Raw genomic sequence first — 56,555 nt, forward strand, 5'->3', positions numbered from 1 at the left:
CACGGCGGAGATTTTTATTTCCAGCCGCCGAAACGATCTGGGCGATTTTCAGTCAAACCCGGCTGTTCCTCACATGGGAACAAGCTGGGTTTTGTCGCCTGAGTTCCACACCTCCCGTGTCTTGAAGAAAAATCCGATGGCCCCGCTGACCGGCGGACAGACCGATTACGGTCAGGCGAGTAAGGGCTTTCTGGTGAAGTTCGACAGTGGACACGTTGGCATGGTGCAGAGGATTCTCGGTCGTCCGGCGACAAACCCGAAACCGACAAGATGGAGGAACAAAAACGGCATTGTAGAAAAACTCTACACCATGTCCAGCCCGTCCGCCAGTGCTATGCACAGCACGGTATGGCGGGAAGAGGTGGAGCCGGACAGTGAGATCATCTTGCAGGAGCGGTTACAGCATGAGGTGTCCAAAATTCTGCTGCAAGCCGGGAGGAAAGCAAAGTGAGAGAAAGCAATTATACGCCGGTTGACGCTGTGAAGTGCCTGCACGAAGAGCTGGAAAAGCTCTTCGAGGGCAAAACATTCAGCGGTCAGGGCAAAGATAAGCCGCTCAACATCTTCGACTTTGAATTTCCGACCGACTTCGGCAACGACGAAGATGTGGACACAGTGGCAGCAGCCGCCCCTTTTATTCTGGTCAAGGCCGCAGGTTGGAGCATCGACAAGATGGAAGAGCCGGAACTGGTGGACATGAGCATGATTATCTGCACATACCAGACCCCCAGCCGCAATAAGGCGGAGGGAGCGCGGGACATGAAAGCCCCGGCGGTGCTGGACTTGTACAACATCATGCAAGACCTCGCCCAGCATTTCCGCGTTCACAACATCTTCGGCGACTATTTCAACGTGCTGCTCCCCATTGATTGTGCGATCCAGCAGGATAACACAAGTCCGTACTACTTCGCTACCGTGCAGATGGACGTGACCTGCCCCAGCATGAGCAGCGAGAACAACCCGGAAATTGAGGTGTTAATATGAGCGAGAGAAAGCAGACCGCCGCAGAGAATACCGCAGCGGTGGAAAAGACCGGCCCTGTTGTGTACTGTGGCCCGTCCGTAAAGAACACTGTGAAGCAGTTTACCGTGTACAGCGACGGCGACGCGCTGCCGGATGCGGTGACTGACTTCCTGAACAGAATCCCGGCGGCACGGGGCCTGATGGTTCCCATCGCCGACTTCGCAAATACTCGCGCAGCTCTGGAAAACCCCAAGAGCGGCGCGGGTATTATTTTTGCCGCAGTCAAGGCGGCACTGAACTAAAGGAGGGAGTAACGCATGGCAGTTTATAAGCATGGCGTTTACGTCACTGAGCAGCCGACCGGTGTTGTTGCACCGGTACAGTCTACCGCTGGTTTGCAGGTGGTGATCGGTACTGCGCCGATCAACCGCGCCAGCGACCCCTATCACTGTACCAATGTCCCGATTCTGGCGACCAGCCTGAAAGAAGCCACCGCCGCCCTCGGCTACGATGACGACTACGAGAAGTACACCATCTGTCAGAGTATGGGTGCTTGCTTCAAGGTTCTGGGCGTTTCCCCGGTCGTGTACATCAACGTCCTTGACCCGGCCAAGCACAAGAAAACCATGACCGAAACCACCGTGCAGGTCAACAGCGGTGTCGCCACCGTTGCCGTCAAGGACATTCTGCTGGACAAGCTGGTGGTCAAGTCCGCGTCCACGGCTCTGACCGCTGGCACGGACTACACCGCAGCTTTTGACAACGAGGGTTATGTGACCATCGCCATCATCCCCGGCGGCAAGGCCGCAAGTGCGACCAGCCTGACCGTGAGCGGTACGCAGATCGACCCCACTGCTGTTACAGCCGACGATGTTGTGGGCGGTGTGAATGCACAGGGCGTGGAAACCGGCATGGAGGTAATTCGACAGATTTACCCCGCGCTGAACATGACCCCCGGCATCCTGCTGGCTCCCGGCTGGTCGGAGAACGCCACGGTTGCCGCTGGCTTGCAGGCCAAGACCACCGGTATCAACGGTGTTTTCCGCGCCGTCTGCATCGTAGATGTGGACAGCTCCACAACCGGCGCAAAGATGTACACCGGCGTGAAGCAGCAGAAAGAGAAGCAGGCCATCACGAGCGCGAACTGCTACCCGGTCTGGCTGTACGCCAAGGTGGGCGATGTGGTCTATGCCGGTTCTGCTATGGCCGCTGCACTGACCGTGGCGACCGATGCAGCCAATGGCGACATTCCCTATGTCAGCCCGTCCAACAAGACGCTGGCAATCTCCGCCGCCTGCCTGAAAGACGGCACGGAAGTGCTGCTGGATCAGGAGCAGGCAAACGTCGTCAACTCGTTCGGCGTGGCAACGTGGCTGAACATGAACGGCTTCCGTCTGTGGGGCAACAATACGGCCTGCTACCCCGGCAACACCGACCCCAAGGATCGCTGGTTCAGCGTCCGCCGCTTTATGAGCTGGGACGATAACACGTTCATTCAGACCTACTTCCAGAAAGTCGATGATCCGCTGAACAAAAGGCTTATCGAAGCTCTGGTGGACAGCGAGAACGTGCGCGGCAACAGCTTTGTTTCCCGCGGCATTTGCGCCCGTCATGAGATTCAGTACATCGAGAGCGAGAACCCGACCACCTCGCTGCTGAATGGCTGCATCACGTTCCACAAGTACCTGTCCCCGTTCAACCCGGCGGAGGACATCGAAGAGCTGGTGGAGTTCGACCCCAACGCGATCTCTGACGCGCTGGGCGGCTAAACGAGAAAGGAGGATATGAGTTATGGCACTGGATACTAACCTGACCCCGGAAATTGTCAACAGTTTCAACGTCTACATTGACGGCGTGAAAGCCATCGGCACGGCCCCGGAGATCACCCTGCCGCAGATCACCTCGGAAACTATTGATGTTTCCGGTTCTGGCATCCTCGGCAAGATCAGCGCACCGAACATCGGCCAGTTTGAGAGCATCGAGCAGGAGGTTTCTTTCAACCTCGTGTATTCGAGCTTTGTCAACGTGCTGTCCCCGAAGCGTCAGGTCAATCTGACTTTCCGTGTGGCGCAGCAGGCGGTCGATAAGAGCCTTGGCTATGCCTACAAGGGCCTGCGAATCGTCGAGATCGGTCGTGTCAAAGAGTTCACTCCCGGTAAGATCAAGGCGGGCGAGGGCATGGAAGCAAAGGTCAAGCTCGAACTGACCTACCTGATGATCGAGAACGACGGCGAAGAGATTATCGCCATCGACAAACTGAACGGTATCTACCGTGTGCAGGGTGAAGATATGCTGGCGGATGTTGCCGCTCTGATCTGATCCCAAAGGAAACGAATGACCGCCCCGAAAGACCGGGGCGGTCAATTTTTTGTATCTGACAGAAAGGAAACTTCATCATGGAGAAGAACATTTCTACCGCCGCAGAGCAGACCAAAACCGCAGAGGTCAAGAAGAACCCGAAGATCATCGAGCTGGCCCGTCCCTATAAGTTCGACGACAAGGAGTATACCGAGATTGACCTGTCCGGTCTGGACGGCCTGACCATCAAGGACGCGGTGCTTATCATCAAGAAGCTGTACAACGAGGGTGAGCTGGCCGCGATGATTACCCCCGAAACTGCCACCGCATACACCGACGCTCTGGCCGCAGCAGCAACGAAGCTCCCCATTGAGTTCTTCCAGTTGCTTCCCATCGGCGCAAGCAAAAAGGTACGCCAGACCGTACAGGCATCCCTCCGCAGCGCGACGGCAGAGGACGGCGACGACAAGGACGATCATAGCCACGTCATGAAGTTCGGCAAGCCCTATACCTACAAGGGCGAAACCTACACTTCCGTTGATCTGTCCGGTGTCGCCAACATGACCGGCATGAATGTCCGTCAGGCGGAGAACCGCATGGAGGAAGAGGACATTCGCGCAGCAGAAAAGACCCTGAACTACTACTACTGCTGCCTGATCGCTTCTATGGCGACCGGCAAGGATGTTGCGTTCTTCCTCGGCCTGCCCCTGTCGGAAGCTGTGCAGCTCCGCGCAGGTGTCAACCACAAGGATTTTTTCGCTTAAAGGGCGGCTACAAAACAATCAGAAAGGCGGCGATAGCTCTCGCCACAGTCACGCACACAAGCGCAGATTTTTACCTGAACTTGCCTGTGCGTGAGCTGGTGGAGATTCACGGGGAGGTTGCGGAGGAATGGCAAAAAATCAAGAACTAGAGCTTTCCATCCTGATCGGCGGTCACGTTGACAATTCGCTTGCACAAGCGGTTAAGCTGGCGAACACGCAGATCGGGAGCGTTGCAAACGGAGCATCGAAGTTCGCGGCGAATATTGCCAAAGGCGCAGTAGCCGCCGCCGGTGGCGTAGCCGCGGGAGTGGTGAACACCACGAAAGAAGCGGTGGCGTTTGAAAGCGAAATGCTGGATGTGACAAAGTACGTTAGCGGCCTGACGGACGACAACGGAAAAGTCGTCAAGGAAAACTACGATGAAATGTCGAAAGGCATTCTTGATTTAAGCACCCAGATTCCGTACACCGCCGAAGAGCTGACCCGCCTTGCGGCTGCTGCTGGTCAGTCCGGCAAGAACATGGACGACTTGCTTGGCAAGGAGCAGTTCTTGAAAGACGTTGCCGAAATGGGAACGGCTATGGACATTTCCGCAGATCAGGCGGGCGACTGGGCCGCAAAGTGGGAAGTTGCGTTTGATACGGATCATGAGGGTGTCATGAAGCTGGCCGACCAGATCAACTATCTGGGTGCGCATTATGCGACGACCGCCGCAGAAATTGCACAGACGGTGAACGATACCGGCTCCCTTGGCATGATCGCCGGTATGGACACGGATCAAACGGCGGCCCTGTCCACCGCTCTGCTGGCGATGGGCGTAAACTCAAACACAGTCGCAACGTCCATTCGCCGTATGTACACCAACTTGACGATGGGTTCCAAAGCAACAAAGGCACAGCATGAAGCCTTTGAAGAGTTGGGGTTCAGCGCGACACAGTTTGCAAAAGATATGCAAAAGGTCGATGCAAACGGCAAGTCCCTTGCACCGGAAGCCTTGAAACGGCTCTTCACAGCAATAGGCCAGCAGGACGAGGATAAACAGGTTGGCTATCTGAAAACGCTGCTCGGCCAATGGGCCATTGAGAGCGGCGCAAAGCTGACCGGAAACCTCAAACTGTTCGTGGACACGCTGGACGATGTAAGCGATGCTTCTAAATACACTGGCAGTATGTACAAGGAGTTTATGCTGAAATGCGAAACCTCCGAATCCGTACTGGAAATGTTGAGCAACGCATGGCGGGCTGTCCGTATCGAGGTTGGAAACAATTTCCTGCCAATTCTGAAAGACGTTGCGGGGTTTGGGCTTGATAAGCTGAACGACTTCCGCGCAGCCCTGCCGGATATAACGGCACGGGTAAAGGAAGTAATCGAGTACCTGCTGAATAACGGCGACAAGGTAGCCGCCACAATCGGCGGCATCGGTGCGGCGTGGGCTGGTATGAGGTTCGCACCGCAGATTCTTCAAGTCGTCAGCGGGGTCACAAAGGGAGTAAGTGGAACCGCTACCGGCGGCGGGAAGATTTTCAACGGTATCCGCACCATTGCCAGCGGCATGAGCTACGGCGCACAGATGGCGGGCATCCAGCCTCCGTCCATCGGCCCGCAGCCGCAAAACTCGTTCCTGAAAAATATTGCGACTAAGGCGAACGGTGCGGGTGTTGGCCTGTGGGCTGCACTGAAAAACTTTACCGGCCTGACAAAGAACGATGGAAAAACAAAAATCGACTTTGTTCGAGACGTTATGGGCGCATCGGAACGCGGGCAGACCATCCGGCAGAGCTTCCCTTATATCAACGGCGTTATGTCTGCCGCGTCTGACTTCGGAAAGACGAAAATCGCATCCGGCATCGGTGGCGTTACCAAGCAGATTTTCACGGGAATCATCGGCCCGAACGGTATCGACGTGGCGAAACTTGCAGGAGGACTAAAAAACTTCGGTGGGGCTACGGCTGCTGTATTTGGAGCGATGCCCGGAAATGCTGCAAAAGCTGGCGTGAATTTCCTCTCAAAGATGAACTTTGCAAACGGTACTGGTTTGGGAAGAACCATCTACCGAATGGCAAACAGTACGCAGGGATTGAGCGGAAAGGCTGCTCTTGCGCAGATGGGGTACATCTTCAACCAGACGCGCCCCGGACAAGTGCTGTCTGGCTCAACCGGATTTGTTAAAAATGCAGCTCCGGCGGTGGCAGACTTCGGCGGCAAGGCGTTCGGGCTGGGCAAGGCCGTGGCATCGCCCGTCCTGAAAGGCGGTTTCAACATCTTCGCTGGCCTTATGTCCACATTCGGCCCGGTGATTGCCGGTCTGGGCGGAGTGATTGCGGTGGTCAGTCTGCTGGGAGATCACTTTGAGGATATTCGCAAGATTATCGGACAGGTGTTTGGCGAAAAGGGACTGACGCTCTTTGATGGATTCACCGGGAAAGTGCAGGGCATCGCGGGGAACATCCACGATACCTTGAGCAATGCTTTCTCACTGGAAAACCTGCAAAACATCCAGCAAGGGTTAAGCGGAAAGAGCATCCTCGGAATTGACGATCTAGGGACTACGTTCGGTGCAGTGATCCCAATCATCGAATCGGTAAAGGGCTTGATCGGTCAGATCGTAGACCTCGGTGTGAACCACATTAAGCCGCTGTTGGCAGATGTGTTGAGCTTCGCGGTAAACGATTTGTTCCCGGCGGTGTCGCCGCTGATAAGCATGATTATCAGTCTGGTCGGCACGACACTGATAAATGCGATCAAGCTGGTGGTCGATGTAATCCACGGCCTACTGCCGGTGATCGAGCCTGTGATTCAGTCTATCGTTGGGCTGATAAAGGGCATCGTATCGGTGACGATTACGGTCGTCAACGGTATCATTCGCGCCCTGAATAGTTTCTCGTTCACGGTTCCACAGTGGCTTGAAAATGTCCCGGTGGCGAAGAACTTCGCCGGTAAAACATTCGGCTTCAACCTGTCGGAAGTGGCAATGCCCGCTTTCGCAAACGGCGGCTTTACCCGCGGGGTGAGCATCGCCGGTGAAGCTGGCACAGAAGCCGTCATTTCTTTCAAGCCCAGTGTCCATGACAGCAACGTGGAAAACTGGGTGCGGGCTGGCCGTATGTTGGGCGTGTCCGGTGAGGATGCGACCCGCGCAGCCGGTGTGCAGAACGTCCAGTATTTTGCGAACGGCGGTTTCACCGACGGAAGCAAGGAAAAGCTGGACAAGTTGATCGACTTCTCCAACGCATACGGAGAATATGCACTCCGTTCCAACGGCATCAAGTCCACCGGTGATGTGGTGTCGATGATGTGGACGGTGGCAAACAACGCCATGTCCGGGGACGGCTCCTTGGAGCTGGTGGCGACCAGCATCGCCGCCGACGTTGCTCCCATCATCCTGAACAAGTATCTGGGAAGTGACAGCACGATAACAAAGGCCGTGACCGAAGTGGCCAAGACCTACAACGGCGGCACGGTGCTGTCGAGCTGGGAAAACGGTGTTCTGACCGACACCGGAACACCGCTCTATATGCTGTCGCAGCAGGATGTGGCACAGCCGCCCGCCACGGAAGCACCCGATGTTCCGGCTGAAACGTACCAGACCGCGAAAGAATCTGCGGAGAACAGCGCAAGTGCAACGGGCAACGAGAAGTTGGACAACCTGATCGACTTCTCCAAAGCCTATGCCGACTACGCTCTGCGCTCCAACGGCATCCGCACGGCGGGGGACGCAGCATCTATGCTGTGGACGGTCGCCAACAACTCGCTGGCCGGTGACGGCTCTCTGGCTCTGGCAGCTACCAGCATTGCCGCTGATGTTGCCCCGCTGGTACTGAACAAGTATTTTGGCGGAAACAGCACGATCACCTCTATGTTGACCGAAGCGGCCAAGACCTATAATGGCGGCACGGTGCTGTCGAGCTGGGAAAACGGTGTTCTGACCGACACCGGAACACCGCTCTATATGCTGCCGCAGAGGGACACCGAGAAAACCCTGCCGGATATGCCGTCCAGTGCCTACCGCGCCGCGGGCGGCGGTGACGGCGGAAGTTCCAGCAGCATCAAGGATTCCCAGTTTGTCTTTTCGCCGCACATCACTGTCGGCAGCGGGACAAACATGGAAGAGCTTGAACGTGAAATGCGGAAGCTGTTTGAAGAGTTCAAACAGGAAATGCGTGAAGAAGAGCGTGAACAGGGCCGTGTCAAATATGCTTCGTAAGGGGGTGGCCTGATGGCGTACACGACAAAGAGCGGCGACACTTGGGACGGCATTGCGAAATCCGTCTACGGTGACGAGCTGAAAGCCGATGTGCTGATGGCCGCAAACCGGGAGTACATCGAGATTTACAGATTCGATTCCGGCGTTGAGCTGGTCACGCCGGACATTGAAGAAGAGATGGCGGCAAACGATAACCTGCCGCCGTGGAAAAGGTAGGTGGTGATATATATGATTGCGATTCAGCCCAGAAAAACGATCCTGAAATTGGAGTACAACGACACCGATATTTCCGGGGACATTTCCGGGGATGTGGAAAGCTTCACCTATAACGACCGGGGAGCAGATTCGAGCGACAGCATTTCCATAAAGGTAAACGCGGTGGATGATAAGTGGATCAACTCGTGGTTGCCGGATAAGGAAGCTGTGCTACACCCGACACTCTGCACGAAAAACTGGATCGTGCAGGGTGACAGCACCCCGCTTGACTGCGGGACGCTGGTGGTGGACGATCTCAGCTATTCCGCTGGGCCGTGTGTGCTGACCATCGGCGCGGTGGCCCGTCCGAACGGAACGAGCTTTCACGAAAAAAACCAAGAGTGCGTCTGGAAAAAGACCTCCATCAAGCGCATCGCTCAGACCATTGCCGACCGGTACGGGCTGGGGTGCAGCATGGATGCCGAGGACGTGGACATTGCGTTGAAAGAGCAGGACGACACGGATAGTTCGTTCCTGCAAAAACTTTGCAGCACCTATGGCCTGATCCTCAAAACCTACCGAAGCAAAATCTGGATTTTTGATCGTGAGCAGTACAAGAAAAAGGATGCAGTAGCAACCTTTACCCCGGCGGACATTGTGCCTAACTCTTTGAGCTGGAACACAACGCTTTCCGGGACGTACACCGGCGGAGAGTTCACCTACTCGAACCAAAAAAAGAAAGTCAACATCAAGGTCACAATCGGTACTGCCGACAGGATGCTGAAACTGAACCAGTATGCGTCCAGCGAAGCGGACGCAAAAAGGCAGCTTCAAGCGGCCATCGACAACAAGAACCATTCGGCCACGACCATTTCTTTTTCGACGATGGGAAACCTGAGTCTGTGTTCGACCATGTGCATCAATATAAAGGGACTAGGGAAACTGAACGGGAAGTATTACATGGACACCGTGAGCCACACGCTGAACAAATCTTCCGGTCTGGTGACGAAAGTTTCTGCAAGCAGAGTGGGAGGGTAACAGCATGAGCAGCGTTATCCGAATTGGCTCTGTGTCCAAGGTGAACTACGAGGACGGAACCATTGAGGTTACATACGAGGATCGCGCCGATTCGGTCACGGATGAAATCTGCATGGTTTCCAATGCCATGTACCGGATGCCGGTCGTAGGCAAGCTGGTCTGCGTCCTCCACAACTCCGACAGTCAGGAAATGGGAACGTGCATCGGCACGATCTGGAATGAGGACAACAAGCCCGTCGAGGGCAAGAAAGGCCGCTACCGGCACGACTACAACGACGAGCAGGGAAAAGCATTTGAGCAGTACGACGGCGACACCGGCGACTACACGGAAACCATCGACGGCAATGTGAAAGAAACCGTTGGGAAGAACGTGGAGTACACCGTCAAGGGTGACATGACTTTCAAGGTGGGAAGTTCCACCGTAAAGGTGTGTCAGAACGGAACGGTTGAGATCAAGGGCGTTACGCTGAACTTCAACGGAACGACGGTGAACATCAAGGGATCGACCGTGAATATCTCTGGTGGCTCCGGCGATTGCAAGATCAACGGCATTTCTCTGGTAAACCACAAGCACACTCATTCTGGTGCGGCCACGGCTGGCCCGTATGTTGTTGCTGGCGAAACCGGAACTCCGACACCGTAAGGGGGTGATCCTATGGCATGGGGAAGCATTGGATGCTATGCGGGACTGATATTTACGGTATCAAGTTGGCGCGTCTTGACACCTGACAATATCACCGGGAGTACATCAAGCAACTGGGCCACGCACAGTGTAATCGGCGGCAAAGACAAGAGCGAGTACACGGGGCCGGGTTTGAAGTCGTACCAGTTTGAAATCCAGTTGGTTTCAAAGCTGGGCGTGAACCCGCGCAAAATCTTTGACGCACTCATGAAGCACTGTGAAGCTGGAACGATTGACTACTTCATCCTGAACAACAAACCTATGTCGCAGAATCCGTTCAAGTTGACAAAGGTGACGACGGGATGGGGTGCGGTGCATCGTTTCTGGGGACTGAAAGACGGTAAGGTTACTTTGACGTTGGAGGAATACGCACCGTGAGCGACGATATGGAAACTATGACGCTTGGCGGCTTCGACGTTGAGATTGAGCCGTCTGGCAAAACCGAAGAACTGGATATTTACAACTGTCTGCTGACACTCTATGGCAGCAAAGAGGGAGAACAAGCCCTTGACCGGGAGTTTGGCTTGAACATGGAATGTTTGAGTTTGCCCGCCGAAGCTGCACAGGCGATGCTTACAGCAGAGATCATTCGCAAAACAAAGAAGTACGAGCCGCGGGCAGAAGTGCTGGAAGTGCAGTATGAAACGAGCCACAGCCAGCAAGGACGCATCCGGCCAAAGGTGGTGGTGCAGATTGTCTAACATTGCTGAGTTTGCCGATATACCGGAGTACAGCGTTACCGGAAACCTTACGTTGCAGGATGTAAGCAATCTGGTGACGGAAATCTATACCCGGAACTATAAGGCCGTGAACGGTACGGCCCCGCCCCTGAACAAAGCAGACCCGATTATGCTTACCCTGAAAAGCATGACGGAGCTGTACTACATGATGATTCAGATTGCGGAGAAGCGCACCCGCTGTGCGCTGCTGAAAACAGCGACCGGCGCAGAGCTGGACAACATGGGCTTGCCGTTTGGCGTGAAGCGCACCCCGGCAACCTATGCAACGGTGACGGTTCGCTTTACGCTGTCTGCCGTTCAGAAAACCGTTGCCATGATCCCGCAAGGAACCCGCGTCAGAACTGCCGCGGGTGTTTATTTTGCCACAATGGACTATGCACAGATCGACATTGGCAAGACCTATGTGGATGTGCTGGCACAGGCCGAAGTGGTAGGCGCGGGCGGCAACGACATTCCGCCCGGTGTTGTTGATACACTGGTTGATGCCATTCCGTATGTGGCGGCGGTGGAGAACACCGACACCAGCAGCGGCGGCGCAGACGTGGAGAGCGACGACAGCCTGACCCGCAGAATTTGGCTTTCTCCTACGACCTACTCCTGCGCTGGCCCCAAGGACGCTTACGAGTTCTGGGCTATGTCGTTCCGGTCGGACGTGGAGAGCGCAATCGCTGTCAGCCCGCGGAATGTTGCTTGTACGGTCTACATCTTCTTCATGCTGACCGGCGGCAAGATGCCGAGTGAAAAGGATATGACCGAAATGCAAACGTATCTGATGAACGAAGCCCGCCGCCCCATGACAGACCTTGTAATCTGCAAGGCCCCGGAGGAAGTGGAGTATTCCATTGACTTCACCTATTACATCGGTTCTGGTAATTCCAAGGGCGCAAGCATCGTTCAGGAGAACGTCGCCAAGGCCGTGGAAGAGTTTCAGGTGTGGCAGCGTTCCATTGGGAGGGATATTAACCCGTTGGAGCTGGCTTCCCGTCTGCGGGCAGCGGGCGTAAAACGGGTGGAGTTGCGCCAGCCGGTCTACAAGGTGGTCGAGAACGGGACTGATTCAGGGGAAGCCGTTGTGCAGATTCCGAAACTGAGCGGAACGCCGACGATCATCTACGGAGGTATCGAGGATGATTAACCTGCGGGACGCAAGGATCACGGACGGCCTGCCGCGGATTGTTGCAGAACAGCCGTGGGCGCAAGTCCTGTCCGCTGTCTACGGAGAATTGCAAGACCGGATGTTTGAATATCTCGACACGGGCATGACGTTCTCCGAAGTGGACACCTGCGACGAGGGTGTGCTGGATCAGATGGCCGTTTACCTCAAAATCGAGTGGTACGACTCCACCGCCGACGTGGAAACGAAGCGGAGAATCGTCCGAACGGCGATTGAGATTCAGCGGTACGCCGGTACGGTCAAAGCCGTCCGGGAACAGGCAAGTGCCGTGTACCCTGATTCCGAGGTAGAAGAGTGGTTCGACTACGGCGGCACTCCGGGCTTCTGGCGGCTGAACGTCAACATTACGGAAGCGGCGGCGCAGTATCACACCATCCGGGAAATGGAGGATTTGCTGGGCTACACCAAACGCCTGTCTGCTCACCTTGAACAGATCAGCTACATGGTGCGGCACAGCATCGGCGTTGGCGTGATGGTGGAGTGCATGGCTTACAAAGTGCCGGAGTGCGGTATTCCGTACTGCGGAACATACTGGAAGCCTGCCCAACTGGGCTACTCGACCGGCGCAGAGCTGGACGCAGCGGCGAACACCGGAGTGTTCCTTGCGTTCCCGAAAATCACCGGCACAATCCCGGAGGTGGCGACGAAAGGTTGGAGCGCAGGACAAGAGCTGCAAACCACCCCGGCGGTGGATGGCTACTCCATCACCCCGGCGGAAACCGGTAGCGGCGTGACCGGCGACCTGCCCGTTACCAGCACAAAGGGCTACACCGCCAATATGCCGCTTTACTCTGAAACCAGAGTGGAAGCATTCACCGGAAGTCCGGGAGAAGCGGGCGATTCGACCACCGGAACAAAGCCGAGCGCGGCAACGCTGGGAACCAGCGCAGCGGCCACGGCGGGCGGTCAGGTGAAAGTCGAAGCGTTCAAGATCACGCCGCGTGTCTGCGGCAAGACCTACCTGTAACAAGCTGCAACAGCCCGCAAGGGCTTTTTCTTTTGCAGAGAAAGGAGAAAGAGGATGGCTTTTTTTACGGATAATTTTCTGAATAACCGCCGCGCTGAACTGCTGCGGGCGGTCACTCGCTTCCAGTACCAGCTCAACAAGAGCACTTGGGTTGATGGCGAGATCAACAGCAAGGAGATTGCCGGGACTGCCGTGGTGGTCTATGTCAATGCACCGAGTTCCGGTGCAAAGGACACGATCACCGGTGTGCGCGTCTACGACAACAACGGTGTGCTGGCCGGGAGCCAGAGCGTGAGCCTGTCCCGTGACAGCATCAACGCCGGTCTGTTGCGGTTTACGTTCCCGCTGATCGAGGTCGAACCCGAAGTGCTGCGGCTGGCGGAAGCAAACGCAGAACTGGAAAAGACTTTCTGAGCAAGGAGGGATAGAAGAAAATGCTGATGTTTAAGAGAACCTTTTGGCGCAACCATGTTGAGGATCAGGACGGCAAGGTTATCCAGCAGGGTACATTGCTGGAACAGGATCAGTTCAACCGTATGGAGGTTGGTATCTCTGATTCCAACATGGCGGCGAACATCATCCACATTATGTTGCTCTGGTTCGGTCGTCGTCTGGGTGTGCTGGAAACGTCCAGCAACAGCCACGACACCGACATTGCCAGCATCAAGACCCTGAACGGCCAGCAGGACACCCGGCTGGCCGCACTGGAAAAGACCACCGGCAGTCACACTACGGACATTGCCAGCATGAAGAACACCGACACGCAGCAGAACAGCCGCTTGTCTGCGCTGGAACCGGAGGTGGCGGCAGAAGTCAAAGAGGTGACGCTGAAAAACGGCAGCAAGTGGCCGTTCGGGATCAACGAGGTCAGCGTGGGACTGGCAAAGACCCGAAAGAATGCCAACTATGGCGTGGACGTGTACGTTAAGAGCTACACCGGCGGGCGGCTAGGGGACATTACCGTGTCCGGTAAGCTGACCAACGGTTTCAAGCTGAAACATGACGGCTCTGCTCAGACCGTCGTGGTCGTTGTGAGAGTAACGGGAGGTATGAACTGATGAATGTTATCGAACTGAACGAGGGCAGAAAGGTTGAGTATGAGCTGCGCGGCACGAAGCTGGACTTCGCAGACGGCACTCTGACCATGAACCTTGCCAAGTACCAGCGTGACTACCCTGTGACCAAGACCATCACCGGCGATGCCGAGGGCAATCTGCTAATCGACGGCAGCGACAGCCGCTTCTATGTCGCAGAGGTAGAAATCCCCGCAATCGAGTATGAGGACGTGGAGGTTGAGGGCGAAGCCGAAAACGCTACCATGACCGAAGCTGTGGAGGGTGAAACCGAAGCAGCAGAGGACACCACGGCGGAAGATACCGCCAACAAGACCCACATCGAGCGCAAGGCCAAGCCGCTGAACACCGACGACGTGACCCTGCGCCTGTGGTCTATCGAAGATTTTGACATTCTGTAAGGGAGGAAAAGACTATGGCAACTAACTTTGATGCTACCCGCCTTGCGGTGCAGACTGCATTCCCCACCAATGACCTGCTCTTTGACGACAAGGAAATGCCGTCCATCCATGTGTTTATCCCGAAGTTCCGCCTGTGCGATGTGCTGTCCACCCAGAGCACCGAAACTCACCCGGCGTTCATCGTGAACGGCAAGGAGATTGACGGCTTCTGGTTTGGCAAGTATCAGAGCACCTGCACCGACACTGGCCGTGCATACAGCCTGCCCGCCGAAGACCCCACCGTGTCCCATCCGCTTGACTGGTTTGTGACCCAGACCAACGCCAAGGGCGCGGGCTGGCACGAGATCAGCAATGCAGAGTGGGCGGCGGTCGCGCTGTGGTGTCACAAGCACGGCTGTGAGCCGAAAGGCAACAACAACTACGGCAAGGATAGCTCCGAAACCTACTACGAAGCAATCCCTGTCCCCGGTGTGCAGGACAACGGCAAGACCGCCCGCGTCCGTACCGGCACTGGCCCGCTGACGTGGAGCCACAACGGACGCATGGACGGTATCTGGGATATGAATGGTAATATCTGGGAGTGGTGCATCGGTCTGCGTCTGGTCAAGGGCGAGTTGCAGATCATCCCCAACAACAACGCCGCCGACAACAGCGTGAGCAACAGTGCATCCAGCAACGCATGGCGGGCAATCAAGGCCAGCGATGGCTCTCTGGTCGCTCCTGACGGCAACGGCACGACCACGGGGACCATCAAGCTGAACCGAGTGAACAATCACTGGGAGTGGGATACCACGATCAGCGATTCCAAGGACGAGAGCCGCAGTGCAGCGTTCAAGGACACCACGGCTGCGGCCAGCGTTGGCGATGCTGCAAAGCTGATCCTTATGTCCCTTGCTCTGATGCCGGACACCGCGCTGACCGGTGATGGCATTGATGTAAACTACGGCAACGATTACTTCTGGGCGAACAACGCAGCGGATGAGCGGTGTCCGATCCGCGGCGGCCGCTGGATCAGTGGCGAGGGTGCTGGCGTGTTCTACTTGGACCTCGGCAATCCGCGCTCTGCTTCGTGGACGAGCTACGGGGGCCGTTCCGCTTTTGTAAAGCTGCCAGCAGAAGCCTGATAAGCTGATGGTCTGCGCGGTAGCGCAGACCAAAGCAAAAATAGAACATAAGGCGCGGTGGGCCAGCGGCCCGCCGCGCTGATTTTTGGAGGTGTTGACTGTGCCGAACGCAGAAGCCGAAGTGCCGCCCCAGCAGGGCGACAAAAAGAAAAAGCCTGAACCGTTCCATTTGGCGGAGAAAATCGGAGAAATGGTTGACTATGGCTACCCGCTCACAATGAGCTTTCCTCGGAAAGACCGTGAGCTGGCTGATGAACTTCGCAGAAGTATGTTGGCAATTCTCCGGTACAGCGTTGAGATAGACCGGCGATATTTCAAAAAGACCACCACGCAAAATATGGACGTGGAGCTGGCCGTATTGAGAAAGTTTGTCCGGCTGGCGGCGAGTAAGGATTTACACGGGGGCAAGTACCCGCCGCCCTTGACGATGCACCAGTATGAAACGTGGGCGAAATTCAACGATGAAATAGGCAGGCTGTTGGGCGGCTACATTGCTTCGCTCTAAAGCCTGCCGTTTTCATACGGGAACGGGTTATTTACGGCGTGTCCGATCCGCGGCGGCAACTGGAACAATGGCGAGAGTGCAGGCGTGTTCAACTTGAACCTCAACAATCCGCGCTCTAATTCGTGGACGAACAACGGGGGCCGTTCCGCTTTACACCACAAGAACATTTTTGTTCGGCGGGATTCCACGCCGGATATGGGGGCTGTGATCTACGGGTCGCAGTCGGTGTGTGGGTCTAAAGGAAGCCGTTTCCGTTCCGGTCAGCACGACCGGAAAAAATATGTATTGCCGCGAAAACGGAAACGCTACGCGCGGCGCGGTGGAATTGAGGGCAGAAATGCCAAACGAAATAAACACGATTCAAAATGCGTGGAATGTGATCTGCGAGTTTGAATACCTCGTAGAAGCTGACCACTCAGCCCGCAAGGGCAAACGATACCGGGCGGAAGTGCTGGCGTTTACTGCAAATCTGGAACACAATCTGTTTCAGATTCAAGAGCAGATGATCGCCGTGGACTGTCCGCTCGGCCCATACCGGAAACTGTGGGTGTCCGTGCCGAAGAAGCGGTTAGTGATGGCCTTGCCATACCCTGACCGGATCGTGCAATGGTCACTGTACCAATACCTCAATCCGATTTACGACCGGCTATTTATTGAGGACTCCTATGCCTGTCGCAAAGGCAAGGGAAGCCACAAGGCCGCAGCACGGTTACAATACTGGATGCGGCAAGTAGACCGGAAACCGGGGCCGGGATGGTACTACCTGAAACTGGATATAAGCAAGTTCTTTTACCGTGTGAACCATGCGAAGCTACTGAAAATTTTGGCAAAGCGTATCAAAGACCCGGAGTTGATGAAGTTCCTCGGAAGCGTTGTAAACAGCAGAGCAGAGCCGTTCGGGTTGCCCCGCGGCAAAGCCCCGCAAGATACCCCGCCGGAGGAATGGTTGTACGATGTGGGGATGCCGATAGGCAATCTCACTTCTCAACTCTTCGCCAATATTTACATGAACGAACTTGACCAGTATTGCAAGCACGTTCTGAAAATCCACTACTACATCCGGTACATGGACGACATTGTAATCCTTGGGGAGAACAAGGAAACCTTGCACGAGTGGAAAGAGAAGATCGAAACATTCCTGCATGAAGAGTTGGAGCTTGACCTGAACAATAAAACCTGCATCCGACCGGTGCGGATGGGCGTGGAGTTTGTTGGTGTGCGCATTTGGCCCACCTACATGAAGCTGCGCAAAAGCACGGTTGGCCGGTTGAAACGGGAGGTCAAGAAAATATCAGAGCTTTACGCTTCCGGGCAGATGGATGAAGAAGCGTTCAAACGCCGTGTTGCCAGTATTAAGGGGCTGCTGGAACACACGGAGAGTGAGAGTCTACGGTGGCGGCTGAACCAGATTTATCTTGATACTGTACGGAAGTACGGAAAGACAGACCCAGAGGAAACGCTCTGGAAAGGAAAGAACGATGGAAAGAAAGTGGCCTGATCTGTGCGAAACGCTGCTCGGTAAGCTGGAAGCGGCGGGAGTAGACACGACCGCAGAACGCGGAGAGTTTGCCGTGCTGTACGCTGAGTGCTGCGCGGGCGGCTGTGGTAAGGCATTGAGCCGGAAAGGGAAAAAAGAAAATGGCAATTAACGCATATTCGCTGGCAAAGGATGGGGGCAAGAAACTGTCTGCAAACTTTACCGTGAAAGAGTTTCGTTGTAAGGATGGGACTGATCCCATCTTTATTGATAACGCTCTTGTGAAGCTGTTGCAGAATATCCGGGATCACTTCGGAAAGGCCGTGACGATCACAAGCGCATATCGCACTGCCGCCCACAACAAGGCGGTCAAGGGCGCAACGTATAGCCAGCATTGCTACGGCATGGCGGCAGATATTCGGGTGCAGGGCGTGGCCGTAGAAACGGTTGCGGCCTACGCCGAAACTCTGCTGAAAGATACCGGCGGCATTGGACGTTATCCCGTGAAGAACGGTCGCCCTGCTGGTTGGGTACATATCGACACCCGTGCGGTAAAGAGCCGTTGGGTTGGTTAAGAGTAGGAGGAAAACAGTATGGAGAACATTCTGAAAGTTTTTCTGATGGCATTCCCTGAATGGCTGGCTGTCATCTTTATGGTGGTTGGCCTTGTGGTCACGGCACTGGCGGCGGTACGTCTGGGCTATGGCCTTGTTGTCGCAAAGACCGTGTACAAGTGGATCGTCAACGCAGAAGAAAAGTTCGGTAGCGGCGCGGGCGCAGAAAAGAAAGCTCACGTCATTGCCGTACTGCGTGGGTATACCCCCGACTGGCTGGACTGGGCGATCAATGAGCGGACGCTGGACTGGATCGTGCAGATCGTGTTCAACTTCACCAAGAAGAAGCTCGAAGATTACATGGAAAAGAAATCCGCAGAAACCACTACTGTGGCCCACTTCGGTAACGTGGGGGAGGACAACAAGAATCGCAAGGAGTAAACGATGCTGGAATTTATCGTCAAATACTGGGCGCAATGGCTTTTCGGCATCGTGGCGGCAGGTCTGACCGCTGCATACCGTAATCTCTCCAAGAAGATCAAGGCACAGAAAGAGGAAAACAAGGCAATCAAAAACGGTCTGCTGGCAATTCTCCACGACCGGCTGTATCAGGCGTGTACCCATTACATCGAGAAAGGGTACATCGACCTGCCCGGTTTGAAGAACATTGAATACCTCTATAAGAGTTATCACGCTCTGGGAGGTAACGGAACCGGAACTGAATTGTATACGAGAGCAAAGGCACTCCCCATCCGGGACGACTGAGCTAAACTACATCCCCGCTGGTGATCCTACCCGGATCGCTGGCGGGGATTTTTTTGTTGCCCTGCGGTGGCACCGTTGACAAAACGCCAAAAGTCGGTTACATTTGAAATACGAAACAAAGCGACAAAGAAAGGAGGAAAAATAACGTGCGAAGATTCAAACATCTAACATGGACAGACCGGCTTCGGATCGAGAAGTGGCTGAACGAGGGCATGAAACCAAAGGACATTGCCAGCAAATTGCGGGTGCATATCTCCACGGTGTACAATGAGCTACACCGCGGGGAGTATCAGCGGCTGGTGGGCGATACATGGGAGTTTGTGAGCGCGTACAGCCCGGACATTGCGGAGCAGAAATACCAAGCGCACCTGCGGGACAAAGGCCCAGCCCTGAAAATCGGCAAGGATCACGAGCTTGCAAACTACATCGAAACCACAATCCTGAATAAAGAGTGCAGCCCGGCGGCGGTGTTCGGATATGCGCAGCAGGAGGGCAAGCAGTTCAAGACGAGCGTTTCTGTGCAGACGGTATACCACTATATAAAGAAAGGCTTGTTCCTGAATCTCACTCAAGAAGAACTGCCACGGCACGGGAAACACAAGCAGGCATATAAGAAAGTCTGCAAGAAAGAAGCTGCTCGCGCCCCGGCGGGGGAGAGCATCGAACAGCGGCCCCCGGAAGTGAAAGAACGGCAGGAGTTCGGACACTGGGAGGGCGACACGGTGTATAGCGGCAAGGGAAAAGTAAAGACGACCTGTGCGCTGTTCACCATGACGGAGCGTAAGACGCGCAACGAGATTATAATAGGAGTTCCGAACCGCAAGGCAGAAACCATTGTGAAAGCGGTTGACGCGCTGGAAAGGAAGCTGGGCGCAAGGAAGTTCCGGCTGATCTTCAAGAGCATCACGTTTGACAATGGCACAGAATTTGCGGCGGCGGATATGCTGGAACGGTCGTGCATCAACAAGACGATCCCGCGGACAAAGGTTTACTTCTGCCATCCCTATTCTTCATGGGAGCGCGGCAGCAATGAACACGTCAACGGCATGATTCGCAGGAAGCACCCGAAAGGTACGGACTTTTCAAAGGTTTCCAAAGAGCAGTTGGCGGAGACAGAGAAGTGGATCAATGAGTACCCGCGAAAAATCTTCGGGTACAAGAGCAGCGCGATCATGTTCCAACAGTGTTTGAATGAACTTGGCATAGCCATGTAAGAAAAGTGCAACACCACACCCCAAAAGAAAGCGTGGTAATAAAGAAAATACGGCGAACAGAATAGATCAAAGGTTGGCTGCAAGAAAAGTGAAACCTTGACGGCCTATTTGTATTGTTTCAAAATGAACAGAAATCTTTCTGAATTTTTGTAGAATTTAATGGTTGACTTCCGAGGCGGCGGCATGCGAAAGGTTTTCTGTTGCTCACACTGTTTTGTTGTGATATAATAATAAAGTTATAATAGGAATAGTATCGGAAGGTATTTGCAGCATGAGAGTTTTGGGCATCGACCCCGGCTACGCCATCGTGGGCTGGGGCGTGGTGGATTACGCAGGCAACCGGTTTGCGCCGGTGGATTTCGGTGCGGTGTGCACCGACGCGGGCGTGCCGTTCGAGCGCCGTCTGGACGAGGTGTATGCAGGCATCAAAGAGGTGATCGAGCGCACCCGGCCCGAGGTGCTTGCCATCGAAAAGCTGTTCTACCAGCACAATCAGACCACGGTCATCGGCGTGGCAGAAGCCCGCGGCGTGATCCTGCTGGCGGCAGCGCAGGCAGGCCTGCCCATCTACGAGTACACCCCCATGCAGGTAAAGCAGGCTGTTACCGGTTACGGCAAGGCCGTGAAAAAGCAGGTGCAGGAGATGACCCGCGTGCTGCTGCATCTGCCCGCCGTGCCAAAGCCGGACGATACCGCCGATGCGCTGGCAATGGCCATCACCTTCTGCCACACCAACGGCAACCAGCTCAACCGCTTTGTCCGCCGTGTGGCCGGGCCGATCTGACCCTCTCACCGGTTCCGTCCGCCTGCAGCGGCGCGGCACCGGAGTTCTCCCGAAGGGCGAGCTGAACAGAGGAAAATTTGCCGACACAGAAACGGAGAGGGTTTTAAATGATCTACTGTCTGACAGGAAAAATCGTCAAAAAAAACATGAACGCAGTGGTGCTCAGCTGCGGCGGTGTAGGCTACTATGCCCAGTGCCCGGCCAGCGTGGCCGGGGCCTTACCCGGCGTGGGCAAGGAAGCCACCATTTATACCGTGATGAGCGTCACCGAGAACGATGTGAGCCTCTACGGCTTTGCCACTGAGGAGCAGCAGGCCTGCTTTGAGATGCTGACCGCCGTGTCCGGCGTGGGGCCTAAGGTGGGCCTTGCCATCCTGAGCGTGATGGAGCCGGACCGCGTGGCACTGGCGATCTCGGCGGGGGACCACAAGGCGTTCAAGGCGGCTTCCGGCGTGGGGCCGAAGCTTGCACAGCGCATCGTGCTGGAGCTGAAGGATAAGGTCGCCAAGGGCTTTGTGGACGGCATCTCGCTGGAGGATGTGGCAGGTGCTTTTGCCGACACACAGGCTTCTCAGGGCAGCAGTCAGGCCATTGCGGCGCTGGTGTCGCTGGGGTACAGCCAGAGCGAAGCAGCGCTTGCCGTTTCCAAGATCGACGCGGCATTGCCCGTGGAAGAGATCATCAAACTGGCCTTGCGCAGCATGGCAGGCAGGAGGTAAAGAATGCAGGACGAAACTGCGCTGTACGGCGCAAAAATGATGCAGCCCGGCATGACGGCGGCGGACAGCGAGGAAAACAACCTCCGCCCGCAGCATCTGGAAGACTATATCGGGCAGGAAAAGGTCAAGCAGAACCTGAAAATTTACTTGGAAGCTGCCAAGCGGCGCGGGGAGCCCATGGATCACATCCTGCTCTACGGCCCGCCGGGTCTGGGCAAGACCACGCTGGCAGGCATCATCGCCAACGAGATGGGGGTGCAGATCCGCATCACCAGCGGCCCGGCCATTGAAAAGCCCGGCGACCTTGCCGCCCTGCTGACCAACCTGCAGGAGGGCGATGTACTGTTCATCGACGAGATCCACCGCCTGTCCCGTCAGGTGGAAGAGGTGCTGTATCCGGCGCTGGAAGACTATGCGCTGGATATCATGATCGGCAAAGGCCCCAGCGCCCAGAGCATCCGCATCAACCTGCCGCGGTTCACGCTGGTGGGTGCCACCACCCGTGCAGGCCAGATCACCGGCCCCCTGCGCGACCGCTTTGGCGTGCTGCTCAAGCTGGAGCTGTACAGCCCGGATGAACTGAGCAAGATCATCCAGCGCTCGGCAGGCATCCTCGACCAGCCCATCACGCCGGAAGGCGCTTACGAGCTGGCCAAGCGCAGCCGCGGCACGCCCCGCGTGGCAAACCGCTTTTTGAAGCGCATCCGCGACTTTGCCACCGTGCTGGGCGACGGCATCATCGACCGGGATGTGGCCCTGATGGGCCTCAAGCGGATGGACGTGGACGCACTGGGTCTGGACGAACTGGACCGCAGTATGCTGCGTGCGATCATTGAAATGTACAACGGCGGCCCGGTGGGTCTGGAAACGCTGGCGGCGGCCCTCGGCGAGGAATCCGTCACGCTGGAAGACCTGTGTGAGCCGTATCTGATGCAGATGGGCTTTCTGACCCGGACGCCCCGGGGCCGCTGCGCAACGCGGCTGGCCTATGAACATCTGGGCCTGAAAGCGCCGGAGGCCGCTGCGCCCGAGGACAACGGGCAGCAGAGTTTGTTCTGAGAGAAACGGGCTTGCCCTCTCAGTCTCACTTCGTTCGACAGCTTATTCCCCCTTTTGGCTTCGCCATTTTCCCCCGGCCGGGGGAGGTGGCACGAAGTGCCAGAAGGGGAACAAGGTGGCATCGCGCAGCGATGACGGAGAGGGCGAGGATGCTTACAATATTAAAACTTGCTTCTTTCTATAGAAAGTGGGGTATTATTATGGGAAAATATTTTGGAACCGATGGTGTGCGCGGTGTTGCAGGCGCAGACCTGACCTGTGAGCTGGCAATGAAGATCGGCCGCGGCGCGGCTGCGGTGCTGACCGGCAGCACCGGCCACCGTCCGCGCATCCTGATCGGCAAGGACACCCGCCAGTCCGGCGATATGCTGGAAGCAGCCCTGACCGCCGGTCTGTGCAGCGTGGGTGCGGATGTGGAAAGTCTGGGCGTTCTGCCCACGCCCGCTGTGGCCTATCTGGTGGGCAAGTACAATGCCGATGCCGGCATCGTGATCTCTGCCTCCCACAATCCGATGGAGTTCAACGGCATCAAGATCTTTGCCGGTACCGGCTATAAGCTGCCGGACGAGGTGGAAAACCAGATCGAGGTCTACATCGACAACGACTGCGCGGGCATTGAGCTGAAGACCGGTGCCGAGGTGGGCCGTGTTTACCGCCGCGATGACGGCCTGCAGGACTATGTGGATCACCTGTATGAGTCCATCCACGGCGACCTGACCGGCCTGAACGTCTGCATCGACTGTGCAAACGGTGCTTCTGCCGCTGTGGCGCAGAAGCTGTTCCCCCGTCTGGGCGCAAAGTGCACCTTCCTTGGCATTGCACCGGACGGTGAGAACATCAACAAGGGCGTGGGCAGCACCCATCTGGAAAATCTGGAAAAGGCTGTTGTAGAGGGCGGCTTTGACTGCGGCATTGCCTTTGACGGCGATGCCGACCGCTGCCTTGGCTGCGACGAAAAGGGTCAGGAGATGGACGGCGACAAGATCATTGCCCTGCTGGCCATGACCATGAAGGAAAAAGGCCGTCTGGACGGCGACACCGCCGTGGTTACGGTCATGTCCAATCTGGGCTTCATCAAATATATGGAGAGTCAGGGCATCAACACCGAAAAGACCGCCGTGGGCGACCGCTACGTGCTGGAAAACATGCGTGAGAACGGCTTTGCCATCGGCGGCGAGCAGAGCGGCCATGTCATCCTGCTGCACCATGCCACCACCGGCGACGGTGAGCTGACCGCCGGCAAGCTGCTCAAGCTGCTGGCTGAAAGCGGCAAGAAGATGAGCGAGCTGAACGGCATCTACGCCCAGTATCCGCAGGTGCTGGTGAATGTGACCGCCAACGCCGCCCAGAAAAAAGCCTACAAAGAGGACGAGGTGCTGGCCGGTTTCATTGAGAACGAGCAGCAGAAGCTCATGGGCATGGGCCGCGTGCTGGTGCGGGTGTCCGGCACCGAGCCGAAGATCCGCGTGATGGTGGAGGGCCAGGATCTGGATGCCATCCACCGCTGCGCCGACCGCATCGTGGATAAGATCAACAAGCGCATTCTGGGCCAGTAAGAAACGGATAAAAGAGAAGGGAGGACGCTATGCGCCCTGCAGATACCTGGAAAGACTATGAACTGCTGGATGCCACCGACGGCAACCGTCTGGAGCGCTGGGGTGAGACCATCCTCATCCGCCCGGACCCGCAGGTGGTGTGGAAAACGCCCAAGCAGAGCCCCCTGTGGGCAAAGGCAGATGCTGTTTATCACCGCTCCAATCAGGGCGGCGGCGAGTGGGAGTACAAGCGCCGTCTGCCCGAAAAGTGGAAGATCAGCTGCGGCGAGGGCGAGGATAAGCTCACCCTCATCGTCAGCCCCACCGGCTTCAAGCACACCGGCGTGTTCCCGGAGCAGGCTGTCAACTGGGCATGGTACGCCAAAAAGATCCGTGCCGCAGGCCGCCCGGTAAAGGTGCTGAACCTGTTCGGCTACACCGGCGGTGCCACGCTGGCCTGTGCGGCGGCAGGTGCCACCGTCTGCCATGTGGATGCCTCCAAGGGCATCGTGGCGTGGGGTAAGGACAATGCTGCGGCAAGCGGCCTTGCCGACCGGCCCATCCGCTGGCTGGTGGACGACTGTGCCAAGTTTGTTGCGCGGGAAAAACGCCGCGGCAACACCTACGACGGCATCATCATGGACCCGCCCAGCTACGGGCGCGGCCCCGGCGGTGAGATCTGGAAGCTGGAGGACTGCATTTACGACCTCATCAGCCAGTGCGAAGAGGTGCTGAGCGATACACCGCTGTTTTTTGCGGTGAACAGCTACACCACCGGCCTGTCCCCGGCGGTCATGGAGTATATGCTCAAAACAACGCTGGTGCCCCGCTTTGGCGGCGAGACCTCCTGCGACGAGATCGGCCTGCCGGTGTCCGCCACCGGCGGCGTAGTGCCCTGCGGCGCAACCGCCATCTGGGAAGAATAAATACTCCTTCCGTCATCGCTTCGCGATGCCACCTCCCTCAGGGAGGGAGGCTTTCTGACGGCAGAAAACCAAAAGGCTCCCTCTTTGAGGGGGCTGCCGCCGCAGGTGGCTGGGGGAGTTTATAAAATAATCTGAGATTTGGGGTACAGCCCCTTTCAGAGGGGCGCACCACCAGAAAGAGAAACACAAATGGAAGAGACGATTTTAACAGCACAAAATCTGAAATTCCGCTACGACAGCGACCAGCCGGTTTACGCACTGGACGGTGTCTCAACGGAAGTAAAGCGCGGCGAATTTGTGGCCGTGCTGGGTGCCAACGGCTGCGGCAAGTCCACGCTGGCAAAGCACTTCAACGCGATCCTGCTGCCGGAGAGCGGCAAGGTCTACGTGGAGGGCATGGACACCGCAGACGACGACAAGCTCTATGATATCCGCCAGACCGTGGGCATGGTGTTCCAGAACCCGGACAATCAGATCGTTGCCACCGTGGTGGAGGAAGACGTTGCCTTTGCACTGGAAAACCTCGGTGTGCCACCGGAGGAGATGCGCCGCCGCGTGGACGACTCCATGAAGATGGCCGGCATCTATGAGTACCGCGAGCGCGCACCCCACAACCTTTCCGGCGGCCAGAAGCAGCGCGTTGCCATTGCAGGCGTCGTTGCCATGCGGCCGGACTGCCTGATATTAGACGAAGCCACCGCCATGCTGGACCCCCGGGGCCGTGAGCAGGTGATGCAGACCATCCACTACCTGAACAGGAATATGGGCATCACCGTGGTGTCCATCACCCACTACATGGAGGAAGCTGCGCAGGCAGACCGTGTGCTGGTGATGAGCAAGGGCCATGTGGTGATGGAGGGCACCCCCAAAGAGGTGTTCAGCCAGACCGAGAAGGTGCGCTCCCTGCATCTGGATGTGCCGCAGGCTGCAGAGCTGCGGGACGAGCTGGTGAAGGTCGGCATCCCGATGCCGGAGGGCATCATCGACACCGGCGAATGCGCACAGGCTCTGTACGAGCTTTTGCAGTAAGGGGGGCAGACGCAAATGGCAGATATTATCAAAGTAGAACATCTGAGCTACGTCTACAACCCCGGCATGCCCAATGCGGTCACTGCGCTGGACGATGTGAGCTTTACGGTGGAAGAGGGCGACTTTGTGGGCATCATCGGGGCCACCGGCTCCGGCAAGAGCACCCTCATCACCCACATGAACGGCCTGAACAAGCCTACCAGCGGCAAAATTTATATCGATGGCCGCGACCTGTGGGAAGATCCGGAGAAGATCCGGGACTTCCGCTTCCTCACCGGTCTGGTGTTCCAGTACCCGGAGTACCAGCTGTTCGAGGAGACCTGTTATAAAGATATCGCGTTCGGCCCCAAGAACATGGGTCTGGACGAAGCCGAGATCGACCGCCGCGTGCATGAAGCCGCCGATTTCGTCGGCCTTGACCCGGCCCTGCTGGAGCGCAGTCCCTTTGAGCTTTCCGGCGGCCAGAAGCGCCGGGTGGCAGTGGCGGGCGTTATGGCCATGAAGCCCCGCATTCTGGTGCTGGACGAGCCTGCTGCGGGCCTTGACCCGGAGGGACGGGACGACATCCTCAGCGAGGTGAAGGAATACCACAAAAAGACCGGCACCACCGTGCTGCTGGTGTCCCACAGCATGGAGGACATTGCCAAGTACGCCAACCGTGTTCTGGTGATGAGCAATAAGAAAATTGCCATGTACGACACGGTGGAAAAAGTCTTTGCCCGCGCTCCGGAGCTGTTGGAGCTGGGGCTTTCCGTGCCGCAGGTGACGAAGATCTTCCTCAAGCTGCGGGAGATGGGCGTGGATGTGCCCGCTGATGTGTACACCATCCCCTATGCGGTCAAGATGATCCTGGAGGCCAAGCGCCGCCGGGAGGCAGGCGAGAGCCTTGTGCTCCCGCGGGAAGCAAAGAAGGAAGGAGGCGCTGCCGGATGCTGAGAGATATCACCATTGGCCAGCACTTCCCGGGCGACAGTCTGGTGCACCGGTTCGATCCGCGCCTGAAACTGGTGCTGACCATCGCCTATATCGTGCTGCTGTTTGCAGCTTCTAATCCGCTGGGCCTTGCCCTTTCCATCCTGTTTTTGGCAGTGATGTACAAGGTGGCAAAAATTCCCGGCAAAATGATCCTCAAGAGCCTGAAGCCTATCCTGCCCATCGTGATATTCACAGCGGTGCTGAACCTGTTCTTTGTGTCAGGCGAGGGCGAACCGCTGGTGCACATCTGGTTTTTGACCATTTATGCCGAGGGCGTGCGCTATGCTGTGCTGATGGCGGTGCGCGTCATGGCGCTCATCGCGGGCACCAGCCTGCTCACTTACACCACCAGCCCCATCGTGCTGACAGATGCCATCGAGCAGCTGCTGAAGCCCTTGGGCAAACTGCACTTCCCGGTGCACGAGCTGGCGATGATGATGAGCATTGCCCTGCGGTTCATCCCCACCCTCATTGAGGAGACGGACAAAATTATGAACGCCCAGAAAGCCCGCGGTGCCCAGCTGGACACCGGCAAGATGACCGACCGGGTAAAAGCCTTGGTGCCGGTGCTCATCCCGCTGTTCATTTCGGCCTTCCGCCGCGCGGACGAGCTGGCCATGGCCATGGAATGCCGCTGCTACCGGGGCGGCGACGGCCGCACCCGCCTGAAGGTGCTGCGCTGCGAAAAGCAGGATTATATCGACCTTGCCGTGTGCATCGCCTGCTTTGCGGTGATCCTTGCCTCCCGGCTGGTGTTCCCGAATTTTTAAGGGAAGCAACCTCGCCCTCTCAGTCATTCGCTTTGCTCATGACAGCTCCCCCAAAGGGGGAGCCTTTGGCAGAACCGCGAACTTTACCGTACTGCCAAGGCCTCTCCCTTTGGGAGAGGTGGCACCGAAGGTGACGGAGAGGGCGAGCATGCCGATCATGAAAGAAAACACTTATGAACTTTTTACTTACCCTTGCCTACGACGGCACGAACTACTGCGGCTTTCAGGTGCAGCCCAATGGCCGCAGCGTGGCCCAAACCTTTCAGGACGCGCTGCAGGCCGTGCTGGGCAGCCGCCCTGATATCAAGGGCTGCAGCCGTACCGATGCGGGGGTGCACGCGCTGGGCTTCAAGCTCAACTTCCACGCCGACACCCGCATTCCGCCGGAAAAGCTGCCGCTGGCGCTGAACCAGCATCTGCCGCCGGATATCCGGGTGCTGGACGCGCAGGTGGTGCCGGAGGACTTCCACGCCCGGTACGCGGCCCATACCAAAACCTACCTCTACCGCATCCACAACCACCCCATCGACTCGCCTTTTGATGCGGCTTATTACACCCGGGTGCCCCGGCATCTGGACGAAGCCAGAATGCAGGCGGCGGCACAGCAGTTTGTGGGCAGGCACGATTTTCTGGCCCTGTGCGCGGCGGGCTCTTCCGCTGCAGCCCATGGCGATACCGTGCGCACCATCACGGACTGTCATGTTACCCGCAAGGGGGACGAGATCGACATTGAAGTGACCGCCGACGGCTACCTGTACAATATGGTGCGCATTCTGGCGGGCACTTTGTGCGAAGCAGGCGCAGGCCGGCTGGACCCGGCGGAAATTCCCGCCATTCTGGAAAGCCGTGACCGCAGCCGCGCCGGGCCGACCCTGCCCGCCAAGGGCCTGTTTTTGAAGTGTGTGGAGTATGATCTGTAAGGAGAACCATTCATGAGCAAAATTCGCCGCGGCGGACATTCCGCCGAAGGGGAGCCGCTTTCTGCCGGGCGCGTCGAATATCTGGAAGCCGCCCGGGCCCGGGTGCGCACACGGCGCATCCGCCGCACCGTCATCATCGTAGCGGTGTTGACCATCCTTGTCCTGTTTGCCACCGGCGCAGTGGGGTCTTCCATTGCGCGCGCAAAAGACCTTGTGGATACTGCCGTCATCGCGCTGGCACCAGCCGCAGGCTGGCCGCAGCAGACCGGCATCACCGACCCGGATGCGGTGGCGCAGATGTCCGGCAGCTTTGTGGAGATGGGCGGCGACAGCTGCGTGGTATACAGTCTTGGCGGCACCCGCCTGAACAGCATCCAGAGCGGCTATGCCCGCCCGGCCATTGCTGCAGGCAAGACCCGCTTTGTGCTGTACAACCGCTCCGGCAATGAGCTTCGGGTGGAAAGCCGCACCCAGAACCTTTATACCAAAACCATGGACAGCACCATCTCGCTGTGCGCCGTGGCAGATGCCGGACAGGTGGCTGTGGTGACCGACAGCACCGACAGCGTGGCAAAGCTGACCGTTTACAATTCCAGTATGCAGCAGCAGCTGGTGTGGAACCTGACCAGTGAGCAGGGCACTCCGCTGCGCATGGCCTTTGCGCCGGACAGCCGCCGCCTTGCCGTGGCCGCTGTATCGGCGGTGGGCGGCCAGCTGACCACGAACCTTTATGTACTGCCCCTCTCGCAGGGCGACCCGGTATGCCTTGGCTCCGAGAACAGTGTGCCCCAGTGGATGGGCTGGATGTCCAACGGCTTTTTGCTGGTGCTTTATGAGAACCGCGCCGTGCTGTACAACACGAGCGGCGGCAGCGCAGGCGAACGCGCCAGCTACGATTTTGGCGGCGGCACCCTCGTCAGCGTGTCCAACACCAGTAACGGTGCAGCCCTGCTGCTGAGCAATGGCCAGACCAGCACGGCGGTGCTGCTGGACGGGGAGCTGACTGTGGGTTACAGCGGCAGCGTGCTCTCGGCCAGCCAGATCATCCGGGCAAAGAACGACGGCTTCTACCTGCTCACCGACAGCACGGTGGAGCGCTTCAACAGTGTGGGCGAGTTCCAGTGGAGCCAGCCGCTTTCGGCCCGGCCCCGGGCGCTGATTGAGGGTAGGCAGATTTTGGTGTTCACCGGCAACACGGTGCAGGTGGTCACACCGCCGGAGCAGACAGCTTCCAGCGGACAGTGATTTTTGGGTGAGAAGATCATGCGAAAATAGCACTCTTGCGGGGAAAGTGATAAAAATAACAGGGAAAACAAGGTATGTTCAAGAATCCGTCATTTCTTTTTGATATCATATGCACGGCAGCATGGATCATTCTGGTGGTGCGCTATGCGCGCAAGGGCTTTCTTTCGTCCATTGTGCAGCTGGCGGGCAACCTGTTCAGTCTGCTGGGGGCCAAGGAGCTTTCCGCTGCCTGCGCCGGCTGGGTGTTCGAACACATGCTGGCAGGTGGCTTCCGCACCCAGATCGCAGCAAACATTGCTGCGGGCGGTGCGGTAGACCTTTCCGGCATTGCGGAAAAGTATGCGGGCTTCCTGCCTGCTTCTTTCCGCACTTCCATCGTGGCAGCCTGCGAGCGCTCCATTGGCGCTGTGCTGGCCGATAACGCGGTGGTGCTGGCCGATTCCATTGTGGAAAACGTGCTGCAGCCGCTGCTCACACCGGTGATCACGCTGGTGCTGTTCTTCTTGTTCTACGCGCTTTTGCGCCTGCTGGTCAGTATGCTGGTCACGGTGCTGGGCCTTGTGAACAAGCTGCCGGTCATTGGCACGGTAAACCGCGGCCTTGGCTGGCTTGTGGGCGGTGCCACGGCGCTGCTGGATATCTATTTGGTGCTGTGCATCCTGTGGGGCATCATCGTCATCACAGGCGGCAACCTGAATGTGCTCAACGATACGGTGATGAGCAGCAGTCTTTACTACAAAATCTTCAATCTCTTCAACCCTTTCCTGTAAAGGGTTTTGCATAAAGGAGGAACTATGGTCTGTATTCGATGCCAGAAACGTCCGGCGATCATCTTCATCCAGCGGATGGACAATGGTCAGATGAAGCAGGAGGGCTACTGCCTGCACTGCGCCCGTGAGCTGCACATCAAGCCGGTGGACGATCTGATGAAGCAGTTCGGCATGTCGGATCAGGATCTTGATAACATGGAGAACCGCATGGAAAGCATGATGGAGGAGATGGGCGATGCAAACCCGCTCTCCATGATGATGAACATGGCGAACGGCGGCGAGGATGCTGACCCGGACAGCATGGACGAAGATCTGATCCCCGGCAGCAATGCCACCTTCCCGCTGGGCTTTACCAGCAGCGAGAAGAAGGATGGCGACAAAAAGGCCGACCGCAAAAACGGCAAAAAGCCGCCTAAGCGCAAATTTTTGGATACCTATTGCGAGAATCTGACCCGCAAGGCCCGGGAAGGAAAGCTGGACGATATCATTGGCCGCGACCGCGAAATTTACCGCACGATCCAGATCTTGAGCCGCCGTCAGAAGAACAACCCCTGCCTGATCGGCGAAGCCGGTGTGGGCAAGACCGCCATTGCCGAGGGCATTGCGGAGCGCATTGCCAAGGGGGATGTGCCCATCGGCCTGAAGGATAAGGAGATCTATCTGCTGGACCTCACCAGCCTTGTGGCAGGCACCCAGTTCCGCGGCCAGTTCGAGCAGCGGGTCAAGGGCCTGCTGAGCGAGGTGAAGGCCGCAGGCAACGTGATCCTGTTCATCGACGAGATCCACACTATCACCTCTGCCGGTGAGAGCGAGGGTGCCATGAACGCGGGCAATATCCTGAAGCCCGCCCTCTCCCGTGGTGAAATTCAGGTCATCGGTGCCACCACCTTCAACGAGTACCGCAAGTATATCGAGAAGGATCAGGCGCTGGAACGCCGTTTTCAGCCCGTGCGGGTGGAAGAACCCAGCGTGGCCGATACCCTTGCCGTGATGAACGGCATCAAGCACTATTATGAGCAGCACCATCATGTGCAGGTGCCTGCCGATGTGCTTTCCGCCACTGTCACCCTGAGTGAGCGCTATATCACCGACCGTTATCTGCCCGATAAGGCCATCGACCTGCTGGACGAAGCCTGCGCCTGCTGCAATCTGGCCCACCCGGTCATCTCAGAGTACCTCGGGATGCAGAAGGAGCTGGATGCCCTCAAGCAGGAAGAAGCCGAGATGGAGAATGCGGATGTGAACGAGCCCATCGACTACGAGCGCGTGGCCGAGCGCAAGACCCGCATTGCAAAGCTCGAAGCCGACCTGCCCGCAAAGCAGGCTGCTGCCAGCGAGATCCAGGTGACCATGGACGATGTGGCCAAGGTCATCGAGCTGTGGACCGGCATCCCGGCGGTGAAGATCCGCGAGACCGAGTTCGCAAAGCTGGCAAACCTTGAGGGCGAGCTGAAAAAGAAGATCATCGGGCAGGACGAGGCCGTGCATCTGGTGGCGCAGGCCATCAAGCGCAGCCGCGCCGATCTTTCCGGCCGCCGCCGTCCCGCAAGCTTCATCTTTGTGGGCCCCACCGGCGTGGGCAAGACCGAGCTGGTCAAACAGCTGGCAAATCAGCTGTTCGACGGCCCCGACCCGCTCATCCGTCTGGACATGAGCGAGTATATGGAAAAATACGCGGTGTCCCGCATGATCGGTTCGCCTCCAGGCTATGTGGGCTACGAGGAGGCCGGTCAGCTCACCGAGAAGGTGCGCCGCCGCCCCTACAGCGTGGTGCTGTTCGATGAGATCGAAAAGGCGCACCCGGATGTCATGAACATCCTGCTGCAGATTCTGGACGAGGGCAAGATCAACGATGCACAGGGCCGCACGGTGGATTTTTCCAACACGGTCATCTGCATGACCTCCAACGCCGGCAGCAGCGACCAGAGTACCGGTGGGCTTGGCTTCAATAAGAGCGAGGAACAGCTCAGCGAGGAAAAGACCCGCAAGGCGCTGGCCCAGTTCCTGCGGCCGGAGTTCCTTGGCCGTGTGGATGAAGTGATCGCCTTCAAGCCTTTGACGGAACAGACGCTGCAGGGCATTGCGGCCCTGATGCTGGACGAGTACAAGCCCGGCATGGAGGCCAAGGGCATCGCTTACAGCTACACCCCGGCAGCGCTCAAGGCACTGGTGAAAAAGGCCGAGGGCGGCAAGTTTGGTGCGCGCGATTTGCGCCGCGTCATCCGCAAGGCCGTGGAAGACCCCGCCGCCGAGCGCCTGATCGACGGTACGCTGGCTTCCGGCAGCACTCTTGTGGTGGATGCCGGTGAAAACGGCGAAATTATCCTGAAGTAAACAAAAAGAAAGCCCCTGCATCCGTTTTGGAATGCAGGGGCTTTTCCAATGTTCAGTGCTGTACGGCAAACTGGAACTTGTCGGGGCAAAGCCCCTCCATCTTGCTACGCAAGACCGTTCTGTCGCTTAAAAGCCCCACTGGGGCTTTCATTGTTCCGCTTCGCTGCGCAAACGCGAACTTGTCGGGGCAAAGCCCTTCCATCTTGCCTGCGGCAAGACCGTTCGGTCACTTAAAAGCCCCACTGGGGCTTTCATTGTTCCGCTGCGCTGTGCAAACGCGAACTTGTCGGGGTGAGGCCCTTCCATCTTGCCTGCGGCAAGACCGTTCTGTCACTTAAAAGCCCCACTGGGGCTTTCATTATTCCGCTTCGCTCCACAAACGCGAACTTGTCGGGGCGAGGCCCCTCCATCTTGCTGCCGCAAGACCGTTCTGTCGCTTAAAAGCCCCACTGGGGCTTTCATTGTTCCGCTTCGCTCCACAAACGCGAATTTTCAAATTAGTCTTTGCAAATAACCTTTGAATCTTCACCATCAATTACAATTCCCTGACGGTTGTTAATTGGGCATAGATTCAAATCCGAAAACTCAGTCATTATTTTCTCGGTAACTTTCTTAAATGGTGCTGTAAGATAATGCGGAAGAACATAGAAATCAATCAAAGCAAGCCCTGCATCATCTTCTTGTGAGTAGTCCTCCGGCTTTTCATCCATTTGCTCGATATATTGGATGCTTGGAGCGCATATAATTGCACCTGCCGATTCACCAATCATCAGTTTTCCCTTTGCCAATTCTTTCTTCAACAGCTCATCCGTTCCCGTTTTACGGAGCTGGTCTATAAGGAAAAAAGAATTTCCGCCGGTAAAATATATCACATCCGCATCTTCAAAAACAGACTGTATCGTTGAATAAGCCTCCGTTGAAATATCAATTTCAGTTACGATTGCTCCCAACTTTTTGAATAATTTTCGAGCCGAGCCGACATAACCGGTGTAGCCTTCACGCAGTGAAGCTGTTGGAATAAATGCGACTTTCTTATTTTCAATTTCTTCCTTTATCAGACTTCCTACACTTGAAAAGTGCGAACATAAAAATAGTTTCATCAATATTCTCCTTTATAAATTCCGAGTTGTTGCGTTGAGTATAGCATAGTGCGAACAAAAAGAAAAGCGGCGCTGTGAATGCATGATGTTATCCCGCATTGACAAAACTGCGCAGAATCAGTACAATAAAACATAGCTATCCGCAAATTTTTTGCATGAGAATAAAGGAGCGTTTTTCTATGCCGAGCAATAAAGTCCGCACCCGTTTTGCGCCGTCGCCCACGGGTTATATGCACGTTGGCAACCTGCGCACTGCTCTGTACACCTACCTGATGGCCAAGCACGAGGATGGCACCTTCATCCTGCGCATCGAAGATACCGATCAGGGCCGCTATGTGGAGGGTGCGGTGGATGTCATCTACAACACCCTGCGGGAGACCGGCCTGCTGTGGGACGAAGGCCCGGACATCGGCGGCCCCGTGGGCCCCTATGTGCAGAGCGAGCGCATGGGCATGTTCAAGCAGTATGCCGAGCAGCTGGTGGCAGAGGGCAAGGCATACTATTGCTTCTGCACCGAGGAGCGTCTGGAGGCCCTGCACGCCGAGCAGCGCGCCAACGGTGAGATGACCCACTACGACGGATGCTGCCGCGACCTGCCCAAGGACGAAGTGGAAAAGCGTCTTGCTGCCGGGGAACCCTATGTTATCCGCCAGAAGATCCCCCGCGAGGGCGTGACCGGCTTCGACGATGTGGTGTACGGCCACATCGAGGTGAACAACAGCGAGATGGACGACCAGATCCTCATCAAGACCGACGGCATGCCCACCTACAACTTTGCAAATGTGGTGGACGATCACCTCATGGGCATCACCCACGTGATCCGCGGCAGCGAGTATCTGTCCTCTACCCCCAAGTACAACCTGCTGTATCAGGCGTTCGGCTGGGAGATCCCCACCTATATCCACTGCCCGCCGGTCATGAAGGACGCGCAGAATAAGCTTTCCAAGCGCAACGGCGATGCCAGCTATCAGGATCTGGTAGCAAAGGGCTACCTGACCGAGGCCGTGCTGAACTACATCTGCCTGCTGGGCTGGAGCCCCAAGGGCGAGTATGCCGAGCAGGAGATTTTCTCCCTGCCGGAGCTGGTCAAGATCTGGTCTCCGGACGGCATCTCCAAGTCTCCGGCCATCTTCGATCCCCTCAAGCTGCGGGCCATCAACGCAGAATATATCCGCCGCCTGTCCCCGGAAGAGTTCCAGAAGAAGGCGGAGCCGTGGATCGACAAGGCCGTGCACACCTCCATCGACAAGAAGCTGCTGTGCGCAAACCTGCAGCCCCGCTGCGAAGTGCTGGGCGAGATCCCGGAGCAGCTGGATTTCTTTGATGCCATGCCCGACTACGATGTGAGCATGTACGCCAACAAGAAGCAGAAGACCACCCCGGAGACCGCCAAGGAGGCACTGGAAGCCCTGCTGCCTGTGCTCAGCGACGAAGCACTGGATTTTGGCAATCGCGATGCCGTCTTCGATGCCTGCAAGGCCAAGGCTGAGGAGCTGGGCAAGAAGAACGGCTGGCTGCTGTACCCGCTGGGCATTGCCCTTTCTGGCAAGCAGCGCACCCCCGGCGGCGGCACCGACCTTGCCTGCATGATGGGCCGCGAAACCACCCTTGCCCGCGTAAAAGCGGCAATTGAAAAGCTGAACGGCTGATTTTTGCCATAAAACCACAAAGCTCTGCAGCATTTTTGAACGCTGCAGGGCTTTTTTGCGTCTTTGGGCCGGTTTGCGGCAGAACACTGCACCGCGCCAAAAATCGCCGCGCGCCCGCGCTACAGTATATGTAGAAAGCGCGGGGAACAGAACCACAACGCCCCGCCGGAAAGCGGGGAGTTTTTATGACAGAGCGGATGGGTCTGGCAGCGGTCGGGCGGCAGAACAGACAGCGGGCAGCGCTGGCACGGCGGGCGGAGCTGCGTCCGGCAGCGCGCAGGCTGGCGGCTGTGGCAGTGGGATTTGCGGGCGGCTGGGCCGTTCTGTACGGTGCACTGATGCCTTTTGGTCTGGGCTTTGTGCTGGGCTTTGCAGAGGACTGCTTTGCCCCCTGTGCGGCGGGTGCGGCGCTGGGTGTGCTGCTGCACGGGTTTGGAGCGCTCTCGCTGCGCAGTGTCTGTATGCTGTGCGCACTGGGTGCTGCAGTGGCAGCGCGGTGGATGGGTGCCAGAACACTGACCCCGGCGGCACTGGCGGGCTGCGGCACGCTGGTGGGCGTGGCGCTGTGCTTTGCCTTTGGCGGCGGCGGGGCAGAGCTGGTGTTTTACAGTGCAGCAGATGCCCTGCTGGCCGCAGCCATGGGCTTTTGTCTGCGGCAGTTTGCGCCCGAAAAGCCGGGTGCCGGGATGCTTCTGGTGGGTGCGGCCGCAGCGGCGGCGCTGGGCAGTGTGCAGCTGTGGCAGCTGCTGCCGGGCGTGATCGTCTGCGCGGCGCTGGAACTGTATTTATGCAGCAAAGGGCAGGCCAAAGCCGCGCTTGCAGCCTGCGCGGTGCTTGGCGCTGCGCTGTGCGCGGCAGACCCGGCCCTCAGCTTTGCGGCATCCGGCCTTGCCTGTGCCACGGCGGCAGCGGCGGTGCTGGCACCCGGACGGCGCATGGAAACGGTAGCCGCCTACGCGGGCGGCTGCGTGACCGGTGCACTCTGTGTGCAGCCGCCCGGGAGCGCGTTCCAATATCTGCTGAACGTCTGCATCGGCATCACGGCCGTAGCGGCCATGCCCGCAGCATGGCTTGTGCCGGAGCCGGAAGAAAAGCCGCAGGCAGGGCAGGCCCAACCGCAGCAGTACAGTGCAGCGGCCACCCGGCTGGAACAGGTGTCCCAGAGCCTTGCATCGCTGGCCGAGACCGTGAACGATGTCTACGAAACGCTGCCGCACCGGTGTGAGGATTTCCATTGGGTAATTGATAACACACATGATACCCTTTGTTTTAACTGCGGACGGCGGGATACCTGCTGGAAGCAGGAGTATGCCGCCACGCTGGAGGGCATGGAAGCACTGCGCCCTCTGCTGGAAAGCAGCGGCGGGCTGGAAACGGCTCAATTGCCCGGGCAATTATCCCGGTGCATCCACCCGGCAGCACTGTGCGCAGCGGCAAACCGCTCCTTTGCGCTGTACCGCAGCCGCAAGGAGGCCCGCCTTCATGCCGAAGCCATGCGCACTGCCCTGACCGAGCAGTACAGCGCCGTGGCCGAAGCGCTGGGCGTGTTGGGAGAACAGCTGGGCCGTCCGGGCGACCCGGAACCCTATAAATCCGGCCGGGTGGCGGACTTTTTTGCGCAGCTTGGCACTCCGCCGCAGGAGTGTGCCGTCACGCTGGATGATCTGGGCCGCACCCATGCGGCGGTCACGCTGCCGCGCACCCGCTTCTCGGCGCAGGAGCTGGCCGCGCTGGCCGGGGAGGTGGGCCGCATCTGCCGCCGCACGCTGGAAGTGCCGCAGGTGCTTTCCTGCAAGGGAATGACCACCCTGCTGTTCAGCGAAAAGCCTGTGCTGCGGGCCGTGTTCGGCATGGCGGGCGCGGCGGCACGGGGCAGTATTTCCGGCGATGCGGTGCAGCAGTTCTGCAGCCCGGCGGCAGCGCAGATGATCCTGTGCGACGGCATGGGCACCGGCAGGCCTGCAGCCGTGGATGGCAACCTTGCCGCCGAGCTGACGGCCCGGCTGCTCAAGGCGGGCTTTACCGCAGAGCTGGCGGCAAGGCTGGTCAACGTGGCCCTTGCCCTGAAAAGTGAGGATGAGAGCGGTGCCACGCTGGACCTCATCAGCGTGGATCTTTACACCGGCACGGCAAGGCTGTTCAAGGCCGGTGCGGCACCGGGCTTCCTTGTGCACGGCGGGCGGGTGCGTGCTGTGGGCGACACCAGCCTGCCGGTGGGCATTCTGGGCGGAGTGAACGGCCAGAGCCGGGTGGTGCATTTGACGGTGGGCGATTATGCGGTGCTGGTCTCGGACGGGCTGCTGGTGGACGGTCCGGGCTGGGTGGCAAAGCAGCTGGAGCTTTCCGCTGCGGCAGGAGATGCGCCGGAAAAAGTTGCAAAGACGCTGGTGGAAACGGCCCGCGTGCGCGCCCAGAAGACCGGCAGGCCGGACGACATTACGGCGGCGGTGCTGCGGCTGGAAAAATGCGTTTGATGTTCATACAAACTTCGTTGATTTTCGACGGAGGAGAAGGTATACTATGGAAGCATAGAAACAAAACGGGAGGACAGAAACATGCTTACCATAACCGTAGCGCAGGATGGCAGCGGCGATTTTGCTTCGGTGTCCGAAGCGGTGCTGGCCGTGCCTTATGCCTGCGCAGCAGAGATCCGCATTGGTCCGGGCGTTTACCGCGAAAAGCTGGTGTGCGAAAAACAGGATATCACCCTGATCGGCGCAGGCATGGAAAGCACCCGCATCGTGTGGGGCGACGGCGGCAAACTGCCGCACCCGGACGGCAGGCCCACCCACACCTTCCGCAGCTATACCGCGTTTTTCCGGGGGACAGAACTGCGGGTGCAGGACCTGACCATTGAAAACGATGCCGGCCCTGGGGCAAAGGTGGGGCAGGCCGTGGCGGCTTATGTGGACTGCTCTCACACCCTCTTTGAGAATGTGCGGCTGCTAGGCAATCAGGATACGCTGTTCTGCGCCCCTCTGCCGGAGAAGGAGCGGGAGAAGGATGGCTTCCTTGGCCCGGGCCGCTTTGCGCCCCGCCGCCCGACGGCCCAGTATTACCGGCACTGCGAGATCGCGGGAGATATCGATTTTATTTTTGGCGGCGCGGACGCTCTGTTTGAGCAGTGCACCATCCGCACCGTGAACAACCACCTGCCTGCAAGCTACGTCACGGCTCCCTCGGGCTGTGCCGATGGCCTTGGCTTTGTGTTCTGGGATTGCGATTTTGTCTCGGACAACTGCCCGACAGGCACAGTGTTTCTGGGCAGGCCGTGGCGGCCCACCGGAAAGACTGCCGTGCTGGACTGCCGTCTGGGAGCCCACATTGCACCGGAAGGCTTTTCCGCATGGCAAAGCCGCACCGACTCGAACCTTGCCAGCTTTGCCGAAGCGGGCAGCACCGGCGCAGGCGCTGTGCCGCGCGGTGCATGGGTGAAGCAGCTGGACAGCCAGCAGGCCGAAGAGCTGCTCAGATGTGCACGGAAGCTTTGCAGACCGGAATAAAAGCGGAAAATATAAAATAAAGTATAAAACGGATTTGAAGGATCTTCTATGAAAAAACTGCCGAATTTTGTCAAATGGATCATCATTCTGGCGGCACTGGCTGCAATGGGCTGGATGATGTGGGCTGTGAATGATCGTGCCTCCCGGGTGGAAATGCCCGCACCGGATAATACATTCGGAATTTATCGCACAGCAGATTCCAGCCAGTAAATCATTTGGAATGGCCGCAGCATTGCAGGCAGAAACGATGCTCTATAGAAAAAGCAAAAGCCGGGACGACCACACGGTCATCCCGGCTTTAAAATTATTCCTGATTATTCCTGCCCGGCCATCTCGGCTGCATTGGCGGGCAGGTCGTTCATGATGAACCAGAACGTAGTGCCCATGCCGATGGCGCTCTGCACACCAAAGCGGAAGCCGTGCTGCTGGAAGATGGCCTTGGTGATGGAAAGGCCCAGACCAGTGCCCTGCTTGCCGGCATCCGAACGGGAGCGGTAGTACCGATCAAAGATATAGGGCAGGTCGTCGGCAGAGATGCCGGGGCCGTGGTCCTCCACCTCGATCCGCACGCCCTCGGTGCAGCGCTGGGCCCGCAGGATGAAGATGCCGTCTTTGCCGATATGGTGCATGGCGTTGCCCAGCAGGTTATGCAGTGCGCGCTGCATCATGTTGGGGTCTGCGTAAACGGGCAGTTCCTCGTCCGGCAGCTCCAGCTGGAGCTGCCAGCCGTTCTGGGCGCAGATGGCATCGTACCGTTCACTCACCTCGTCGCACAGCTGGCCCATATCAAAGTGCACGCGCTCGCATTTGTCGGCACCGCTGGTCACCTTGCTCAGCTCCATCACGCTGGAGACCAGTGCGGTCAGGCGGTCGGTCTCGTCCACGATAATGTTCATCTGCTCATCGCGGTGGGCCTTGTCGTCGCCGGTAATGTCGCGCACCGTCTCGGCATAGCCCTTGATAAGGGTCAGCGGGGTGCGCAGGTCGTGGGAGACGTTGGCCAGCAGGTCGCGCTGCATCTGCGAAGAATGCTGCACCTCGCTTGCCATGTGGTTGAAGTCCCGGGCCAGATCGCCCAGCTCATCGCTGCGGCGGGTATCCACCTGCACGGCATAGTTGCCCATGGCCATCTGGCGGGCAGCGCTGGAAAGCTGGCGCAGCGGCTTTGTGAACCACTCACTGAACAGCCATGCCGCCGTCATGGCAAAGGCAAAGATCAGCGCCGCTGCCATGGGCAGCACGGTGCTCAGCACCTTGCCGGCTTCGGCCACATGCACAAGGCTGGTAGTGACCAGAACGGTGTACTCGCCGCCGGAGGTGTTGCGCCCTACCAGCAGCTGTGCCGAGCCGGAGAGCCGCGGCGGATTCAGGGTCTGCACAAAGCCGCCGGTGGTGCGGCATTTCTTGCGCATGGCCACAGCGGTGGAAACGATCATATCGTTGTTGGCGGAATCCGAGAGCAGCGTTTCGTGCAGGTTGCAGTAGGACTGGTTCTCGATCTTATAGATCGTGCGCATGGTGGTATCGGAAATATCCACACAGAAGCTGTTCAGCGAACCGCTGGCGTACAGCTGGGTGGCAAGCCGGTCAAAAAACGTGGTGTTGACCGTAAGATGGCCAAAAGACCATGCCGAAAGGGATTCGCCGTTTGCAATAGCCTTGTCCAGCTCGGCGGTGATGCTTTCTGCCTGAGTGGTCAGCTGTTTTTCAATGTGCTTGGTGTACAGCGGTTCCAGCAGCTGGGTGGACAGAAACCACACCAGTGCCAGCAGGAACAGACAGATACAACACAAAAACCACATCAGCTGGCCGCGGATGCCGGGGGAGTGATGGTGCCGCATGAATCCTCCGCTCCTTTATCAGCGCGTTGCGTCGGGGTCGAATTTGTAGCCGATGCCCCACACGGTAGCAATGTAGCTGCGGCACTTGCCCAGATGGCCCCGCAGCATTTTGACATGGGTATCCACGGTGCGGTCCTCGCCAAAGTAGTCGTAGTTCCACACCTTCTGCAGGATCTTTTCACGGCTGAGGGCGATGCCCTTGTTGGAAGCAAGGAACACCAGCAGGTCGAACTCCTTGGGGGTCAGGGCCACCTCCTCGCCGGAAACGCGCACCGTGTGGCTGGCCGTGTCGATGGTCAGCTCACCAAAGGTCATGGTGTCGGAGGCAGCGGCGGGCTTGGGCATGGTGCGGTTCAGCACGGCCTTGACGCGGGCTACCAGCTCACGGGGAGAGAAGGGCTTGACAACGTAGTCGTCGGCACCGCTCTCCAGGCCGGCCAGCTTGTCGTATTCCTCGCCGCGGGCGGTCAGGATGATGACCGGCGTGTTGATGTGGCGGGCGCGCATCTCCCGCAGGCAGGTCATACCGTCCATGAACGGCATCATCAGGTCCAGAATGACCAGATCGAAGGCTCCGCCGGAAAGCTGGGTCAGCGCAGCTGTTCCGTCAGCGGCCTCTTCACAGATATAACCGGAATATTGTAAATGTTCGCGGATCAGCTCGCGGATGCGCGGCTCATCGTCAACGATCAGGATCTTAGCCATAATACAGACACCTTCCTCAATAATAGACTTCTTGACCAGAATATCATACAGCAAGAATAAAAAAAAGCTGTGAAGTTTGCGTGAATGCTTTTCAAAAAAGTGCCCGCAGCGGCGGGCTGCTTCCAGTACCAGTATACCACAGAAAAACGGCCCTGCACAGCCGGAGTTTGCGGGGCAGACCGCAGGCCCAGCCGGATGGTGGTGCTTTCCGACCTGCACAATTCCGAGTTTGGCGCATATAATAGTGAGCTTGTGGATAAGGTGCGGCTGTTTGGCCGTGGGATGTGCTGTGCGGCTTTGCAAAGCCGCTGCTTTCCACAGCGCCCTGCAGGGCGGTTTTTACGCTGTCCGTCACCCCAGCGGCATGATGTTCTGCGGTGCAGTGCCCAGAAACGCCGGTGCCTCCGGCGACGCAGCGGTCAGGTTCGTCTTGTTCACCTTCCACCACAGGCGGGTGGTGCCGTCCGGCGCGGTAAAGATCAGGTTCCAGTCAAAGGGATTCTCGCTGGCGGAGTTCAGCTGCACCGGCAGAGCGTTCGGCGCAGCTGGTGCGCAGGGGGCAAAGTCGTGGGCGCGGATGCCCACGGCGGTGCAGGTTTCCGGCACCTCGGCGGCAAGGTGAAGGGGCGCATCCCAGCCGGTCAGGCGCACGGTGTGGGCATCCACGCGGGTGCAGGACAGAATGTTCTTGCAGCCGGTCAGCCGTGCAGCGGTGGTGCTCTGCGGGTCTGCAAACACCTCTTTGGTGCCGCCGGTGCGCAGCACCTGCCCGCCATCCATCACGATCATATCCCGGCACAGGCGGTAGGCTTCGTCACGGTTGTGGGTGACCAGCAGCGCCGTGCCGCCAAACCCGGCCAGCAGGCTGCCCACTTCGCCCTCCACTTCTTCGCGCAGGTAGCTGTCCAGCGCACTGAACGGCTCGTCCAGCATCAGAATTTTGGGCCTGCCCACAAGGATGCGTGCCAGTGCGGTGCGCTGCTGCTGTCCGCCGGAAAGCTGGGCCGGGTAGCGCTTGGCAAGGGATTCCAGCCGCATGGCCTGCAGCATTTCGGCGCAGCGGGCCTTGCGGGCGGCCTTGTCTTTTTCGGCTTTCAGGCCGCAGAGCACGTTCTGCTCCACGGTCATGTTGGGAAACAGTGCGTAGTTCTGGAACAACAGGCCCACGCCGCGCTGCTGCGGCGGCAGGTCGATGTGCTGGGCGCTGTCAAACAGCACCCGGCCGTCCAGTACGATGCGGCCCGCATCCGGCTTTACGATACCGGCAATGCAGCGCAGGGTCATGCTTTTGCCGCAGCCGGACGCGCCCAGAATGGCCGTGGCGGTGCTGCGCGCGGCAAAGTTGGCGTGAAGGGTAAAGCCATTCAGCTTTTTGGTAATGTTCACTTCAAGATTCATGCGCGGCCACCTGCTTTCTGTTTTTTCTCCAGCAGATTCACGGCCAGCAGCACCACTGCCGAGATCACGATATCCACCAGCACCCAGCGCATGGCACCGGCTTCGTCGTTGGTGCGCCACAGCTGGTACACGGTGGTGGCAATGGTGGCGGTCTTGCCGGGGGTGTAGCCTGCGATCATGCTGGTGGCACCGTACTCGCCCAGCGCGCGGGCAAAGGCCAGCACCGTGCCGGCCAGAATGCCCTGACGGCAGCAGGGCATCCGCACCCGCCAGAAGATCCACACGTCCGACTGGCCCAGCGTTTGCGCCGACCATGCCAGCGTTTCGTCAAAGCTTTCAAACGCGCCGCGCGCCGTGCGGTACATCAGCGGAAAGGCCACCACGATGGATGCAAAGATGGCACTGTACCAGTTCATGACCAGCTTCACGCCGAAATGCTCCATGAAAAAGGCACCCAGCGGCCGCTTTGCGCCGAACAAAAGCAGCAGAAAATAGCCCACCACCGTGGGCGGCAGCACCATGGGCAGGGTGAGCACCACGTCCAGCGCGCCCTTGACAGTGCGCGGCAGCTTGGCAATATAGTAGGCGGCAAAAATGCCAAGGAAGAACACCGCCGCGCAGCTGACGAGGGCGATGCGCAGGCTGTTCCAAAGGGGATACCAGTCCATAAATGATACCTCCGAATAAAAAGGCTTCCCCCGGAGGGGAAGCTCTGAAAAACAACGGATTTACAGTGCGCTGAAGCCCACGCTCTCGAACACGGTCGCGGCGCGGTCGGTCTGCAGATAGGCCAGAAACTCCCTGGCAGCCTCGGCGTTGGGGGCGGCCTTCAGCACGGTGGCAGGGTAGATGACCTGACCGCACATCTCCTTGGTGGCCTCATCCACGGGGGTCAGGCCTGCGCTGTAGGCATCGGTGCGGTACACGACACCGGCATCCACGCTGGCTTCGGTGATCTGGGTGGTGACCTCCTTGACGTTGGAGCCGTAGGTGATGACACCGGCTGCGGCCAGTGCTTCCTCGTCCAGAGCGTAGTAGGCAAGGATCTTCTGGGTGTACTGGCCCACGGGCACATCGCTGTTGCCCATGCAGAACAGAATGTCCCCGGCCTTGAGGTGCTCGGCCAGAGAATCGAAGCTGTCGATGCCCTTATCGCCATTCTCGGGCACGCACAGAACGACCTTGTTCTCCAGCAGGTCCACGCGGGAATCGCTGTCCACAAAGTCCAGTCCTTCGGTGTTCACATCGGTGGAAGCGGTGCTGTCCAGCTGGTTCATCTGCTTCTGACCGGCGGAGATGAACAGGTCGCAGTCCGCGCCTTCCTGGATCTGGGTCTTGAGGGTGCCGGAGGAGTCGAAGTTGAAGCGGAAGGTCACCTCCGGGTGTTCTGCCGAGTAGGTCTCACCGATGGCGGTGAGGGTCTCGGTGAGGGATGCGGCGGCAAACACGATCAGCTCCATGGATCCACCGGTAGCTTCAGAAGAAGCAGCGGCAGAGCCTGCCACGGAAGATGCAGTGCTGGAAGCGGAGGAGCCGCAGGCGGTCAGGGCCGCAGCGGCACCGGCGATACCGGCAGCAGCCAGAAAGCTGCGGCGGGAAATTTTAGTGTTGTTCATGATAAGCGCTCCTGTTTTTAAAATGAATCTTTGCATTTGATACGGTACAGGATGCGGTGCCGCCCACCGGGATACTTTTTTACTTCTGGGCGCATTCGCCGTCCAGCCCGGCGGCAAGGCGGATGCCGTGCGCAAGGCTGGGCAGGATGTACGCGAGGTTTTCTTTTACGGCCTTAGGGCTGCCCGGCAGGTTCACGATCAGGGTCTTGCCGCGCAGCACGCTGACACCGCGGCTGAGCATCCCGCGCGGTGTGATGGTAAGGCTATGGTACCGCATGGCCTCGGCAATGCCGGGCGCGTTGCGTTCGGCTACGCTCAAAGTCACCTCCGGGGTGATATCCCGGGGTGCAAAGCCGGTGCCGCCGGTGGTGAGGATCAGGTTCACCTGACGGGCATCCGCAAGGCGCAGCAGCTGGGTTTTGAGCTGGGCGGCATCGTCCGGCAGAAGCAGCGCTTCCTCCACCTTGTAGCCTGTGGCGGTGAGCATTTCCACAATGAGCGGGCCGCTTTTGTCCTCCCGTTCGCCGCGGCTGCCCTTATCGGAAAGGGTGATCACCGCCGCGCGCAGGGGCAGGTCTGCCGGGGTGGGCAGCAGCTTCATCTCGTCGCCGGTGTGGATGGTGCCGCCTTTTACCACCCGTGCGAACACGCCCTCCCGCGGCATGATGCAGTCGCCGGTCTGCTGGCGGATGGCGCAGCCGCTGTGGCACTCCTTGCCGATCTGGGTCATTTCCAGCACGGCATCCCCAATGGCAAAAAAGCTGGGCACCGGCAGGGTGGCAAGATCGAACCCTTCCACCACCAGATTTTCGCCAAAGGCACCGTAGTCCACCCAGAGCTTTTGACGGAAAGCTTCAATTTTTTCCGCGCTCAGCAGGCTGACCTGCCGGTGCCAGCTGCCGCCGTGGGCATCGCCCACAATACCCCACTCCGGGGAGAGAACAGCGGACGGCACCGGCGTTTTCAAGGTACCGCGCCGGGGGCTTGTGCAGATAGCCAGAATTTTACCCATAAATTTGTGTTATCCTCCGATCCGGTACATCCCTCGTGTGGCGGGCATGGAGCCTTGGCCGAAGTGATGTTCCCGGGGTTTTGCCAGAATCGTGTTTTGAATGGCCTGCAAAAGGGCCGCGTCGTCCGCGCCGCTGCGCAGCAGAGCGCGCAGGTCGGTGCCGGATTCGCTGGCAAGGCACGGACGCAGAAAGCCCTGACTTGTCAGCCGCACCCGGTTGCAGGAAGCGCAGAATTTGCCGTGCACGGCAGCGATCAACCCGATGCTGCCGCGCCAGCCGGGCGCAGAATAATACACCGCCGGCCCATCGCCAAAGGCCGCACTGGTCACCGGCTGCAGCTGCGGCCAGCGGCGGTAAAAGCGCTCCAGCAGTTCCGGGCCGGAAAGGCCGGGCAGCCCGGCACCAAAGCCAATGGGCATCATCTCAATAAAGCGCACCTGCAGCGGATGCTCCTGTGCGAGGGCAGCAAGGCTTTCCAGCTCGCCCTCGTTCACGCCGGGCTGCGGCACACAGTTCAGCTTGACCGGTATGCCGCTGGCAAGGGCCGCCCGGATGCCGTTTTGCACGGCGGCAAGCTCGTCTTTGCCGGTGATGCGCCGGAAGGTCTCCGGGTGCAAGGTGTCAAGGCTGATGTTCACGCTGTCAAGGCCCGCCGCCAACAGGGCGGGCAGCTTCTGGGCCAGCAGCACGCCGTTGGTGGTAAGGGCAACGCGGTGGATGCCGGGAATGGCTTTCAGGCCCGCCGTCAGTTGTTCCACGCCCCGGCGCACCAGCGGTTCACCGCCGGTGATGCGCACCGTGTCGATGCCGCACTGGGCGAACAGCGCAGCCAGCCGCAGAAATTCCTCATAGGTCAGAATATCTTCGTGGGCCAGCTTTGGCACGCCGTCCGGCATACAGTAGCGGCAGCGCAGGTTGCACAGGTCGGTGACCGAAAGGCGCAGATAGTGGATATTGCGGCCGTATGCATCAAACATAGCCGCCCTCGGCCCGCACATAGTGCCCGCTCTTGCCGCCGGTCTTCTCGACCAAGTGGATCTCGCCCATCTCCATGCCCTTATCCACGGCCTTGCACATATCGTAGATGGTGAGCAGCGCGGCAGAAACGCCGGTCAGAGCTTCCATTTCCACGCCGGTCACGCCGATGGTCCTGGCGGTGCACACGGCCTCTACGGCCTGCTGTTCAGGCAGAAGGTGAAAATCTACAGTCAGCTTGCTCAGCGGCAGCGGATGGCACAGGGGGATCAGCTCGCTGGTGCGCTTGGCCGCCATGATGCCTGCAATGCGGGCCACGCCCAGCACGTCGCCCTTCTGGGCGGTGCCGTCCCGAACAGCGGCAAAGGCTGCCGCATTCATAGTGATGATGCCGCGGGCCACAGCCTGCCGTGCAGTGGCGGGCTTTTCGCTCACATCTACCATCACGGCGCTGCCGGACGCATCAAAATGAGTCAGATTCTTTTCGTTCATAAAGATCGTATCTTTCTTGTTAAAATGAATCAAATTTTCAAACGTCCTCGCCCTCTCAGGCTCATTTCATTCGCCAGCTCCCCCAAAGTGGGAGCCCTTGGCAGTCCACGCAAGTTTCATCTCTTTGCCAAGGCCTCTCCCTTTGGGAGAGGTGGATTTGCGAAGCAAAGACGGAGAGGGCGAGCAAGCTGAAGATCAGCAATGCCCGAAGCCGCAGTTGGGCCAGTGGCATTCGGCGCAGCCTAAGCACAGCCCGCCCTCGCCCAGCCGGGCAATGTCCTCGGCAGTGATGGGGTCGTCGGCCAGCAGGCGCGGCAGCAGCAGGTCAAAAATGGTGCGCTTGGCGTACATTACGCAGCCGGGCAGGCCGCACACCGGCACACCGTCCAGATAGCTCACAAGGAACATGGCACCCGGCAGCACCGGTGCGCCATAGGTGATGATCTCGGCACCGGTGTTCTTGATGGCAAGCGGCGTGCGGTCGTCGGGGTCTACGCTCATGCCGCCGGTGGTAAAGATCAGCTCGCAGCCTGCGGCCTTTGCTTCCAGAATGGCGGCGGTGATCCCGGCGGGGTCATCGTCGCAGGTTTTGTGATAGGTCATCTCGCAGCCGTATTCGGCCAGCTTGCCCACCAGAATGGGGGTGAATTTGTCTTCGATGCGTCCCTTGAATACCTCGCTGCCGGTGGTGATGACCGCAAACTTTTTCGGGCGGAAAGGCAGCACGTTCAGGATGGGTTCGCTGCCGGCCGCAGCCTGCATGGCATCCATCTTCTCCTGCTCGATCACCAGCGGGATGATGCGGGTGCCGGCCAGCTTCTGGCCCTTTTTCACGGGCAGGTCGCCGTGGATGACAGCGATCATCATTTGGGGTGTGCGGTTCACGGCCAGCAGGGCGGCGCGGTCGATCTTCAAAAGACCGTCGCAGTCGGCAACCAGTTCGATCTTGCCTTCCTTCGGCTCAGTGCCGTGGATGTTGCGGCCCGCCGCTGCCTTGTACAAAAGGGCAGCGGCTTCGTCCTCGTGCAGGATGCCGGGGCGCTTCTCCCAGACATAGAGATTTTCTTTGCCAATGGAGAGCAGCACGGGGATATCCTCCGGCTGGACGATGTGCCCTTTGCGGAAGCGTGCTCCCTTGTACTGGCCGGGAATGATCTGTGTGATGTCGTGGCAGAGCACCTGCCCGACAGCGTCTTCGGTACGGATGAGTTTCATGCAGAACCTCCGTTACAGGGACGGCATCTGGTTCTCGATCCAGTCTGCCAGAGCAGCAGGATCGTCCAGTGCGAAATCAGCGTCCGGTACATCGCCCACGATGGCCATGGGCTGGAAGGCGGTGCCTACCGGGCTGACCGAGCTGCGCACCACCTCGATCTTGGCCCAGCCGCTGTCGCCAAAGCCTTCCAGCAGTACAAGGTCGTAGCCGTGGCGCTCGAACAAAGCCAGCAGGTCCTGCTCGTTCAGGCGGAACTGCTCGGTGAGCAGATAGCGCCCGGCAGTAAACACGGCCACACCCTCGGCACCGGCCTCATGCAGGCGGTCGGTCTCGGCGGGCAGGCGCAGGTCGTCAGCCTCGCGGATCACGCCCACCTTCAGCCCGCGGCTCTTGAGCACCGGCAGCAGCGCGGCCAGCAGAGCGGTCTTGCCGCTGCCTGCGGAACCGCTGACAGCCAGCACTGCCGGATGCTTGAAGCTCAGTTCGGCGGCAAGCGCCTGTTTCTGTTCACTGTACAAAAGTATCACCCTCCGTTTTATCCCATCGGCAAAAACTGCCGGTTCACTCCTCAATGCGCACAAAGCGCGGCTGCACTTTGCCGTCCCGCTCCACGGTCTCGCACCACATGGCGGCAGGACGCACCCAAAGCCCGCGTTCCCCGTACAGGGCGCGGTACACCACCATTTCCTCTTCGGTCTCGCTGTGGCGGGCCATGCCCAGCACTTCGTATTCGTTGCCCTTGAAATGCCGGTAGCGGCCCGGCTGCACATGATATTTGAATGCTTCCATGTTATCCTCTTTTACACTGACATGCGGCATTCCGGTGCAGAATGCCATATTTATAATCAGTATAGCATATTTCAGCACGGCAAAAAAGGCTTTGGCAGGAAAGATGGAGAAAAAGGCGGCAGGCGGCGGCAAAAGCCGGGAGACAGAGTTGGGTGCTTGAACTGCCGCGCCACAGATGCTATACTGAAACGATAAGGGGATATCCCCCCTGAAAAAGCTCTGAAGATAAAGGAAAAAGCCCTATGAGGATCGGACTTGTTGAATTTCTGCTCATCCTTGCCATTGCGTCGCTCACCATCGGGCCGCAGGTGGCATTGTTCGTGGATCGCTGGATGCGCCGGGCAAACCGCGCCAATGCCCGCGCTGCCCGCCGCCGTGCCGAGTATGCGGCCCAGATGGCGGTGGAGCGGGACGCGCTGCTCAAGCGGTTCCGCACGGCCAGCACGGTGTTTGGCGTGTGCATCCTGCTGGCGCTGGTGTACGCACTGGTGTTCCGGCCCATCGATACGCCGCCACAAGGCTACACCGCGCCGGATGTCCGGCAGGACACCGGTGCAGCACAGACGGCCCTTGCCGCCGATCATAAGGGAACGCTGGATCTGGGCGAATATCAGGGTGTGGACTGCATCCGCACACAGGACGGCCTTGTGTATGCCGCAGCATACGACGGCGCAGCCTTAAAAAAGCGCACGAGCGACCTTGTACGCACCGACGGCGGACACGATGCGGCCATCCTTTCCGTGGACGGTGAGCTGACCGGTTTTGCCTTTGACGGCAGCGGGGACCTGTGGCTGAGCATCCTCACGCCCGGCGGCGGCAGCCTGTGCCGCGCCGCCCACGACAGCTGGGGCACGGCGGTGGAGCAGGTAGTGACCCAGATCGACGGTGCACCGCTGGGCGCAGTCTCGGCGGTGGAAGCCGCGCCGGACGGCAGGATCTACTTTGCCGTTGCTGCCAGTGCCAGCGCCGCAAACGGGCTGGAAAGCACCCTGCGCACCGAACTGCTGGCCCACACCGGCACGGGCTGCGTGTATGTATACGACCCGGCAGCACGCACGGTGCAGAAGGTGCTGGGCGGTGTGGCCGGTGCTTCCGGGCTGGCCCTGAGCCGGGACGGCAGCACGCTGTTCGTGGCTGACCTTGGGAACCGCTGTGTGTGGAGCGCTGCCGCCGATGCCCGCGACCTGACGGCGGGCGGTAAAAACTGCCAGAGCTTTGTTTCCGGCCTGCCGGGGTATCCCGGTGCGCTTGCTATGGATGCAGACGGCACCCTGTACATCGGCTACCGGTGGGCGCGCAGCAGCTGGCTGGAAAAGAACGCCGACAGCACCCTGCTGCGGGGCATTGCCCTGCGTGCAGGCCGGAATCTGCAGGAAAAGCTATTCAGTCTGCCTGCCGATGCGCCCTGCGCGGAAGCTGTAGATACGGCAGACGGCAGCTGGAAGCGGACGGTCTCCAGCAAGGGTGCAGGCGGCGTGACAGCTCTGTGCCCGGTGGAGAGCAGGCTGTATCTCGGCCTTGCAGGCAGCGAAAAGGTGCGCAGTGCAAATCTTTGATCTTTGATAAAAACCGAGGTGTTTTTTATGACAGAAGAATTCAAAAAACAGATCGAGATGCAGGCCCGGCAGGCAGTGACCGAACTGCTGGCCGAAGCAAAGCTGAAAAAGGGCGATGTGTTCGTGGTGGGCTGCTCGTCCAGCGAGATCGTGGGCGGGCACATCGGCAAGGATTCCAGTCTGGAAGCCGCGCAGGCCGTGTACGCGGGCATTGCCCCAGTGCTGGCCGAAAACGGCATCTGGCTGGCCGCGCAGTGCTGTGAGCATCTGAACCGCGCTATTATCATCGAGCGCGAAGCCGCCGAAAAATACGGCTGGGAAGAGGTGTGCGTGGTGCCCCGCCCCCACGCAGGCGGCAGCTGGGCCACTACCTGCTGGAAGAAGTTCCGGGAGCCGGTGGCCGTGGAAGAGATCCGTGCCCATGCAGGCATTGATATCGGCGGCACCCTGATCGGGATGCACCTGAAGCGGGTGGCGGTGCCGGTGCGGCTGAGCCTTTCCAAAATTGGTGAAGCGAACATTCTGTGCGCCCGCACCCGCCCGAAGCTCATCGGCGGCGAACGCGCCAAGTACACCGAGGAGGACTGAGATTTATGGCAGAAAAGAATCTGGAACAGATGCAGGAGGCCGTGGCAGAGATCCGGGAAAAGATGGCAGCCGCGGCCCGTGAAGCAGGCCGCGACCCGGCAGCGGTGCAGCTGTGCGCCGCCTGCAAGACCCGCACAGCACAGACCGTGGCTGCAAGCGCAGCCCTGCCCATCGATGTGTTCGGTGAGAACCATGTGCAGGAGCTGTGCGCAAACTTTGACGCAGGTGCTTACTGCGGCAAGCCCAGCCACTTTATCGGCCATCTGCAGACGAACAAAATTAAAAAAGTGCTGGGCCGTGCCAGCCTCATCCAAAGCGTGGACAGTGAGCATCTGCTGAACGCCATCGAGAAGGAAGCAGCCAAGGCCGGCATCGTGCAGAACGTGCTGCTGGAGGTGAACATCGGCGGCGAGGAGAGCAAGACCGGCGTGGCACCGGAAGCGCTCTGGCCGCTGCTGGATGCTGCTGCCGCACAGGAGCACATCCGGGTCAAGGGGCTGATGGCCATTCCGCCCGTGAACAACGACGATGCCCGCAACCGCCGCTATCTGGCCGAGGTGTACAAGCTGTTTGCGCAGGCCGGAGAGCGCGGCTATTCCAACGTGTCCATGGAGACCCTCTCCATGGGCATGAGCGGCGACTTTGAAAACGCCATCCGGGAGGGTGCCACCCTTGTGCGCATCGGCACCGCCATCTACGGCGAGCGGGATTACAGTAAAAAAGTGTAAAAATAAAAACGGCCTCGCCCTCTCAGTCATCGCTGCGCGATGCCAGCTCCCCCAAAGTGGGAGCCCTTGGCAGTTCACGCAAACTTCATCTCTTTGCCAAGGCCTCTCCCTTTGGGAGAGGTGTCGCCGTAGGCGACGGAGAGGGCGAGCCAGCTGAAAAATATCTGCAACGTCCTGAATCGTAAAAGCCTGAAGAAAATCAAAAAACGGAGGAACCATGTCAAAAACCAAGATCAACGACCCCGGGGCGCACCACGCAGGCAGCGGTGCGCTGATCCGGCGTTTTCTGCCCTATCTGGCAAAGTACAAAATGACCCTGTTTCTGGACCTGTTCTGTGCAGCGCTGACCACCCTGTGTGATATCGTGCTGCCCAAGATCATGAGCACCATCACCAACGCCGCCATGGGCGTGGGCATCACCCTGACGGCGGGCATCGTGCTGCGGCTGGCAGCACTCTATTTTGTGCTGCGCATCATCGACGGTGCAGCCAGCTATTACATGTCCAGCATCGGTCATATCATGGGCGTGCACATCGAGACGGATATGCGCCGCGATGCCTTTGACCACCTGCTCAAGCTGGACCACACCTACTACAACAACACCAAGGTGGGTACCATCATGGGCCGCATCACCAACGACCTGTTCGATGTGACCGAGTTCGCCCACCACTGCCCGGAGGAATTTTTCATTGCGGCCATCAAGATCGTGGTGTCCTTTATTATCCTGTGCCGGGCCAGTGTGCCGCTGACGCTGGCGGTGTTCGCCTGCGTGCCGCTGATGGGCGTGGTGTCCGTTTACCTGAACGGACGGCTGCGGGCGCGGTTCCGCCAGCAGCGCGTGCAGATCGGCGAGCTGAACTCCACCATCGAGGACAGCCTGCTGGGGCAGGGTGTCGTGAAGGCCTTTGCCGCCGAGGATGAGGAACGCGAGAAGTTTGCAAAGGGCAACAGGGATTTTGAGCAGATCAAGACCCTCGGCTACTACGCCATGGGTGCCTTCAACCCCTCCACCCGCCTGTTCGACGGCCTGATGTATCTGGTGGTCATTCTGGCAGGCGGCCTCTCGCTGGTGTACGGCAGGATCACCGCCGGTGACATGGTGGCCTATATGCTGTACGTCACCACCCTCATTGCCACCATCCGCCGCATCGTGGAGTTTGCCGAGCAGTTCCAGCGCGGCATGACCGGCATCGAGCGCTTTGCCGAGATCATGGACACCCCTGTGACCATCGGCGATGCCCCGGATGCGGTACCGCTGCAGCCCGGTCCCGGTGACATCCGGTTTGAAAACGTCAGCTTTGAGTACCCGGACGACCACAACAAGGTGCTGCACAACGTCAGTCTGGATATCCGGCCGGGCGAACGGCTGGCGCTGGTCGGCCCCTCGGGCGGCGGCAAGACCACCCTGTGCAACCTCATCCCCCGCTTCTACGAGGTGACCAGCGGCCGCATCCTGATCGATGGGCAGGACATCCGCCATGTCACTCTGAAGAGCCTGCGGCAGGACATCGGCATCGTGCAGCAGGACGTGTATCTGTTCAGCGGCACGGTGGCCCAGAACATCGCCTACGGCAAGCCCGGTGCCACCCGCGAAGAGATCATGGAAGCGGCGCGTCTGGCCGGGGCGGAAAAGTTCATTCTGGCCCTGAAGGATGGCTTTGATACCTATGTGGGCGAGCGCGGTGTCAAGCTCTCCGGCGGACAGAAGCAGCGCATCGCCATTGCGCGGGTGTTCCTGAAGAACCCGCCCATCCTCATTCTGGACGAGGCCACCAGCGCACTGGACAACGAAAGCGAGATCCTGGTGGGCCAGAGCCTGGAAAAGCTGGCCCATGGCCGCACCACCCTGACCATCGCCCACCGCCTGACCACCATCAAGGACTATGACCGGATCCTCGTGCTGGGCGAAGAGGGCATCGTAGAATCCGGCACCCATGACCAGCTGCTGGCAAAGCAGGGCGTCTACTACCGCCTGTGGAACCAGCTGCCGGGGGAAGATACGCTGTAAAAAACACACGCATACAAAAAAGCTCTGCCGCAAGCACGGCAGAGCTTTTTGTGTACAGAGGGATCATTCACCCACGATCAGGCGCACAGAACCATAGATACCAGCATCGTTGCCGAGGATGGCGGGCACGATGGGGGTCTCACGGCAGGACCTGAAGGCATAGACCTTGAAATGCTCCCGCAGCGGGGCAAACAGCACCTCGCCTGCGCGGGACACACCGCCGCCGATCATAAACATCTCGGGGTCGGTGGTGGCGGCGATGCTGGCAAGTGCCAGACCCAGCGTGTCGGTCATCTCGTCCACCTCACGGGCGGCAAGGGCATCGCCATTGCGGGCGGCATCAAACACGTCCTTGGCGGCAAACTCGGTGCCGCGCAGGATGCAGGGAGTGTCCGGGTTCTCGTCCAGCAGCTTCTTCATGCAGCGCACAACGCCGGTGGCACTGGAATACTGCTCCAGACATCCGTGCTTGCCGCAGCCGCAGGCGGCGGTCTCGTGGCGGTCCACGGTGATGTGGCCGATCTCGCCGCCGGCACCGTGGGTGCCATCAATGACCTTGCCGTTGACGATGACACCGCCGCCCACGCCGGTGCCCAGCGTGACCATGACCGCGCTGCGGCAGCCCTTGGCGGCACCCATCCAGATCTCGCCCAGAGCGGCCACGTTGGCATCGTTGCCCACCAGAACCTTGATGCCGCCCAGCATGGTGCTCAGCTCTTCGGCCACATTATGCTTGCCCCAGCCGCCGAGGTTTGCACAGATGATGGGCACGATGCGGCTGTCCAGCACAGGGCCGGGCACGCCCACGCCCACACCCTCTATCTGCTCAGCGGCAAGGCCTTTTTCCTGCATTTTGCCCTGCACGGCAGCGGCCAGATTTTTCAGAATGTGCTCACCGGCGTTGGAGGTGTCGGTGGGAACTTCCCACTTTTCCAGCAGTTCGCCGGTGGTCTTGAACAGGCCGATCTTGGCGGTGGTGCCGCCCAGATCGATGCCGAATGCGTATTCCTTCATAGTTCATTTACCCCTTCTGCGGCCCGGGACCGCATTTTTCATTCATACAGCCAGTATAGCACACCCGCACCGAAAAGAGCAGTGCCGCTGCGGATTTTCATGCAAACAGACGGAAAACACAGTGGATATTTGGCACAAATGCCAGTGCTCACCGCACGGTGTTGGTCAGGCTGCCAATGCCGTCGATCTCGCAGCGCACCGTGTCGCCGGGCTTCAGAAACTGCGGCGGGTCCATGCCCATGCCCACGCCTGCCGGGGTGCCGGTGGCAATGATGGTGCCGGCCTTCAGGGTCATGCCCTGAGTCAGCTCGTGGATCACGTGGTCGATATCAAAGATCTGCAGGCCGGTGTTCGAGTCCTGCCGCTTTTCGCCGTTGACAAAGCTTCGGATGCCGAGCTTGGGCGGGTAGGTGCCGAACTCGTCTGCGGTAACGATGCAGGGGCCGATGGGCGTGAAGCCATCGAGGCTCTTGCCGAAGTACCACTGCTTGTGGGCGGTCTGCACATCGCGGGCGGAAACATCGTTCAGGATGGTGTAGCCGAACACATAGTCTTTTGTCTGCCCGGCGGGCACATCCTTGGCATCTTTGCCCAGAACCACAGCCAGTTCGCATTCGTAGTCCAGCTTCTGCACAAGGTCGGTGTGAGCTTCAATAAAGCCGCCGTCCGGCACAGCGCGGGAAACGCGCTTGGAAAAATAAATGGCATCCTGATGTTTGGTTGCAAAGGCATCGGCAGAGTATTTCTCCGCTTCGTCCGAGTGGGCCATGTAGTTGATGCCAAGGCACACCACATCCTGCGCCGGGCAGGGAATAGGGCTTTGCAGCTGCACGGCATCCACGGGCAGGGCCGGGATGCCCGCAATGGCAAGCTGCAGGCCGGCCCGCACCTGCGGGGTCAGAAAGGGGATGGCGTCGGACAGGGTTTCGTAGGAAAGACCCAGCCAGCTCAGCGGCCAGATCTGTGTGCCGTCCGGCGAAAGAATGGCCGGATCTTCTACGCCGTCCGGCAGGCGGCAGGTGACAAAACGCATTTCAGTTTCCTCCCTCAGTGGCGGTAGGCGATGGCGTTCTGGATGCGGTCGGCCTCAGCCTGCCCGGCCAGCTGGCGCACCAGCTCCAGCGCAAAGGGGATGGCACCGCCCAGACCGTAGCTGGTGG

At 58.7% G+C, this 56,555-nt stretch carries 60 protein-coding genes (2 of these 60 running past the window's edge); 45 read left to right on the forward strand and 15 right to left on the reverse strand.

Annotated elements, in window-relative coordinates; all coding sequences use genetic code 11:
• From DWV57_RS04395 to DWV57_RS04570, 37 genes are all read left to right on the forward strand, one after another.
• On the forward strand, positions 1–451 hold the 3' portion of the coding sequence (locus DWV57_RS04395) for a hypothetical protein (protein WP_120020087.1). It extends 233 nt beyond the left edge of the window; 451 of the gene's 684 nt are visible here — the last part of the coding sequence; its start codon lies off the left edge, out of view; its stop codon occupies positions 449–451.
• Positions 448–984, forward strand: coding sequence for a hypothetical protein (locus DWV57_RS04400; protein WP_120020088.1), 537 nt, complete (start codon positions 448–450; stop codon positions 982–984). The genes DWV57_RS04395 and DWV57_RS04400 overlap by 4 nt, the downstream gene beginning before the upstream one ends.
• Entirely contained in the window at positions 981–1,265 is a 285-nt protein-coding gene (locus DWV57_RS04405; protein ID WP_120020089.1) for a hypothetical protein, read from the forward strand. The genes DWV57_RS04400 and DWV57_RS04405 overlap by 4 nt, the downstream gene beginning before the upstream one ends.
• Positions 1,266–1,280: 15 nt before the next feature.
• Positions 1,281–2,732, forward strand: coding sequence for a phage tail sheath family protein (locus tag DWV57_RS04410; RefSeq protein ID WP_120020090.1), 1,452 nt, complete (start codon positions 1,281–1,283; stop codon positions 2,730–2,732).
• Between the two features lie 22 nt (positions 2,733–2,754).
• Complete coding sequence (locus DWV57_RS04415; protein WP_120020091.1) at positions 2,755–3,282, forward strand: phage major tail tube protein; 528 nt, start codon at positions 2,755–2,757, stop codon at positions 3,280–3,282.
• Positions 3,283–3,359: 77 nt separating this feature from the next.
• A complete protein-coding gene (locus DWV57_RS04420; RefSeq protein ID WP_120020092.1) occupies positions 3,360–4,025 on the forward strand; it encodes a phage tail assembly protein in 666 nt (221 codons plus the stop codon).
• Between the two features lie 127 nt (positions 4,026–4,152).
• A complete protein-coding gene (locus DWV57_RS04425; protein WP_120020093.1) occupies positions 4,153–8,229 on the forward strand; it encodes a phage tail tape measure protein in 4,077 nt (1,358 codons plus the stop codon).
• Positions 8,230–8,241: 12 nt separating this feature from the next.
• On the forward strand, positions 8,242–8,445 hold the full coding sequence (locus tag DWV57_RS04430) for a tail protein X (RefSeq protein ID WP_120020094.1): 204 nt from the start codon (positions 8,242–8,244) through the stop codon (positions 8,443–8,445).
• A 12-nt stretch (positions 8,446–8,457) separates the two neighbouring features.
• Positions 8,458–9,462 carry a preprotein translocase subunit TatB gene (locus DWV57_RS04435; protein ID WP_120020095.1) on the forward strand — a complete coding sequence of 335 codons (1,005 nt, stop codon included), beginning with the start codon at positions 8,458–8,460 and terminating at the stop codon, positions 9,460–9,462.
• A gap of 4 nt (positions 9,463–9,466) precedes the next feature.
• The gene (locus tag DWV57_RS04440) at positions 9,467–10,105 is read left to right on the forward strand and encodes a phage baseplate protein (protein WP_120020096.1); all 639 of its coding nucleotides are present in this window, start codon (positions 9,467–9,469) and stop codon (positions 10,103–10,105) included.
• Positions 10,106–10,117: 12 nt separating this feature from the next.
• On the forward strand, positions 10,118–10,522 hold the full coding sequence (locus tag DWV57_RS04445) for a phage tail protein (protein ID WP_120020097.1): 405 nt from the start codon (positions 10,118–10,120) through the stop codon (positions 10,520–10,522).
• Positions 10,519–10,845: a lysozyme gene (locus tag DWV57_RS04450; RefSeq protein ID WP_120020098.1), complete on the forward strand. Its 327-nt coding sequence runs from the start codon at positions 10,519–10,521 to the stop codon at positions 10,843–10,845. The genes DWV57_RS04445 and DWV57_RS04450 overlap by 4 nt, the downstream gene beginning before the upstream one ends.
• The gene (locus DWV57_RS04455; protein WP_165853657.1) at positions 10,838–12,019 is read left to right on the forward strand and encodes a baseplate J/gp47 family protein; all 1,182 of its coding nucleotides are present in this window, start codon (positions 10,838–10,840) and stop codon (positions 12,017–12,019) included. The genes DWV57_RS04450 and DWV57_RS04455 overlap by 8 nt, the downstream gene beginning before the upstream one ends.
• A complete protein-coding gene (locus DWV57_RS04460) occupies positions 12,012–13,025 on the forward strand; it encodes a phage tail protein I (RefSeq protein WP_120020100.1) in 1,014 nt (337 codons plus the stop codon). Before DWV57_RS04455 ends, DWV57_RS04460 begins: the two co-directional genes overlap by 8 nt.
• A gap of 54 nt (positions 13,026–13,079) precedes the next feature.
• Positions 13,080–13,439 carry a hypothetical protein gene (locus DWV57_RS04465; RefSeq protein WP_120020101.1) on the forward strand — a complete coding sequence of 120 codons (360 nt, stop codon included), beginning with the start codon at positions 13,080–13,082 and terminating at the stop codon, positions 13,437–13,439.
• A 20-nt stretch (positions 13,440–13,459) separates the two neighbouring features.
• Positions 13,460–14,083, forward strand: a complete 624-nt coding sequence (locus tag DWV57_RS04470; RefSeq protein ID WP_120020102.1) for a hypothetical protein — start codon at positions 13,460–13,462, stop codon at positions 14,081–14,083.
• Positions 14,083–14,499, forward strand: coding sequence for a hypothetical protein (locus DWV57_RS04475; RefSeq protein WP_120020103.1), 417 nt, complete (start codon positions 14,083–14,085; stop codon positions 14,497–14,499). Before DWV57_RS04470 ends, DWV57_RS04475 begins: the two co-directional genes overlap by 1 nt.
• A gap of 14 nt (positions 14,500–14,513) precedes the next feature.
• The gene (locus DWV57_RS04480) at positions 14,514–15,623 is read left to right on the forward strand and encodes a hypothetical protein (RefSeq protein WP_120020104.1); all 1,110 of its coding nucleotides are present in this window, start codon (positions 14,514–14,516) and stop codon (positions 15,621–15,623) included.
• 100 nt (positions 15,624–15,723) lie between these two features.
• Positions 15,724–16,128, forward strand: coding sequence for a four helix bundle protein (locus DWV57_RS04485; protein ID WP_120020105.1), 405 nt, complete (start codon positions 15,724–15,726; stop codon positions 16,126–16,128).
• 280 nt (positions 16,129–16,408) lie between these two features.
• Complete coding sequence (locus DWV57_RS04490; protein ID WP_207666237.1) at positions 16,409–17,626, forward strand: reverse transcriptase/maturase family protein; 1,218 nt, start codon at positions 16,409–16,411, stop codon at positions 17,624–17,626.
• Positions 17,607–17,777, forward strand: a complete 171-nt coding sequence (locus DWV57_RS14435; RefSeq protein ID WP_165853658.1) for a hypothetical protein — start codon at positions 17,607–17,609, stop codon at positions 17,775–17,777. The genes DWV57_RS04490 and DWV57_RS14435 overlap by 20 nt, the downstream gene beginning before the upstream one ends.
• A complete protein-coding gene (locus DWV57_RS04495; protein WP_120020106.1) occupies positions 17,767–18,180 on the forward strand; it encodes a D-Ala-D-Ala carboxypeptidase family metallohydrolase in 414 nt (137 codons plus the stop codon). The genes DWV57_RS14435 and DWV57_RS04495 overlap by 11 nt, the downstream gene beginning before the upstream one ends.
• A gap of 18 nt (positions 18,181–18,198) precedes the next feature.
• Positions 18,199–18,600, forward strand: a complete 402-nt coding sequence (locus DWV57_RS04500) for a hypothetical protein (protein WP_120020107.1) — start codon at positions 18,199–18,201, stop codon at positions 18,598–18,600.
• 3 nt (positions 18,601–18,603) lie between these two features.
• Positions 18,604–18,924 (forward strand): hypothetical protein, encoded by a 321-nt coding sequence (locus DWV57_RS04505; RefSeq protein ID WP_120020108.1) that lies wholly within the window; start codon positions 18,604–18,606, stop codon positions 18,922–18,924.
• 146 nt (positions 18,925–19,070) lie between these two features.
• On the forward strand, positions 19,071–20,138 hold the full coding sequence (locus DWV57_RS04510) for an IS30 family transposase (RefSeq protein ID WP_120020109.1): 1,068 nt from the start codon (positions 19,071–19,073) through the stop codon (positions 20,136–20,138).
• A 271-nt stretch (positions 20,139–20,409) separates the two neighbouring features.
• Positions 20,410–20,922, forward strand: coding sequence for a crossover junction endodeoxyribonuclease RuvC (ruvC, locus tag DWV57_RS04515; protein WP_005943476.1), 513 nt, complete (start codon positions 20,410–20,412; stop codon positions 20,920–20,922).
• 107 nt (positions 20,923–21,029) lie between these two features.
• Positions 21,030–21,641 carry a Holliday junction branch migration protein RuvA gene (gene ruvA, locus DWV57_RS04520; RefSeq protein ID WP_097776958.1) on the forward strand — a complete coding sequence of 204 codons (612 nt, stop codon included), beginning with the start codon at positions 21,030–21,032 and terminating at the stop codon, positions 21,639–21,641.
• Between the two features lie 3 nt (positions 21,642–21,644).
• Positions 21,645–22,700: a Holliday junction branch migration DNA helicase RuvB gene (ruvB, locus tag DWV57_RS04525; RefSeq protein ID WP_005943473.1), complete on the forward strand. Its 1,056-nt coding sequence runs from the start codon at positions 21,645–21,647 to the stop codon at positions 22,698–22,700.
• 200 nt (positions 22,701–22,900) lie between these two features.
• On the forward strand, positions 22,901–24,256 hold the full coding sequence (glmM, locus tag DWV57_RS04530) for a phosphoglucosamine mutase (protein WP_097776959.1): 1,356 nt from the start codon (positions 22,901–22,903) through the stop codon (positions 24,254–24,256).
• Between the two features lie 29 nt (positions 24,257–24,285).
• Positions 24,286–25,161, forward strand: a complete 876-nt coding sequence (locus tag DWV57_RS04535) for a class I SAM-dependent methyltransferase (protein WP_097774246.1) — start codon at positions 24,286–24,288, stop codon at positions 25,159–25,161.
• A gap of 189 nt (positions 25,162–25,350) precedes the next feature.
• Positions 25,351–26,190 carry an energy-coupling factor transporter ATPase gene (locus DWV57_RS04540; RefSeq protein ID WP_120020110.1) on the forward strand — a complete coding sequence of 280 codons (840 nt, stop codon included), beginning with the start codon at positions 25,351–25,353 and terminating at the stop codon, positions 26,188–26,190.
• Positions 26,191–26,205: 15 nt separating this feature from the next.
• Positions 26,206–27,126 carry an energy-coupling factor transporter ATPase gene (locus DWV57_RS04545; RefSeq protein WP_005943466.1) on the forward strand — a complete coding sequence of 307 codons (921 nt, stop codon included), beginning with the start codon at positions 26,206–26,208 and terminating at the stop codon, positions 27,124–27,126.
• Positions 27,120–27,935: an energy-coupling factor transporter transmembrane component T gene (locus DWV57_RS04550; protein ID WP_120020111.1), complete on the forward strand. Its 816-nt coding sequence runs from the start codon at positions 27,120–27,122 to the stop codon at positions 27,933–27,935. The genes DWV57_RS04545 and DWV57_RS04550 overlap by 7 nt, the downstream gene beginning before the upstream one ends.
• Before the next feature lie 173 nt (positions 27,936–28,108).
• On the forward strand, positions 28,109–28,855 hold the full coding sequence (gene truA / locus DWV57_RS04555; protein WP_097776964.1) for a tRNA pseudouridine(38-40) synthase TruA: 747 nt from the start codon (positions 28,109–28,111) through the stop codon (positions 28,853–28,855).
• 12 nt (positions 28,856–28,867) lie between these two features.
• Entirely contained in the window at positions 28,868–30,100 is a 1,233-nt protein-coding gene (locus tag DWV57_RS04560) for a DUF5711 family protein (RefSeq protein ID WP_120020112.1), read from the forward strand.
• 74 nt (positions 30,101–30,174) lie between these two features.
• On the forward strand, positions 30,175–30,870 hold the full coding sequence (locus tag DWV57_RS04565) for a hypothetical protein (RefSeq protein ID WP_120020113.1): 696 nt from the start codon (positions 30,175–30,177) through the stop codon (positions 30,868–30,870).
• A gap of 24 nt (positions 30,871–30,894) precedes the next feature.
• Complete coding sequence (locus tag DWV57_RS04570; RefSeq protein WP_118527731.1) at positions 30,895–33,204, forward strand: ATP-dependent Clp protease ATP-binding subunit; 2,310 nt, start codon at positions 30,895–30,897, stop codon at positions 33,202–33,204.
• Between the two features lie 497 nt (positions 33,205–33,701).
• Here DWV57_RS04570 and DWV57_RS04585 read toward each other — a convergent pair whose 3' ends face one another.
• Positions 33,702–34,304 carry a Type 1 glutamine amidotransferase-like domain-containing protein gene (locus DWV57_RS04585; protein ID WP_120020114.1) on the reverse strand — a complete coding sequence of 201 codons (603 nt, stop codon included), beginning with the start codon at positions 34,302–34,304 and terminating at the stop codon, positions 33,702–33,704.
• A 179-nt stretch (positions 34,305–34,483) separates the two neighbouring features.
• Here DWV57_RS04585 and gltX point away from each other — a divergent pair, with 179 nt between their 5' ends.
• The 4 genes from gltX (at position 34,484) to DWV57_RS14440 (ending at position 39,666) form a co-directional block, all read left to right on the forward strand.
• Positions 34,484–35,953, forward strand: coding sequence for a glutamate--tRNA ligase (gene gltX / locus DWV57_RS04590; protein WP_120020115.1), 1,470 nt, complete (start codon positions 34,484–34,486; stop codon positions 35,951–35,953).
• A gap of 185 nt (positions 35,954–36,138) precedes the next feature.
• On the forward strand, positions 36,139–38,427 hold the full coding sequence (locus DWV57_RS04600) for a PP2C family protein-serine/threonine phosphatase (protein WP_243112300.1): 2,289 nt from the start codon (positions 36,139–36,141) through the stop codon (positions 38,425–38,427).
• A gap of 81 nt (positions 38,428–38,508) precedes the next feature.
• A complete protein-coding gene (locus tag DWV57_RS04605; protein WP_120020116.1) occupies positions 38,509–39,456 on the forward strand; it encodes a pectinesterase family protein in 948 nt (315 codons plus the stop codon).
• A 48-nt stretch (positions 39,457–39,504) separates the two neighbouring features.
• Complete coding sequence (locus DWV57_RS14440; protein WP_165852638.1) at positions 39,505–39,666, forward strand: hypothetical protein; 162 nt, start codon at positions 39,505–39,507, stop codon at positions 39,664–39,666.
• A 104-nt stretch (positions 39,667–39,770) separates the two neighbouring features.
• On the opposite strand, the gene DWV57_RS04610 is transcribed toward DWV57_RS14440, so the two are convergent.
• From DWV57_RS04610 to DWV57_RS04660, 11 genes are all read right to left on the reverse strand, one after another.
• Positions 39,771–41,297 (reverse strand): HAMP domain-containing sensor histidine kinase, encoded by a 1,527-nt coding sequence (locus DWV57_RS04610; RefSeq protein WP_118527741.1) that lies wholly within the window; start codon positions 41,295–41,297, stop codon positions 39,771–39,773.
• Positions 41,298–41,315: 18 nt separating this feature from the next.
• Positions 41,316–42,002 carry a response regulator transcription factor gene (locus DWV57_RS04615; protein WP_044953253.1) on the reverse strand — a complete coding sequence of 229 codons (687 nt, stop codon included), beginning with the start codon at positions 42,000–42,002 and terminating at the stop codon, positions 41,316–41,318.
• A 351-nt stretch (positions 42,003–42,353) separates the two neighbouring features.
• Positions 42,354–43,400: an ATP-binding cassette domain-containing protein gene (locus tag DWV57_RS04620; protein ID WP_120020117.1), complete on the reverse strand. Its 1,047-nt coding sequence runs from the start codon at positions 43,398–43,400 to the stop codon at positions 42,354–42,356.
• Entirely contained in the window at positions 43,397–44,068 is a 672-nt protein-coding gene (gene modB / locus DWV57_RS04625; RefSeq protein ID WP_097774260.1) for a molybdate ABC transporter permease subunit, read from the reverse strand. Before modB ends, DWV57_RS04620 begins: the two co-directional genes overlap by 4 nt.
• A 60-nt stretch (positions 44,069–44,128) precedes the next feature.
• Positions 44,129–45,016, reverse strand: a complete 888-nt coding sequence (gene modA, locus DWV57_RS04630) for a molybdate ABC transporter substrate-binding protein (RefSeq protein WP_120020118.1) — start codon at positions 45,014–45,016, stop codon at positions 44,129–44,131.
• A gap of 79 nt (positions 45,017–45,095) precedes the next feature.
• Entirely contained in the window at positions 45,096–46,028 is a 933-nt protein-coding gene (locus DWV57_RS04635; protein ID WP_120020119.1) for an MOSC domain-containing protein, read from the reverse strand.
• Between the two features lie 9 nt (positions 46,029–46,037).
• A complete protein-coding gene (gene moaA / locus DWV57_RS04640) occupies positions 46,038–47,006 on the reverse strand; it encodes a GTP 3',8-cyclase MoaA (RefSeq protein WP_120020120.1) in 969 nt (322 codons plus the stop codon).
• The gene (gene moaC, locus DWV57_RS04645) at positions 46,999–47,496 is read right to left on the reverse strand and encodes a cyclic pyranopterin monophosphate synthase MoaC (protein ID WP_120020121.1); all 498 of its coding nucleotides are present in this window, start codon (positions 47,494–47,496) and stop codon (positions 46,999–47,001) included. The genes moaA and moaC overlap by 8 nt, the downstream gene beginning before the upstream one ends.
• Before the next feature lie 195 nt (positions 47,497–47,691).
• On the reverse strand, positions 47,692–48,711 hold the full coding sequence (locus DWV57_RS04650) for a molybdopterin-binding protein (protein ID WP_120020122.1): 1,020 nt from the start codon (positions 48,709–48,711) through the stop codon (positions 47,692–47,694).
• Positions 48,712–48,723: 12 nt separating this feature from the next.
• Entirely contained in the window at positions 48,724–49,239 is a 516-nt protein-coding gene (locus DWV57_RS04655) for a molybdopterin-guanine dinucleotide biosynthesis protein MobB (protein WP_243089047.1), read from the reverse strand.
• Between the two features lie 34 nt (positions 49,240–49,273).
• Positions 49,274–49,501 (reverse strand): DUF1653 domain-containing protein, encoded by a 228-nt coding sequence (locus DWV57_RS04660; protein ID WP_154256597.1) that lies wholly within the window; start codon positions 49,499–49,501, stop codon positions 49,274–49,276.
• Between the two features lie 242 nt (positions 49,502–49,743).
• Between DWV57_RS04660 and DWV57_RS04665 the strand changes: the two genes are divergently transcribed.
• The 4 genes from DWV57_RS04665 to DWV57_RS04680 all read left to right on the forward strand — a co-directional run bounded on the left by DWV57_RS04665 (position 49,744) and on the right by DWV57_RS04680 (position 54,381).
• Positions 49,744–51,057 (forward strand): SMP-30/gluconolactonase/LRE family protein, encoded by a 1,314-nt coding sequence (locus DWV57_RS04665; protein ID WP_120020124.1) that lies wholly within the window; start codon positions 49,744–49,746, stop codon positions 51,055–51,057.
• 27 nt (positions 51,058–51,084) lie between these two features.
• Complete coding sequence (locus DWV57_RS04670; protein ID WP_097774267.1) at positions 51,085–51,645, forward strand: TIGR01440 family protein; 561 nt, start codon at positions 51,085–51,087, stop codon at positions 51,643–51,645.
• Between the two features lie 5 nt (positions 51,646–51,650).
• Positions 51,651–52,373 carry a YggS family pyridoxal phosphate-dependent enzyme gene (locus DWV57_RS04675; RefSeq protein ID WP_120020125.1) on the forward strand — a complete coding sequence of 241 codons (723 nt, stop codon included), beginning with the start codon at positions 51,651–51,653 and terminating at the stop codon, positions 52,371–52,373.
• Positions 52,374–52,590: 217 nt separating this feature from the next.
• Positions 52,591–54,381 carry an ABC transporter ATP-binding protein gene (locus tag DWV57_RS04680; protein WP_120020126.1) on the forward strand — a complete coding sequence of 597 codons (1,791 nt, stop codon included), beginning with the start codon at positions 52,591–52,593 and terminating at the stop codon, positions 54,379–54,381.
• A 63-nt stretch (positions 54,382–54,444) separates the two neighbouring features.
• Here the strand turns inward: DWV57_RS04680 and DWV57_RS04685 are convergent, their stop codons facing one another.
• The 3 genes from DWV57_RS04685 to DWV57_RS04695 all read right to left on the reverse strand — a co-directional run.
• The gene (locus DWV57_RS04685; protein WP_120020127.1) at positions 54,445–55,395 is read right to left on the reverse strand and encodes an ROK family glucokinase; all 951 of its coding nucleotides are present in this window, start codon (positions 55,393–55,395) and stop codon (positions 54,445–54,447) included.
• A gap of 148 nt (positions 55,396–55,543) precedes the next feature.
• Positions 55,544–56,428 carry a fumarylacetoacetate hydrolase family protein gene (locus DWV57_RS04690; RefSeq protein ID WP_118527767.1) on the reverse strand — a complete coding sequence of 295 codons (885 nt, stop codon included), beginning with the start codon at positions 56,426–56,428 and terminating at the stop codon, positions 55,544–55,546.
• Between the two features lie 14 nt (positions 56,429–56,442).
• Positions 56,443–56,555, reverse strand: the final stretch of a protein-coding gene (locus tag DWV57_RS04695) for a DJ-1 family glyoxalase III (protein ID WP_097774274.1). The gene runs 439 nt beyond the window's last position; the window shows 113 of its 552 coding nt (coding positions 440–552); the start codon falls outside the window, past its right edge; it ends in the stop codon at positions 56,443–56,445.

Source organism: Faecalibacterium sp. AF10-46 (genome assembly GCF_003604105.1).
Taxonomy (GTDB): Bacteria; Bacillota; Clostridia; order Oscillospirales; family Ruminococcaceae; genus Faecalibacterium; species Faecalibacterium taiwanense.

Coding starts and splice junctions, on each gene's coding strand:
- DWV57_RS04480 (WP_120020104.1), top strand. CDS start 14,514: ATGGCAACTAACTTTGATGCTACCCGCCTTGCGGTGCAGACTGCATTC.
- moaC (WP_120020121.1), bottom strand. CDS start 47,496: ATGAACGAAAAGAATCTGACTCATTTTGATGCGTCCGGCAGCGCCGTG.
- DWV57_RS04415 (WP_120020091.1), top strand. CDS start 2,755: ATGGCACTGGATACTAACCTGACCCCGGAAATTGTCAACAGTTTCAAC.
- DWV57_RS14435 (WP_165853658.1), top strand. CDS start 17,607: ATGGAAAGAAAGTGGCCTGATCTGTGCGAAACGCTGCTCGGTAAGCTG.
- DWV57_RS04585 (WP_120020114.1), bottom strand. CDS start 34,304: ATGAAACTATTTTTATGTTCGCACTTTTCAAGTGTAGGAAGTCTGATA.
- DWV57_RS04505 (WP_120020108.1), top strand. CDS start 18,604: ATGCTGGAATTTATCGTCAAATACTGGGCGCAATGGCTTTTCGGCATC.
- DWV57_RS04470 (WP_120020102.1), top strand. CDS start 13,460: ATGCTGATGTTTAAGAGAACCTTTTGGCGCAACCATGTTGAGGATCAG.
- DWV57_RS04635 (WP_120020119.1), bottom strand. CDS start 46,028: ATGGGTAAAATTCTGGCTATCTGCACAAGCCCCCGGCGCGGTACCTTG.
- truA (WP_097776964.1), top strand. CDS start 28,109: ATGAACTTTTTACTTACCCTTGCCTACGACGGCACGAACTACTGCGGC.
- DWV57_RS04600 (WP_243112300.1), top strand. CDS start 36,139: ATGACAGAGCGGATGGGTCTGGCAGCGGTCGGGCGGCAGAACAGACAG.
- DWV57_RS04500 (WP_120020107.1), top strand. CDS start 18,199: ATGGAGAACATTCTGAAAGTTTTTCTGATGGCATTCCCTGAATGGCTG.
- DWV57_RS04545 (WP_005943466.1), top strand. CDS start 26,206: ATGGCAGATATTATCAAAGTAGAACATCTGAGCTACGTCTACAACCCC.
- DWV57_RS04665 (WP_120020124.1), top strand. CDS start 49,744: ATGAGGATCGGACTTGTTGAATTTCTGCTCATCCTTGCCATTGCGTCG.
- DWV57_RS04475 (WP_120020103.1), top strand. CDS start 14,083: ATGAATGTTATCGAACTGAACGAGGGCAGAAAGGTTGAGTATGAGCTG.
- DWV57_RS04690 (WP_118527767.1), bottom strand. CDS start 56,428: ATGCGTTTTGTCACCTGCCGCCTGCCGGACGGCGTAGAAGATCCGGCC.
- DWV57_RS04410 (WP_120020090.1), top strand. CDS start 1,281: ATGGCAGTTTATAAGCATGGCGTTTACGTCACTGAGCAGCCGACCGGT.
- DWV57_RS04445 (WP_120020097.1), top strand. CDS start 10,118: ATGGCATGGGGAAGCATTGGATGCTATGCGGGACTGATATTTACGGTA.
- DWV57_RS04685 (WP_120020127.1), bottom strand. CDS start 55,395: ATGAAGGAATACGCATTCGGCATCGATCTGGGCGGCACCACCGCCAAG.
- DWV57_RS04435 (WP_120020095.1), top strand. CDS start 8,458: ATGATTGCGATTCAGCCCAGAAAAACGATCCTGAAATTGGAGTACAAC.
- DWV57_RS04675 (WP_120020125.1), top strand. CDS start 51,651: ATGGCAGAAAAGAATCTGGAACAGATGCAGGAGGCCGTGGCAGAGATC.
- DWV57_RS04495 (WP_120020106.1), top strand. CDS start 17,767: ATGGCAATTAACGCATATTCGCTGGCAAAGGATGGGGGCAAGAAACTG.
- DWV57_RS04425 (WP_120020093.1), top strand. CDS start 4,153: ATGGCAAAAAATCAAGAACTAGAGCTTTCCATCCTGATCGGCGGTCAC.
- DWV57_RS04550 (WP_120020111.1), top strand. CDS start 27,120: ATGCTGAGAGATATCACCATTGGCCAGCACTTCCCGGGCGACAGTCTG.
- ruvC (WP_005943476.1), top strand. CDS start 20,410: ATGAGAGTTTTGGGCATCGACCCCGGCTACGCCATCGTGGGCTGGGGC.
- DWV57_RS04490 (WP_207666237.1), top strand. CDS start 16,409: ATGTATTGCCGCGAAAACGGAAACGCTACGCGCGGCGCGGTGGAATTG.
- DWV57_RS04570 (WP_118527731.1), top strand. CDS start 30,895: ATGGTCTGTATTCGATGCCAGAAACGTCCGGCGATCATCTTCATCCAG.
- DWV57_RS04420 (WP_120020092.1), top strand. CDS start 3,360: ATGGAGAAGAACATTTCTACCGCCGCAGAGCAGACCAAAACCGCAGAG.
- DWV57_RS04565 (WP_120020113.1), top strand. CDS start 30,175: ATGTTCAAGAATCCGTCATTTCTTTTTGATATCATATGCACGGCAGCA.
- DWV57_RS04605 (WP_120020116.1), top strand. CDS start 38,509: ATGCTTACCATAACCGTAGCGCAGGATGGCAGCGGCGATTTTGCTTCG.
- DWV57_RS04535 (WP_097774246.1), top strand. CDS start 24,286: ATGCGCCCTGCAGATACCTGGAAAGACTATGAACTGCTGGATGCCACC.
- DWV57_RS04460 (WP_120020100.1), top strand. CDS start 12,012: ATGATTAACCTGCGGGACGCAAGGATCACGGACGGCCTGCCGCGGATT.
- glmM (WP_097776959.1), top strand. CDS start 22,901: ATGGGAAAATATTTTGGAACCGATGGTGTGCGCGGTGTTGCAGGCGCA.
- DWV57_RS04440 (WP_120020096.1), top strand. CDS start 9,467: ATGAGCAGCGTTATCCGAATTGGCTCTGTGTCCAAGGTGAACTACGAG.
- DWV57_RS04620 (WP_120020117.1), bottom strand. CDS start 43,400: ATGAATCTTGAAGTGAACATTACCAAAAAGCTGAATGGCTTTACCCTT.
- moaA (WP_120020120.1), bottom strand. CDS start 47,006: ATGTTTGATGCATACGGCCGCAATATCCACTATCTGCGCCTTTCGGTC.
- DWV57_RS14440 (WP_165852638.1), top strand. CDS start 39,505: ATGAAAAAACTGCCGAATTTTGTCAAATGGATCATCATTCTGGCGGCA.
- DWV57_RS04660 (WP_154256597.1), bottom strand. CDS start 49,501: ATGGAAGCATTCAAATATCATGTGCAGCCGGGCCGCTACCGGCATTTC.
- ruvA (WP_097776958.1), top strand. CDS start 21,030: ATGATCTACTGTCTGACAGGAAAAATCGTCAAAAAAAACATGAACGCA.
- modA (WP_120020118.1), bottom strand. CDS start 45,016: ATGAACAACACTAAAATTTCCCGCCGCAGCTTTCTGGCTGCTGCCGGT.
- DWV57_RS04670 (WP_097774267.1), top strand. CDS start 51,085: ATGACAGAAGAATTCAAAAAACAGATCGAGATGCAGGCCCGGCAGGCA.
- DWV57_RS04465 (WP_120020101.1), top strand. CDS start 13,080: ATGGCTTTTTTTACGGATAATTTTCTGAATAACCGCCGCGCTGAACTG.
- DWV57_RS04650 (WP_120020122.1), bottom strand. CDS start 48,711: ATGAAACTCATCCGTACCGAAGACGCTGTCGGGCAGGTGCTCTGCCAC.
- DWV57_RS04615 (WP_044953253.1), bottom strand. CDS start 42,002: ATGGCTAAGATCCTGATCGTTGACGATGAGCCGCGCATCCGCGAGCTG.
- DWV57_RS04560 (WP_120020112.1), top strand. CDS start 28,868: ATGAGCAAAATTCGCCGCGGCGGACATTCCGCCGAAGGGGAGCCGCTT.
- DWV57_RS04540 (WP_120020110.1), top strand. CDS start 25,351: ATGGAAGAGACGATTTTAACAGCACAAAATCTGAAATTCCGCTACGAC.
- DWV57_RS04430 (WP_120020094.1), top strand. CDS start 8,242: ATGGCGTACACGACAAAGAGCGGCGACACTTGGGACGGCATTGCGAAA.
- DWV57_RS04680 (WP_120020126.1), top strand. CDS start 52,591: ATGTCAAAAACCAAGATCAACGACCCCGGGGCGCACCACGCAGGCAGC.
- modB (WP_097774260.1), bottom strand. CDS start 44,068: ATGGACTGGTATCCCCTTTGGAACAGCCTGCGCATCGCCCTCGTCAGC.
- DWV57_RS04610 (WP_118527741.1), bottom strand. CDS start 41,297: ATGCGGCACCATCACTCCCCCGGCATCCGCGGCCAGCTGATGTGGTTT.
- gltX (WP_120020115.1), top strand. CDS start 34,484: ATGCCGAGCAATAAAGTCCGCACCCGTTTTGCGCCGTCGCCCACGGGT.
- ruvB (WP_005943473.1), top strand. CDS start 21,645: ATGCAGGACGAAACTGCGCTGTACGGCGCAAAAATGATGCAGCCCGGC.
- DWV57_RS04405 (WP_120020089.1), top strand. CDS start 981: ATGAGCGAGAGAAAGCAGACCGCCGCAGAGAATACCGCAGCGGTGGAA.